This is a genomic window from Thiospirillum jenense (assembly GCF_014145225.1).
Taxonomy (GTDB): domain Bacteria; phylum Pseudomonadota; class Gammaproteobacteria; order Chromatiales; family Chromatiaceae; genus Thiospirillum; species Thiospirillum jenense.
In genome coordinates, this window is the sequence record NZ_JABVCQ010000024.1 from 1 (window position 1) to 53,806 (window position 53,806).

General features: G+C 48.9%; 45 protein-coding genes and 2 tRNA genes. 36 read left to right on the forward strand and 11 right to left on the reverse strand.

Features of this window, described 5'->3' with window-relative positions; all coding sequences use genetic code 11:
* A partial coding sequence (locus HUK38_RS15185) for a class I SAM-dependent DNA methyltransferase (RefSeq protein WP_182584322.1) occupies window positions 1–1,663 on the forward strand: 1,663 nt, incomplete at its 5' end.
* A 79-nt stretch (window positions 1,664–1,742) separates the two neighbouring features.
* Here the strand turns inward: HUK38_RS15185 and cutA are convergent.
* Window positions 1,743–2,066, reverse strand: coding sequence for a divalent-cation tolerance protein CutA (gene cutA / locus HUK38_RS10685; protein WP_182584323.1), 324 nt, complete (start codon window positions 2,064–2,066; stop codon window positions 1,743–1,745).
* A 157-nt stretch (window positions 2,067–2,223) separates the two neighbouring features.
* Here cutA and hrpA point away from each other — a divergent pair, with 157 nt between their 5' ends.
* Window positions 2,224–6,150, forward strand: coding sequence for an ATP-dependent RNA helicase HrpA (gene hrpA, locus HUK38_RS10690; protein ID WP_182584324.1), 3,927 nt, complete (start codon window positions 2,224–2,226; stop codon window positions 6,148–6,150).
* Between the two features lie 49 nt (window positions 6,151–6,199).
* Window positions 6,200–6,997 (forward strand): class I SAM-dependent methyltransferase, encoded by a 798-nt coding sequence (locus HUK38_RS10695; RefSeq protein WP_182584325.1) that lies wholly within the window; start codon window positions 6,200–6,202, stop codon window positions 6,995–6,997.
* An 85-nt stretch (window positions 6,998–7,082) separates the two neighbouring features.
* On the opposite strand, the gene lgt is transcribed toward HUK38_RS10695, so the two are convergent.
* Window positions 7,083–7,913, reverse strand: coding sequence for a prolipoprotein diacylglyceryl transferase (gene lgt / locus HUK38_RS10700; RefSeq protein ID WP_182584326.1), 831 nt, complete (start codon window positions 7,911–7,913; stop codon window positions 7,083–7,085).
* A 160-nt stretch (window positions 7,914–8,073) separates the two neighbouring features.
* Between lgt and HUK38_RS10705 the strand changes: the two genes are divergently transcribed.
* From HUK38_RS10705 to HUK38_RS10720, 4 genes are all read left to right on the forward strand, one after another.
* Complete coding sequence (locus tag HUK38_RS10705) at window positions 8,074–8,649, forward strand: L,D-transpeptidase family protein (protein ID WP_238787596.1); 576 nt, start codon at window positions 8,074–8,076, stop codon at window positions 8,647–8,649.
* A 360-nt stretch (window positions 8,650–9,009) separates the two neighbouring features.
* Window positions 9,010–9,756, forward strand: a complete 747-nt coding sequence (gene phoU / locus HUK38_RS10710) for a phosphate signaling complex protein PhoU (protein ID WP_238787597.1) — start codon at window positions 9,010–9,012, stop codon at window positions 9,754–9,756.
* Complete coding sequence (xthA, locus tag HUK38_RS10715; protein ID WP_182584328.1) at window positions 9,750–10,565, forward strand: exodeoxyribonuclease III; 816 nt, start codon at window positions 9,750–9,752, stop codon at window positions 10,563–10,565. Before phoU ends, xthA begins: the two co-directional genes overlap by 7 nt.
* Window positions 10,566–10,652: 87 nt before the next feature.
* Window positions 10,653–11,780: an FIST signal transduction protein gene (locus HUK38_RS10720; protein WP_182584329.1), complete on the forward strand. Its 1,128-nt coding sequence runs from the start codon at window positions 10,653–10,655 to the stop codon at window positions 11,778–11,780.
* A 90-nt stretch (window positions 11,781–11,870) separates the two neighbouring features.
* Here HUK38_RS10720 and HUK38_RS10725 read toward each other — a convergent pair whose 3' ends face one another.
* From HUK38_RS10725 to HUK38_RS10750, 6 genes are all read right to left on the reverse strand, one after another.
* On the reverse strand, window positions 11,871–13,247 hold the full coding sequence (locus tag HUK38_RS10725; protein WP_182584330.1) for a sigma-54-dependent transcriptional regulator: 1,377 nt from the start codon (window positions 13,245–13,247) through the stop codon (window positions 11,871–11,873).
* Window positions 13,248–13,389: 142 nt separating this feature from the next.
* Window positions 13,390–14,628 carry a GT99 family glycosyltransferase N-terminal domain-containing protein gene (locus HUK38_RS10730; RefSeq protein WP_182584331.1) on the reverse strand — a complete coding sequence of 413 codons (1,239 nt, stop codon included), beginning with the start codon at window positions 14,626–14,628 and terminating at the stop codon, window positions 13,390–13,392.
* Window positions 14,594–17,029, reverse strand: coding sequence for a glycosyltransferase (locus tag HUK38_RS10735; protein WP_182584332.1), 2,436 nt, complete (start codon window positions 17,027–17,029; stop codon window positions 14,594–14,596). Before HUK38_RS10735 ends, HUK38_RS10730 begins: the two co-directional genes overlap by 35 nt.
* A 120-nt stretch (window positions 17,030–17,149) precedes the next feature.
* Window positions 17,150–18,214 (reverse strand): agmatine deiminase family protein, encoded by a 1,065-nt coding sequence (locus tag HUK38_RS10740; RefSeq protein WP_182584333.1) that lies wholly within the window; start codon window positions 18,212–18,214, stop codon window positions 17,150–17,152.
* A 117-nt stretch (window positions 18,215–18,331) separates the two neighbouring features.
* On the reverse strand, window positions 18,332–18,877 hold the full coding sequence (locus HUK38_RS10745) for a DnaJ domain-containing protein (RefSeq protein ID WP_182584334.1): 546 nt from the start codon (window positions 18,875–18,877) through the stop codon (window positions 18,332–18,334).
* A gap of 63 nt (window positions 18,878–18,940) precedes the next feature.
* On the reverse strand, window positions 18,941–19,369 hold the full coding sequence (locus HUK38_RS10750) for a ferritin family protein (protein WP_182584365.1): 429 nt from the start codon (window positions 19,367–19,369) through the stop codon (window positions 18,941–18,943).
* 312 nt (window positions 19,370–19,681) lie between these two features.
* Here HUK38_RS10750 and HUK38_RS10755 point away from each other — a divergent pair, with 312 nt between their 5' ends.
* The 11 genes from HUK38_RS10755 to HUK38_RS10805 all read left to right on the forward strand — a co-directional run bounded on the left by HUK38_RS10755 (window position 19,682) and on the right by HUK38_RS10805 (window position 32,176).
* Entirely contained in the window at window positions 19,682–20,620 is a 939-nt protein-coding gene (locus HUK38_RS10755; RefSeq protein WP_182584335.1) for a CHAD domain-containing protein, read from the forward strand.
* 106 nt (window positions 20,621–20,726) lie between these two features.
* Complete coding sequence (locus HUK38_RS10760; protein WP_420825172.1) at window positions 20,727–22,103, forward strand: Do family serine endopeptidase; 1,377 nt, start codon at window positions 20,727–20,729, stop codon at window positions 22,101–22,103.
* A 285-nt stretch (window positions 22,104–22,388) separates the two neighbouring features.
* Window positions 22,389–23,831 carry a sensor domain-containing diguanylate cyclase gene (locus HUK38_RS10765; protein ID WP_182584337.1) on the forward strand — a complete coding sequence of 481 codons (1,443 nt, stop codon included), beginning with the start codon at window positions 22,389–22,391 and terminating at the stop codon, window positions 23,829–23,831.
* A 288-nt stretch (window positions 23,832–24,119) separates the two neighbouring features.
* Window positions 24,120–24,866 (forward strand): TorF family putative porin, encoded by a 747-nt coding sequence (locus HUK38_RS10770; protein WP_182584338.1) that lies wholly within the window; start codon window positions 24,120–24,122, stop codon window positions 24,864–24,866.
* A 122-nt stretch (window positions 24,867–24,988) separates the two neighbouring features.
* Window positions 24,989–25,327: a P-II family nitrogen regulator gene (locus HUK38_RS10775; RefSeq protein ID WP_182584339.1), complete on the forward strand. Its 339-nt coding sequence runs from the start codon at window positions 24,989–24,991 to the stop codon at window positions 25,325–25,327.
* A gap of 55 nt (window positions 25,328–25,382) precedes the next feature.
* Window positions 25,383–26,693 carry an ammonium transporter gene (locus HUK38_RS10780; protein ID WP_238787599.1) on the forward strand — a complete coding sequence of 437 codons (1,311 nt, stop codon included), beginning with the start codon at window positions 25,383–25,385 and terminating at the stop codon, window positions 26,691–26,693.
* Between the two features lie 357 nt (window positions 26,694–27,050).
* Window positions 27,051–28,898: a protein kinase domain-containing protein gene (locus HUK38_RS10785; protein WP_182584341.1), complete on the forward strand. Its 1,848-nt coding sequence runs from the start codon at window positions 27,051–27,053 to the stop codon at window positions 28,896–28,898.
* A gap of 21 nt (window positions 28,899–28,919) precedes the next feature.
* Window positions 28,920–29,585 carry a vWA domain-containing protein gene (locus HUK38_RS10790; protein WP_182584342.1) on the forward strand — a complete coding sequence of 222 codons (666 nt, stop codon included), beginning with the start codon at window positions 28,920–28,922 and terminating at the stop codon, window positions 29,583–29,585.
* Window positions 29,586–29,695: 110 nt separating this feature from the next.
* Window positions 29,696–30,436 (forward strand): PP2C family serine/threonine-protein phosphatase, encoded by a 741-nt coding sequence (locus tag HUK38_RS10795; protein WP_182584343.1) that lies wholly within the window; start codon window positions 29,696–29,698, stop codon window positions 30,434–30,436.
* Between the two features lie 227 nt (window positions 30,437–30,663).
* Complete coding sequence (gene pmbA, locus HUK38_RS10800; protein ID WP_182584344.1) at window positions 30,664–32,019, forward strand: metalloprotease PmbA; 1,356 nt, start codon at window positions 30,664–30,666, stop codon at window positions 32,017–32,019.
* An 81-nt stretch (window positions 32,020–32,100) separates the two neighbouring features.
* Window positions 32,101–32,176, forward strand: a tRNA-Phe gene (locus tag HUK38_RS10805).
* Window positions 32,177–32,389: 213 nt separating this feature from the next.
* On the opposite strand, the gene rlmH is transcribed toward HUK38_RS10805, so the two are convergent.
* Window positions 32,390–32,860, reverse strand: a complete 471-nt coding sequence (gene rlmH, locus HUK38_RS10810; RefSeq protein WP_182584345.1) for a 23S rRNA (pseudouridine(1915)-N(3))-methyltransferase RlmH — start codon at window positions 32,858–32,860, stop codon at window positions 32,390–32,392.
* Window positions 32,861–33,099: 239 nt separating this feature from the next.
* Here rlmH and HUK38_RS10815 point away from each other — a divergent pair, with 239 nt between their 5' ends.
* Entirely contained in the window at window positions 33,100–35,481 is a 2,382-nt protein-coding gene (locus HUK38_RS10815) for a PKD domain-containing protein (protein ID WP_182584346.1), read from the forward strand.
* Between the two features lie 151 nt (window positions 35,482–35,632).
* Here the strand turns inward: HUK38_RS10815 and HUK38_RS10820 are convergent, their stop codons facing one another.
* Window positions 35,633–36,754, reverse strand: coding sequence for a phosphotransferase enzyme family protein (locus HUK38_RS10820; RefSeq protein ID WP_182584347.1), 1,122 nt, complete (start codon window positions 36,752–36,754; stop codon window positions 35,633–35,635).
* 356 nt (window positions 36,755–37,110) lie between these two features.
* Here HUK38_RS10820 and petA point away from each other — a divergent pair, with 356 nt between their 5' ends.
* The 11 genes from petA to HUK38_RS10875 all read left to right on the forward strand — a co-directional run bounded on the left by petA (window position 37,111) and on the right by HUK38_RS10875 (window position 46,898).
* Complete coding sequence (gene petA, locus HUK38_RS10825) at window positions 37,111–37,704, forward strand: ubiquinol-cytochrome c reductase iron-sulfur subunit (RefSeq protein ID WP_182584348.1); 594 nt, start codon at window positions 37,111–37,113, stop codon at window positions 37,702–37,704.
* Entirely contained in the window at window positions 37,704–38,945 is a 1,242-nt protein-coding gene (locus HUK38_RS10830; RefSeq protein ID WP_182584349.1) for a cytochrome b, read from the forward strand. Before petA ends, HUK38_RS10830 begins: the two co-directional genes overlap by 1 nt.
* On the forward strand, window positions 38,942–39,697 hold the full coding sequence (locus HUK38_RS10835; RefSeq protein ID WP_182584350.1) for a cytochrome c1: 756 nt from the start codon (window positions 38,942–38,944) through the stop codon (window positions 39,695–39,697). Before HUK38_RS10830 ends, HUK38_RS10835 begins: the two co-directional genes overlap by 4 nt.
* A 113-nt stretch (window positions 39,698–39,810) precedes the next feature.
* Window positions 39,811–40,290, forward strand: coding sequence for a cytochrome c maturation protein CcmE (gene ccmE / locus HUK38_RS10840; protein ID WP_182584351.1), 480 nt, complete (start codon window positions 39,811–39,813; stop codon window positions 40,288–40,290).
* A gap of 25 nt (window positions 40,291–40,315) precedes the next feature.
* Complete coding sequence (locus HUK38_RS10845; protein WP_182584352.1) at window positions 40,316–42,313, forward strand: heme lyase CcmF/NrfE family subunit; 1,998 nt, start codon at window positions 40,316–40,318, stop codon at window positions 42,311–42,313.
* The gene (locus HUK38_RS10850; RefSeq protein ID WP_182584353.1) at window positions 42,310–42,870 is read left to right on the forward strand and encodes a DsbE family thiol:disulfide interchange protein; all 561 of its coding nucleotides are present in this window, start codon (window positions 42,310–42,312) and stop codon (window positions 42,868–42,870) included. The genes HUK38_RS10845 and HUK38_RS10850 overlap by 4 nt, the downstream gene beginning before the upstream one ends.
* Entirely contained in the window at window positions 42,867–43,403 is a 537-nt protein-coding gene (locus HUK38_RS10855) for a cytochrome c-type biogenesis protein (protein WP_182584354.1), read from the forward strand. Before HUK38_RS10850 ends, HUK38_RS10855 begins: the two co-directional genes overlap by 4 nt.
* A complete protein-coding gene (gene ccmI / locus HUK38_RS10860; protein ID WP_182584355.1) occupies window positions 43,400–44,317 on the forward strand; it encodes a c-type cytochrome biogenesis protein CcmI in 918 nt (305 codons plus the stop codon). Before HUK38_RS10855 ends, ccmI begins: the two co-directional genes overlap by 4 nt.
* Window positions 44,318–44,409: 92 nt before the next feature.
* Window positions 44,410–45,660: a DUF1015 domain-containing protein gene (locus tag HUK38_RS10865; protein ID WP_182584356.1), complete on the forward strand. Its 1,251-nt coding sequence runs from the start codon at window positions 44,410–44,412 to the stop codon at window positions 45,658–45,660.
* A gap of 132 nt (window positions 45,661–45,792) precedes the next feature.
* Entirely contained in the window at window positions 45,793–46,719 is a 927-nt protein-coding gene (gene ispH / locus HUK38_RS10870) for a 4-hydroxy-3-methylbut-2-enyl diphosphate reductase (RefSeq protein ID WP_182584357.1), read from the forward strand.
* Window positions 46,720–46,822: 103 nt separating this feature from the next.
* Window positions 46,823–46,898: transfer RNA gene (locus HUK38_RS10875), tRNA-Ala, on the forward strand.
* Between the two features lie 187 nt (window positions 46,899–47,085).
* On the opposite strand, the gene HUK38_RS10880 is transcribed toward HUK38_RS10875, so the two are convergent.
* The gene (locus tag HUK38_RS10880; RefSeq protein WP_182584358.1) at window positions 47,086–49,053 is read right to left on the reverse strand and encodes a DEAD/DEAH box helicase; all 1,968 of its coding nucleotides are present in this window, start codon (window positions 49,051–49,053) and stop codon (window positions 47,086–47,088) included.
* Between the two features lie 109 nt (window positions 49,054–49,162).
* Between HUK38_RS10880 and HUK38_RS10885 the strand changes: the two genes are divergently transcribed.
* The 6 genes from HUK38_RS10885 to HUK38_RS10910 all read left to right on the forward strand — a co-directional run.
* On the forward strand, window positions 49,163–50,221 hold the full coding sequence (locus tag HUK38_RS10885) for an acyltransferase family protein (protein WP_182584359.1): 1,059 nt from the start codon (window positions 49,163–49,165) through the stop codon (window positions 50,219–50,221).
* 188 nt (window positions 50,222–50,409) lie between these two features.
* A complete protein-coding gene (locus HUK38_RS10890; protein WP_182584360.1) occupies window positions 50,410–50,703 on the forward strand; it encodes a PilZ domain-containing protein in 294 nt (97 codons plus the stop codon).
* Between the two features lie 228 nt (window positions 50,704–50,931).
* Window positions 50,932–51,408 (forward strand): DUF2934 domain-containing protein, encoded by a 477-nt coding sequence (locus tag HUK38_RS10895; protein WP_182584361.1) that lies wholly within the window; start codon window positions 50,932–50,934, stop codon window positions 51,406–51,408.
* Window positions 51,409–51,473: 65 nt separating this feature from the next.
* On the forward strand, window positions 51,474–52,085 hold the full coding sequence (gene pdxH / locus HUK38_RS10900; protein ID WP_238787600.1) for a pyridoxamine 5'-phosphate oxidase: 612 nt from the start codon (window positions 51,474–51,476) through the stop codon (window positions 52,083–52,085).
* Window positions 52,058–52,696: a molybdenum cofactor guanylyltransferase MobA gene (mobA, locus tag HUK38_RS10905; protein ID WP_182584363.1), complete on the forward strand. Its 639-nt coding sequence runs from the start codon at window positions 52,058–52,060 to the stop codon at window positions 52,694–52,696. The genes pdxH and mobA overlap by 28 nt, the downstream gene beginning before the upstream one ends.
* A partial coding sequence (locus HUK38_RS10910) for a cysteine protease StiP domain-containing protein (RefSeq protein ID WP_238787598.1) occupies window positions 52,689–53,806 on the forward strand: 1,118 nt, incomplete at its 3' end. The genes mobA and HUK38_RS10910, both read left to right, overlap by 8 nt.

Consider the following 53,806-nt stretch of genomic DNA (forward strand, 5'->3'; position numbering starts at 1 on the left):
TATTGAAAAGAATCATTACGCGGCGGAATTGGCGCGGGTGACGGTGTGGATTGGTGAGATTCAGTGGATGTTGCAACACGGGTTTTCATTATCAAAAAATCCGATTTTAAAACCAATTAACAGTATTGAACAGCGCGATGCGGTGGTGAATGCAGATGGCAGCGAACCTGACTGGCCAACCGCCGATGTCATTATTGGCAATCCGCCGTTTTTAGGCGGCAGTAAAAAGCGCGGGTTATTAGGGGATGATTATTTTGCGGCATTAGAAACCATTTATGACGGGCGAGTACCGGCGGGGGCGGATTTGGTCTGTTATTGGTTTGAAAAGGCGCGAGCGCAAATAGAAACTGGCAAAGCGCGGGCGGCCGGTCTGGTGTCAACCAATTCAATTCGCGGCGGGTCTAATCGCAAAGTATTAGATCAGATTTGCCAAACAACGCGGATTTTTAATGCCTGGTCAGATGAACCCTGGGTGAATGACGGCGCGGCAGTGCGGGTGAGTTTAATTGGTTTTGGCGAAACGAAAACGCCGCCGGTGTTGAATGGTGAGCGCGTGGCGGTGATTTATGCGGATTTAACAGCGGGTTCAAGTGAAATAAAAATGGATGTCACAACGGCGAAACAATTAAATGAAAATGCGGGCGTGGCGTTTATTGGTACACAAAAAAGCGGTGATTTTGATATTGCGGGCGAATTGGCGCGGCAATGGTTAATAAAATCCAATCCACACGGCAAACCCAATAGTGATGTGGTGCGGCCATGGGCAAATGGTGCGGATATTACCCGACGACCGAATGATACTTGGGTTATTGACTTTGGAGTTGGTATGACAGAAACGAATGGGGCGTTGTACGAGTTTCCATTTCAGCATGTGATTAAAAATGTTAAACAAGTTATTGAAGAAAAAATAGTTAATTGGCAAGCGCAAAATAAAAATACACAGCATTTAAGTCGGCAATATCAAACATGGTGGCAATTATGGTGTGCGCGCCCTGATATGCGAGCCGCATTAGATGGATTACCGCGTTATATTTGTACCCCGCGAGTTGCTAAACATCGGTTATTCATTTGGTTAGATAAAATTATTTTACCCGATAGTGCAACAGTCGCTATCGCCCGCGCCGACGACACCACTTTCGGTATTTTGCATTCGCGGTTTCATCAATTGTGGTCATTAAAAATGGGCACCAGCTTGGGTGCCACACCGCGCTATACACCGACTACGACCTTTGAAACTTTCCCCTTTCCAATTGGATTAACCCCCGCCGACACCGCCAGCCACGCAATTGAAATATTAGAAAGCGGCGCCATCATTCCCAACGTCGCCATTGAATACCGCGCTCATACAATTGCCATTGCCGAAGCGGCGCACCAATTAAATCAACTGCGCGACCATTGGTTAAATCCGCCCGAGTGGATTGAAAAAGTCCCGGAAATTGTCGCCGGTTATCCTGATCGAATCATTGCCAAACCCGACTACGCCACGCAATTAAAACAGCGCACCCTGACCAACTTGTATAATAAACAACCAGCGTGGTTAGTGAATGCGCATTGGCAATTAGATCAGGCGGTAGCGGCGGCGTATGGTTGGTCAACTGAATTGAATGAAGCGGCGATTTTGCAGCAGTTATTGCAATTAAATCTGGCACGGTTAGAGTCGTAACAGCGCAATTTTTTCTATTCATCAATCAGTGGTGATGATAATATCCACGCAATACGCATTGCAATAGGCACCAACGCTTTCACTTTGGTAGGATATTATCCCTAATCCATTTGGAATACTCCACACTTACAGTTGGTAAATCAGTTCCGCAGATTTGCGGCAATTGATAGGGATGTAATTGCTGTAATGTTTTTAATAAATCTGGATAACGCTCACTGGTTGTTTTGAAAATAATCCGCCATTCCGCTTCCTGATTGACTTCACCCTGCCACGCATAAATACTCTCAATTTCCATCAATTGCGCACAGGCGGCAAGACGCTGTTCAATAATTGCTTTTGCCAACACTTGCGCATCAGCCCGCGTGGCAACAGTGGTATAAACTGCGATTAATTTTGTAGTCATCTTTTATTTGCTCCCGCCATCAGGCGATTATCATCAAAGTGTCAGTGCTATCATTGCGCACTATTGACTCACGCATTGCATTGTGTTGCTATTTGCAAAGCTAATCATAGCAGCCAAATGATTGGTGTCAACTGATTGCCCACGATTGAATGAGTCCATGAATACAATTGCATTTCCCAGCGCGGCCGAATTCGCCAACTGTTTATTACGCGACCGCCATTCATTACGCCACCGCCTTAAACAATTGCGGCAGCGGGCTGCGACCGATCACACATTTGCCACGCATTCATTGCCAACGGCGTTAATTGATTTGCACCGCGCCATTGCTAAATCGCAACAGGAGGTCGCGCACCGCCAGCGAATTAAACCGGTGCGAATTGATTACCCACCCGAATTACCTATTAGTGAACAACGCGCCAAAATTGCCGAGTTAATTATTCAACATCAGGTCATTATTTTATGCGGCGCGACCGGGTCAGGTAAATCAACACAATTACCCAAAATCTGTTTAGACCTCGGCCGCGGTTTATTCGGGCGTATTGGTCACACCCAACCACGCCGTATTGCCGCTCGCACCTTAGCACATCGCATTGCCCACGAATTACACAGCGAATTAGGGCAATTAGTTGGCTACAAGGTGCGCTTTCATGACCGCGTTCGTCCCGAAACGGCAATTAAATTAATGACCGACGGCATGTTATTAGCCGAAATCCAACATGACCGCTGGTTAACTGAATATGACACCTTAATTATTGATGAAGCGCACGAGCGCAGCTTAAACATTGACTTTTTACTCGGTTATTTAAAACAATTATTACCCAAGCGCCCCGAATTAAAACTCATTGTCACTTCTGCCACGATTGATCCACAGCGCTTCTCTCATCATTTTAATGATGCGCCAATCATTGAAGTGGCCGGGCGCACCTATCCAGTCATTACGCGCTATTGTCCGCCGAATGAAGAAGAATACGCCGGTGAATTAGATGACGCGATGCAATTGGCGATTTCGGATGCGGTGGCCGAATTAGCCCGCGAGGGTCGCGGCGATGTCCTAATTTTTTTATCGGGCGAGCGCGAAATCCGCGAAACAGCGGAGACGTTGCGCAAACACCACCCGCCGGCAACGGAGATTTTGCCGTTGTATGCCCGCCAAGGTCCCGCCGAGCAGGCGCGCATTTTTCAGCCGCACGGCAGCCGCCGTGTGGTATTGGCGACGAATGTGGCAGAAACGTCACTCACCGTCCCGGGCATTCACTACGTCATTGATCCGGGCTTTGCGCGCATCAGTCGCTACAGTCATCGCACCAAAGTTCAGCGCCTGCCGGTCGAGCGCATCTCGCAAGCGGCCGCCAATCAACGCCTCGGTCGGTGCGGACGGATTGCACCGGGTATCTGTATCCGCTTGTATTCTGAAGAAAATTTTTCTGCTCGTGCCGCGTTCACCGAACCAGAAATTCAACGCGCTAACCTCGCCGCCGTGATTTTGCAAATGCGCTGGCTGGGCTTTGGCGCGGTGGAATTTTTCCCATTTGTAGAGCCGCCCGACGCCCGACTGATTGCGGACGGCTACCGCACGCTGGAGGAACTGGCCGCGCTCGATACTCGTGGCAAATTAACGACACTTGGGCAACAATTGGCGCGCTTACCACTCGACCCGCGCTTGGGGCGAATGCTACTCGCGGCAGTTGATTATCACTGCGTCCGCGAGGTGCTGATTATCGCCGCCGCGTTGAGCGTACAAGACCCGCGTGAACGCCCGTTCGATCAGCGCCAAGCCGCCGACGAAATCCATGCCACTTTTCAGCACGAAGATTCGGATTTTTTAACGCTGCTCAACCTGTGGCGATTTTTAGATCGTGAATATAAGTCCTTGTCCCGGCGCAAGTTTCAGACGCTGTGCCGCCAACATTTTCTCTCGTGGACGCGGGTGCAGGAATGGCGCGACATTCACACGCAACTGCACGAGCAGGTCACGAGCATGGGTATCAAGGAAAATCAAGCCGACGGCAGTTATGAAGAAATTCACCGCGCCTTGCTGACGGGATTACTCAGTCACATCGGCACGTTGGATGAGCAGCATCAATATGTGGGTGCGCGCAACAGTCGCTTTTATGTCCATCCAAGTTCAGTGCTGTTTAATCAAGCACCTAAGTGGGTTGTGGTGGCAGAACGGGTGGAAACCAGCCGTCACTACGGGCGCACTGTTGCGCGAGTGCAACCCAGTTGGATTGAAGCGACAGCGCAACATCTGTTGCAGCGCACTTACTTTGAACCGCACTGGCAGGCGGCGACTGGGCAGGTGGCGGCGTTTGAAAAAGTCATGTTGTACGGTGTGACGCTGGTTGCCAAGCGGCGGGTGAATTACGGGCCGATCAATCCGGCCGAGTCCCGCGAGATTTTCCTGCGCTGCGCCTTGACTGAGGGCGATTTTGATACACGCGCTGCATTTTGGCGACACAATGCCGAGTTGATTGCGCACGTTCACGATCTGGAGGCCAAGTCACGGCGGCGCAATATTTTGGTGGATGACGAGGCGATTTATGCCTTTTACAACGCTCGCGTTCCGCTGGGGATTTACTCTAAACCATTGTTTGAACAGTGGTTACGCGCCGCAGTGCGCCGTCAACCCAAGTTGCTGCATCTGACGTTACAGGACGTGATGCGCCACGATGCAGCGACAATTACCGCCGCAGAATTTCCCGATCATTTGACTGTTGGCGCAACGCAACTGCCGTTAAATTACCACTTTAACCCGGGTGAAGCGCACGATGGCGTGACGCTGACCGTGCCATTGGCGCTGATTAATCAGGTGAGCGCCGAGCGGCTGGAGTGGCTGGTGCCGGGGTTGTTGGCAGAGCGCATCATGCTGTTATTGCGCGGGTTGCCGAAGCAGTTACGGCGAGAATTGGTGCCAATTCCAGACAGTGTCTCTAAAATTATACAGCGGTTAAAACCGAGCGAGCGGCCGCTGGTGCAGGCGCTCGGCGAGGTGATTAGAGCGTTGTTTGATCTGCACATTCCCGAAGATGCGTGGGATTTTTCCGTGCTGCCGCCGCATTTACGCATTAAAATTCAATTACTTGACGCAGCAGGGCAGCCGTTAGCGACGGGTGAGGATTTGACGGCATTAAAACGGCAATACGCCACCGCCGGTGCGCAGGTCGTGACTGTGACTGATACGCGGCAAACAAAGTTAGCGCATGACGGGATGCGGCGCTGGGAGTGTGGCGCATTACCGACAAGTGTTGAATTGCAACAGGGCGCCATCCGCCTGCGCGGCTACCCGGCATTGGTGGATCAGGGCGACCGCGTGGCAGTGCGCGTATTAGATTCAGAGGCGAATGCACAGCGGGCAATGCGAGCGGGATTGCGGCGATTATTTTTATTAGGATTGGCGAATGAGATACGGCAATTGCGGCGTGAATTACCGGCAGTGAATCAATTGCGGTTGCAATATGCCAAGGCGCCGCAATTAATAAATAACACGGCGTCAGAATTTGATTTGCTAGATGAATTACTGGCGCGGAGTATCGAATTAACTTTTGTTGATAACTTGCCGCCGGTACGCGATCGAGCGACCTTTGAACAGCGATTGCAAACCAATCAACCGCGTTTAATGACTGTCACCCGCGAGGTCTGGGCATTGGTCACTGATATTCTCAGTCGGTATCAACAGGTGCGCCAACAATTAGCCGATATTACTCAAATCAATTGGTTAAGCGCTGTGCGTGATATGCAGCAGCAATTGGACGGGTTAGTGTTTCGCGGGTGTTTATACCAGGTGCCATACCCACAATTCAAACATTACCCGCGTTATTTGAATGCGCTTATGCAGCGGATTGATAAACTGCGCCACGCGGCTGGGCGTGATCAGCAATTATTAGCCGAATTAACACCGTTAATAACTCAATGGCAGGAACGAATGCAAACAGCACAGGCGGCCGGGCGGGACGATGAACGGTTAATTGAAATTCGCTGGATGCTCGAAGAATTGCGCGTCTCATTATTTGCCCAACAATTAGGCACAGCATATCCGATTTCAGCTAAACGTATTCAAGCGCGATGGGTGGAATTGGGATTATAATTTTGACCACTTTTACCGCAGATATATTCACCAACTGTCAGGCACGACAATGAATACTGAGCATTCTCAAATCAACTCAACTAATTCAAATGCTACTCAAATTCCACTCGCGCCGCATCCGGTGTTAACTCGCCATTATTCGAGCGCGGCCGAGCGGGTTCATTATATTCGCCAATTATTCAATCAAACAGCCGTAGATTACGATCATATTAACACCTGGATGAGTTTTGGTCACGGTGAACAGTATCGTAAAGAGGCATTAATTCGCGCTGGTATTAAAGACGGTGACACGGTGTTGGATTGCGCGGCCGGCACTGGTGTCATTGCCGCTCATGCGCAATCATTAGTTGGGAATACTGGGCAAGTCATTGCGCTTGATCCCAGCCCGGCGATGTTAGCGATTGCCCAACAGCGCGGTGTTCATTGCACTGTCATTGGCATTGCGGAGTATTTACCATTACCAGATAAGAGCGTTGATTTAATCACAATGGGCTATGCACTGCGGCATGTGGCTGATTTAAGTGTGACCTTTCAAGAATTTGCGCGGGTATTACGCCCCGGCGGTCGTTTATTAATTCTGGAAATGGTGCCGCCCCCGACGCGCTTTGGCCGAATAATGAGCCAATTTTATTTGAAACATTTGGTGCCAACGCTGGCTTGGTTAATGACACGGCGGCGAGATGCGCGGCGGTTAATGCAGTATTATTGGGATACTATTGATCAATGTGTGGCGCCGGCAGTGGTGATGACAGCATTAGAAACGGCTGGGTTTAATGCGGTGACGCGCACTGTGCAATTGGGTTTATTAACGGAATACACGGCGGCGTGGTTGTCTGATTCTGATTAGTTAGTAATAATGATTAGTGCGTTCCCACGCTGGTGTGTGGGAACGATCAATTAACCACTTATAGCCCAACTGCGTCACTTTTAAGCTATTTTAAAGCTGAACGGGAATAGGCTATTTTTAATAAAACTGCGCCCGCAACTAACATTGGAACAGTTAATAACTGCCCCATCGTGAGCCAATTAAATGCTAAATAGCCGATGTGCGCGTCGGGCATTCGCACGAATTCGACCATAAAGCGAAAGATGCCGTAGAATAATAAAAATAAACCGGAGATTGCCATTCTAGGGCGGGGGCGCTGTGAAAACCACCACAATAGAATGAATAATAGGATACCTTCTAGTGTGGCTTGATATAATTGCGATGGATGTAATGGTAAACTCCATTCGCTGGTGAGAGAAACGTTGCCGCAGTATTCGGGGAATTGACCGCAGGATAATTGCATTCCCCAGGGGAGGTTGGTGGCGTGTCCCCATAATTCACCGTTAATAAAATTGCCAATGCGGCCGGTGAATAAACCAACGGGGACTAATGGCGCAATAAAGTCGGTCACTTGAAAAAATCCCATGCTAACGCGCCGAGCATAGAGCATTAAGGCAATTAAAACGCCGATAAGTCCGCCGTGAAATGACATGCCGCCTTGCCAAATGTGGATTAAACTCAACGGGTTAGCGACTAATTGCTCGAAGCCGTAAAACAGCATATAACCGAGCCGACCGCCGATTAGTGTGCCGACGATGCCGTAGAAAATGACATCGTCCACCATTTCCGCCGTCCAGCCGCTGTACGGTCGCCGCGCTCGGTAGCGTCCCAGTTGCCAGGCGAGGGTAAATCCAATGAGATACATGAGTCCGTACCAGTGAATTTGTACGGGGCCGAACGCGAGTGCGACGGGGTCAAGATCAGGATAAATGAGCATCCGTTAAAGTATCCTATGGGTGAGTGAGCAATTGACAATCAATGGGTTGCAGTGGACGATCCAGTGCCAGCAGCAGCACCGCGTGAGTAGATACGATTGGAAATACACCAGTAATGCAGTAAGATAGCGCGTGTTGTTGTCAATCGTTGTGAGGTTCATCATGCAAGTTTTTGATTTAAAAACTAATCTGTGCGTGTCCGCTACCCAACGGCGGCTGGCGGTGTTGGTTATCGGAATGATGCCGCTGCTGACGCCAACCATGACTGGGTGTTCCACCACTAAACCGCAGTCGGTGGTATCCACATCACGGGTCAGTCAAGTGGTGGTGCGCAAGGCGGCGCGCAATTTGTCGTTATACAAGGGTAATCAGTTGGTGCGTGAATATCGTATCAATCTTGGTCATGTGCCTAAAGGGCATAAAATGCAAGAAGGTGACAAGCGCACCCCGGAAGGCGATTATATTCTCGATTGGCGCAACGCTCGCAGTCGTTATTATAAATCCATTCATATTTCCTATCCCAATGTGCATGACCGTACATTTGCACAAGCAATTGGCATTGATCCAGGTGGGATGATTATGATTCATGGCCGCCCGTCGAGTGCAAAAACCGCTGGCTTAATGAAAGAATATGATGCGCTAGACTGGACGGATGGGTGTATTGCCGTGAGCAATGAAGCGATGGAACAAATCTGGCGTTTAGTACCCGATGGAACACCCATTCGTATTCTGCCCTGAAGGGCGATGCTGCGCCGATCAATTCATTTGTCAACAAGATGGCAATTTTGCCAAGCATCGCACCGCTGTGATGGTTGCGGCATGAAACCTCCATGTTGATTGCCGCGTAAATATGCTATCTTTCACCATAACGGCGAGCATCGTATTGTGAATACGCTAACTTAAGTGACCAGTACGGGGCGCCATTCAATTATTGTTTTAATGAACACGGTTAAGCAAGCGTCGGTGTTATACGGTGAAACTATCGTTGCTTGTCAATAAAAAAATGTCACGTCATTCCCAATTTGATGAACAGCCGTATTAAAAACAACGGGCGGTGTGTGACAGTGAATACCAGCGGAGTGAGAAATGGGGTTGAACTTGAGACATCATATTGTGAGTGCCTACGACCGTGAATTAACCAAATTACGCGGGTTGGTATTAGATATGGGCGAGCGCGTTATTGATCAAACGCAAACCGCAGTCAGTGCGCTATTAAACGGCAACGTTAATACCGCCCGCACCGTCTTGGAGCGCGAACCCCGCATTGATGATTTAAATATCGAAGCTGATGAAGAAATCTTTAGTCTTATTGCACGGCGGCAACCCACCGCAATTGACCTGCGACTGGTTTTAGCACTGTCTAAAATTGTAAATGAATTAGAACGCGGTGGTGATAAAGCTGAACGCATTGCTCGTGCGGTCATTCGGTTATTAGATGCAGGTGGCTTACCAATTGCGCCCCCAATTCTCGACAGTTTGCGTCAATTAGACAGCATCGCCTGCTGCATGTTAGAGCGTTCATTAGATGCCACTGCTGCTGCTGATATTGATCGCGCTGTGACGATATTTGAAAGTGAAACCCAGTTATACCAATTGACTGCCACACTGCGGACGCAATTATTAGCACCCGACACGGGATTAACCCCCGCGCAATTTGCCGAATTGATTAGTATTAGTTTTGGATTAGAACGTATTGGCAATCATGGTGCAAATATTGCCGAACAGGTGATTTATATTGTGCGCGGTGATGACATCCGTTATCGTAATCGGGAACTATTAATTGATGCCCTCCGTCATTCCACCGGCAGCCGTTCAGAAGATGCACAACCACTATCACCATGTTGACCCTTGTTTCATTTAATATCAATGGACTGCGGGCGCGCTTACATCAATTGCAAGCACTGTGTGAATATTTACAACCCGACATCATTGGATTACAGGAATCAAAGGTTGCCGATGAATCCTTTCCCACTGCTGCCATCACATCATTCGGCTACCTTGCCCACCCATACGGTCAAAAAGCGCATTATGGCGTCGCACTATTAAGCAAAACCGCTCCACTGTCCATTCAAAAAGGTCTCCCCACTGATTCACTTGATGCCCAGCGGCGTTTAATTATTGGCCGTTTTTTATTAGATGATGGCACTCCATTACACATCATTAATGGCTATTTCCCTCAGGGTGAATCGCGTCAACATCCCACCAAGTTTATTAATAAACAGCAGTTTTATGCTGATTTAATCACCTACCTTGATACGCACCACACTCCCAATGATGCGTTAATTGTCATGGGCGATATGAACGTCGCACCTGAAGATAAGGATGTCGGTATTGGCGCTGATAATGCGCGGCGTTGGATACAATCAGGTAAATGCGGTTTTTTGCCCGAAGAACGTGCGTGGTTACGCGCATTACTCGCGTGGGGATTGTATGATAGTTGGCGTGTTTTTAATCCCGACATCACTAATGAATTTACCTGGTTTGATTATCGGTCGCGTGGTTTTGAACGCACCCCCCGCCGTGGCCTGCGAGTTGATTTAATATTAGTCACCGCCCGCGTACGCGACAGATTAAACGCCGTTGGGATTGACACCATCACCCGATCATTACCACGCCCCTCAGATCATTGCCCAGTGTGGATCAGCATCATTTAATACTGGGTGAGATAATTGAATAGTAACCCATCGGTTAAAATCAATTAATACCGTCAATTTTATTTGCATAACGCCTCCGAGGATCCAATGCAGTCGAATGCTTTTTATTATGCTCATGCGTGTGCCGACGACGAACGGCAGGTCATTGATCGCGTACTATCCGAATTAAAAACTGCAACGGGTAATTTGGGATTTTTATACGTCACCGAGCCACTCGGGGCGCAATTAGAAGATATTCTGGATCAATGTCGCACCGTTACTGGCGTTGAACATTGGGTTGGTGCAGTGAGTAGTGGCGTCTGCGCAACGGGTGTTGAGTATTATGAACGCCCCGCCGCCGCTATGATGATTGCCGATTTACCCGCAAATTCGTTTCGCGTTTTTTCTAATATCATTAATACATTAAAACCCTACGATGCCGAACAACAACAATGGCTTGGCAATGCACTCCCTTATATGGGGTTAGTGCATGGTGATCCCAGTAATCCAACCATTGAAGAGTTAATTAAACAATTAGCAGCGCGCACCGCCACCGGGTTTTTAGTTGGTGGATTAGCCAGCAGTGACGCCGCGCCGGGGTGCGCTTGTGTCATTAGCGAATCGGCAGTGAGTGGCGGTTTAACCGGTGTATTATTTACCGAAGCAGTTGGTATTCGCACTGGATTAACACAAGGCTGTTCCCCAATTGGCCCCGTGCGTCATATCACTGATGCGCAACGCAACGTGTTAATTCAATTAGATGGTCGCCCAGCATTAGAAGTTTTTAAAGAAGACATTGGCAGTGAATTAGCCAACGATTTAGAACGGGTGGCGGGCACCATTTTTGTTGGCTTGCCCGTCATGGGGTCTGACACGGGCGATTATTTAGTGCGTAATTTAATTGGCTTAGATTTAACCAATCAACTGCTCGCCATTGGGGAGTTAGTTGAAAAAGGACAAGACATTCGCTTTTGCCGCCGTGATACAACCAGTGCGCGTGATGATTTAATCCGCATGTTGCACCATTTAAAAGGCCGTTTAGATGGCCCACCACGCGGCGGGGTTTATATTTCTTGTCTCGGGCGCGGTGCTAGTTTGTTTGGTGATGACGCTGGGGAGATTCGCCATATTAGTGAAGAATTGGGCGAATTCCCATTAGTTGGTTTTTATGCCAATGGCGAAATTTTTCAAGATCGCCTATATGGTTATACCGGCATTCTAACGTTGTTTATCTAGCGGCATACAACAATAATTGTCGCACCCTTAATTGGCGTCACCATACAACCCCGACGATTTAACGCAGAATTAAAAACGCAATATTAATGCCTAGCGCCGTTCTTTAATTTCAATCCCCAGCGAGCGCAGTTTGCGATATAGATGCGTCCGTTCCATGCCGGCCTCTTTCGCCATTTTGCTCACATTGCCATTGTGCTTTTCTAATTGGTAATCCAAATACGCCTTTTCAAACAATTCGCGTGCTTGGCGCAGCGGCTGATCGAATGACACCAATCCCTCTAATGACAGCGTCGGCAGCGGTGAAATAGTGCCTAATGTACTTTCCACTTCATTTTGTGAAATTTCATCACCCGCCCCGAGAATTAAAATCCGTTGCACCAGATTTTTTAATTCCCGAATATTGCCCGGCCACGCATAATTACGCAAATAATTCTGCGCGCCAACACTAAAGCGCCGATACGCTAATTTTTCATGCGCGGCGAAATAATCCACATAATAATTTAATAAATCCGGCACATCTTCGGTGTGTTCCCGCAAGGGTGGAATGTGCAATGGCACAACATTCAAATGGTAAAATAAATCTTCACGAAACCGCCCCAACCGCACCTCTTCTTTTAAATCCCGCTGCGTCGCAGCAACAATACGCACATCAATTGGCACCGGGTCTTTACCACCCACGCGCAGAAACGAACCCGTATCTAATGCGGCTAATAACTGCGTCTGTGCTTCCATATCCATATCAGCGACTTCATCTAATAATAAAGTGCCGCCGGCGGCAAGTTCTAAACTGCCATAATGAATATGCGCGTCTTCTTCACTGCCGAATAATTCCCGCGCTGCATTCCCCCGCGCAATAATAGCGCCGCCTAAATCAACAAAGGGGCGATCACGGCGCGGGCTTTGGGCGTGTAAAAAACGAGCGAAGGTTTCACGGCCGCTGCCGGCTTCACCCGTAATTAAAACCCAGGTGTCATGTAATGCAATGCGCTTCACTTGTTCACGCAATCGCGCAATGACGGCCGAACGCCCGACGGGTTCGTGGACTAATGGAGTGCGCCGCCGCAATCCAACGTTTTCTTTAACTAAACGGTCGGCTTCTAATGCCCGTTCAACGGTTAATAATAGTTTAGCCATTGACAGCGGTTTTTCAAGAAAATCATAGGCACCCAAGCGCGTGGCTTCGACCGCCGTTTCCACTGTGCCATGCCCCGACATCATAATGACCGGGCAGGGCAATCCATCCTGATCTTCTGACCATTCTTTTAATAAACTGATGCCGTCAAGATCAGGCATCCAAATATCAAGCAGAATTAAATCGGGGCGGCGGTCGCGTAACGCATGACGTGCCGTTTCACCATTCTCCGCTGTCACCACGAAATAATTTTCATCTTCGAGAATTTCCTGCACGGTTGCTCGAATATCTGGCTCGTCATCAACTACGAGAATATGAATTGCGCTTGGATTCATAGCTTGTTTCGCGTTATTTGGCATTAAAGGTTGTTAATCGCAGCGGGGCGGTACATTCAGTTTTAGTGACTGTAGTATAAACGACTCTGCCCGATCAGTGGCGAATTGCGTGATGATGGGGCGATATACCAGTCGTAACAGTTTAGATTAAATCATCGGTCATTTGTTGCAAAATTTGCAAATGGTGCGCTCGAATATCCACTTCACTTGGATTGGTCAATCGCCAGCACAAGTAGTCAATTGTGAATAATTGGCGATAGGGAACACAATAGCCCAGCAATAAAAAATCCAGGGCGGTGGTATTCGCATCCTGCATTGCCGGCAAGCGATCACAAGCGGCAATAACAGCGGGCGCTTCACCTAAAATGGCGGTCGGAATGCCAGCTAATAACGCCTCCACAGCCACGCTGGAATTGAGCGTCACCAGTGCCTGACAACGGCGCACAAATGCCATTGATGTTGGCGAATCATCAATTGTCCCACGCCGTGGTGCGCCGAAATAACCTGCCGGGTGGGAGCGAATTAACAAGTCAGCCGCTGGAATGAATTCGTTCACATATTCTAATACCAATGCCGGCGTCAATCCACGATGATACGCTAATAAATTAGAATCATCTTCCACCTGCAACGCCACCCCCATTGCCCACGCACCTGCGTCACTCACTTGATCGTTATAGGCCGGCCCGCGCAATAATGCAAGTAATTGTGTGCGCGTCAATGGTGACGGCCGCTCGGCAGCTAATAAAAACCGTTGATAACGCGCTGCCGCTTCAGTATGACCGTTGACGCCGTTAAAATCAAAATAGCCCAGCGGTTGATACCAGGGATCGCGCAATGGGCCGAGTTCACAGTGAATAAGTGGTAAATGAACGGCGGCGGCGGCGGCAGTTAACGAGGCGCAATTGCACCAGGTAATGATCGCCTTTAATTCGCGTTGTGCTTGAATGATTTCCAATTGCGCAATTAGCGCGGCGGTGAATTCGGTGTCCTCGTGTTGAATGAGATGTAGCCAAATTAAACTGTCTGAACGCAACTGTATTTTCAGACGCTGATAAATCGTTTCTGGTAATGAAAACCAAGCATAACTGGCCACTTGTTCAGCGGTCGGCACAATAAATCCCAGTTCATCATTGCGTGGTGCGTGGCATTCAAACCGTCCAGCGGCCGCGTAATCACTTGGATTAACTTGATAGGCCGGGCAGGCAATAAAACAGACCTGATCGGGCGTTAAATCGGTGATTAATTTATATGCCACCCATAAATATGGTGCGCAGCGATTGCGGACAACAAAGGGATATAAAAATGCTGCAAACATACCGGTTAGCATCCATTTAGTTAATGGCTTGTCATAATCGCCGCCCGCGCCGTACGCCGCGTCCAAACGCAATACCTAATAATAACAGGTAAATACGCGACGACCAGGGGCGCTTGGCGATACGATCTAATTTGCTTAATAACGGGCTAATGAGTTGCAATAGCCAACCATAGCGGCCGGCGCGCACTTGCCAGCGAATATCACCCATTGCCGATAATGAAAGAATGTCAGGTTGTAATTGCACAAAGGTTTGTAATGCTTCACCCACTTGGGTTTGACGGCGTAAAAAACTGGCTAATGTCATGTCATGGCTATGCACCGCTCGCGCTGCGGGGTGATAAATAATGCGCAAGCCCTGCCGACATAAACGCAAACCTAATTCGCAATCTTCCCAACCATACACATTAAAGCGTACATCAAAAGGTGCATCACCTAATACGGCGCGGCGTAATGAAATGTTCGATGTATAAAAACAAGTGAAGGGTGCTTCGGCGCCCGGGGTTAATTGCCGATAACCAAATTGCGGCCCTTCGTAGTTAATAAAATCTAAAAATGGCGTGACCTGAACGGTACTTTCATCCCACGCGGTTAATCCAATGATGGCAACATCGCTTGACGTATTATAGGTTTGATGCGCGGCTAAATGCGCGGCAATGAACTCGGGATCGGGAATAATATCGTCGCCTAAAAATAAAACGAATTCACCCTGTGCTTCACGCAAACCCCGATTGCGCGCTACGCCCTGTTTGGTATTAGTTTGGCGAATTAATTTGAATGAAAATGGTAATGAATCATGTGCTTGTTGCCATTGTTCTAGTGCCGCTGCCGTGTCATCAGTTGAGCCATCGTCAATAATGATGACTTCGAATCCACTCACGGTTTGCGCTTGCAAGGCGCGCAAGGTGCGTAATAAAACATCGCAGCGATTGTAGGTTGGAATAATCACCGATAATTGATTAGGCGCGAATGAATCTTGAATGAACGCAGGTGTCTGCTGTTCAAAACGAATATCATAAACACCACAGCCCATGAGACGCGCTTCGTGATTAGGCAATGCACGTTCCGGCGCCCAAGTTGATGAACGCAAGGTTAATTGTAATAAACCATCAGCGGCGGCGGTCACGGGAACTGTTAATTGAATCCAATGAGAATGCGGCGCAAATTCCCAGCGTTGCTGTTGTGAATATTCGCTGTTTTTATTGCAAGTTAATTCCAACCAGGGAACGGTGTACGGCGCATCAATTCCCGGGGTGCGCAGCCGCAACACCAATTGCCCCTGCGCTTGCGGCGGCAAGATCAGGGTGCAGCGCGCCAAGCCGTTCGTCCAGCGGCAGCGCACGGGATTGGGCGGCGGCGCGGGAAAATTGTCTGACCATTCAGGGGGATACCAACCAGCGCCCAGTCGCGTGGTGGCGGTGTCGTCTGCCAACCGCAGCACCGGTGATTGTAATAGTGTTGCCCAGTCAGGCGGCGTGGCGGGTTCGGGAATTGTCGGCCCCCAGGGCGGATGCGGCGCAACTAAAATCAAGCCGCGTTCAAATAATTCGCGGTCGTGACGAGTGCGCTGGCGTTGGATCGCCCAGCGTTCGCGCAAGGTGCTGGGTAGGTGCAGTAAATTCCAGCCTAAAATCAATAGCATATCGCGGTAGGCTTGATTTTGTAACCACACGCGCATCTGATCGAACATGGCATGGGCAAGGCGGCGCGGTTGATAACATTTTAATAGCGTGCGAATGTTGTGCCGCATTCCCATTAGATCGCGGAATTCGCTCGGCTGCGCGACGGCAGTGGTGCCGCCAAAGTAATGATAAATAACTGATTGTGGGCAGCAATGAACTTCACCGCCATTTAACCAAATACGCCAGCCCAAATCCACGTCTTCATGATACATAAAAAAGGTTGGATCAAAGCCGCCCAGCGTAATAAAATCGGCTTTGCGCATTAACATGGCGGCGGCAGTTGGGAATAGCGTTGGGAATGAACTGCGCGAGATGAGGGCGTGTACAGCGGGATGATCGCGGGAAAAACCGAATAAGCGGTCATAGCTGTGACCTAAGCGCGCCATGCCACCGCCTAATGCGTTAATGATGGTTGGATTCTTCATTAACACCAATTGTGAACAGACGGCTTGAATATGCGGGTGTTGTTCCAATAGCGCGACCAGTGGAATTAACCAGTCGGGCGTGACTTCGGTGTCATTATTCAAAAAGGCAATGTACGGCGCTTGCGCGTGTTCAACGCCGCGCCAATTGGCTTGACCAAAACCAAGATTATTGGTTAATGATAATACCCGCACCTGTGGATACTGCTGTGCCAACCATTGGCAACTATCATCCTGTGAGGCGTTATCCACTATGATGATTTCATAGCTCGGCCCCTCGGTAATGAGCAGCGTGGGTAAACAGCGTTCGAGATGGTGGCGACCGTTATAATTCACGATCACAATAGAAATAACAGGCTGCGTCATGGTTAATTATTGTTGGGGCGCGAGTGAAGAGTGAAATAACACGATAAATCGTGCATGGAGATGCGGCTGGATTGGCGCATCAGTGATAATACAAAGCGAATTGAAATGACGGCACACGGTTTAACAAACGGCGGCGGCAAGATCAATAGCGCGCACGGGCAAGGCTGCTGGGGTGTGCATACTGATACAATGCAAACTGCCGCCTTGTCTAATTAACGCCCGCGCATTTAACGGTTGAATCATTCGCCCGGGAAAAGCTGATCTTAATCGTTCGCAGGCAATTTCATCCGCTGGATCATTATAGATTGGCACAATGACGGCGCCATTCAAAATAATGAAATTAACATAGGTGGCCGGCAGGCGTCGTCCATCTTTAGTCATAATGGGCGCCGGTTGCGGCAGGGGAATTAACCGATAGGGTGCGCCATTCGCTTGCCGTAACGTCGCCAATTCTGCGGTCATTTGCTGTAAAGTTGCGGCATCTGCGTCACCGGGCGTGTCGCTCCACGCATGACAAATGGTGGATGAATCAGTGAAACGCGCCAGGGTGTCAATATGACCGTCGGTATCATCGCCACTCAACCAACCATGTTCGAGCCAATGAAAACGGGTGACGCCGAGGGTGCGAGTTAATTCGGTTTCAATATCGGTTTGTGACCAATTGAGATTGCGCGCTGGGTCAATAATGGTGCGCCGAACTAATAAGACGCTGCCCTGTCCGTCGGTGTCAATTGCGCCGCCTTCGAGAATGAGTTGGCTGGTTTCTAATGCACCGCCGCCGAATACGCCGTGTTGATACAGGCGATTGGTTAAGCGGTCATCAAGTGTGGCGGCGAATTTGCCACCCCAGCCATTGAAACGAAAATCGCGCAATTCCACTCGTCCATCGGTCGTGAGGACGGTTAAGGGGCCGTAATCACGAATCCAGGTATCATTATAGGGTGCGCGGGCGAGTTGAATGGGCGCCTGACCTAATTGATGATCTATTAAACGGTGGGCAATAGCGCGGCGGTGATTATCATCGCGGCAGACAATTAACACCGATTGATAACGACTGACCGCCGCCGTTAAAGCAACGTATAGGGCGGTGACTTCGACAATTTGATCAGCCCAATCGGTTGCGGCGTGCGGCCAGGTGATTAAAAGTGTGTGTTGGGGTTCCCATTCAGCCGGAAAACGAATCATAATTAATTTGTCATGAAGATGGATGGTAATAAGCAAGTGAGCAGTTTAAGGCTTAATGCCATAGCCGAGCAAAGTGACAGGGGTTATTTGCCAATGTATATGCGTTATTTGTCGCATTTAACCCTGTAATAACCGTGCTTTGGCGGCGTTGATTTTGGCGGCTAGATAGGTTGATCCGCCGCGATCAGGGTGCAATTGTGACATTAAACGGCGGTGCGCGGCGCGAATGTCGGCAGTCGAAGCGCCCGGTGGTACACCAAGAATAGCGTGTGCTTCTGCCAGCGATAATTGACCGCTGCTGCTGCGCGGCGGTGGTGGTTTTTTAGGCGGCGGGGACTGTCGCGTTCTAGGTTTAGGCGCAGTGGCAGATGGCGGTTGGCGTTTAAAGGATCGAATGATTGGCCAGAGCGTTGGTAATAACTGCGTCAATCTTACTAATAAACGCAAGGCAATTGGCACAGCCGCCGCAAGTAATGCTAATAATGGACTGAGATGACCGGTGATGGTTGCGATGGCTAATACGATCACCAGCCCCCAAAATAACCACAGGCCAATCTGCGTTGCGAGTGATGCCGATGATAATCGCCGTAATCGTGGCCAGACGATTAGAAAACTGATTAGAATAATCAACACAACAATTAACTTGCCCATAGCTTCAACCATGCCAGCGTGACGCGGTATTTTTATTAAATAATTACGACACCATGCCGTATTGAACAATTGTACTTAATTGCTTAACGCTTCAAGATGATCGAGGGCTTTTTGAAAACGTCGGGCATGTGAATGCTCGGCTTTTGCTAAGGTCTCAAACCAATCGGCAATATCATCAAAGCCTTCCGCCCGCGCTATTTTTGCCATATCTGGATACATTTGCGCATGTTCGTATTGTTCTCCGACAATGGCCGTTTTAAGATTATCTGCCGTCGGACCAATGGGTAAACCAGTAGCTGGATCACCCACGGCTTCTAAATACTCTAAATGACCGTGTGCATGACCGGTTTCACCCTCGGCAGTAGAACGGAATAAAGCAGCGACATCATTGTAGCCTTCAATATCAGCTTTTTGGGCAAAATATAAATAGCGCCGATTGGCTTGCGATTCATGTGCAAACGCGGTGCGCAAACAGGCTTCTGTTTTACTACCTTTTAATTCTATCATCATTGCCTCAGTGCGTTAATACCATTTATTTAAAGGATGGGGCGCTATTCGATTTAACTCAACCGACGGAGGGTTAAGGGTCATTAGCGGCTGCTTATTGAATTGCTAACATTGATTGAGTAGTTTATTAACCACTTAAATACAAACATACCAAACTGCTCACACAAGTAGTAGTATAATAATGCTATGGCAGCCATTCACAAATTCATTGCTTAAATGATTAACATCTAATCGTAACCAAAATACTGCGCCAAACCTGTATGATAATCAAACACTTTCCAACAAAACGACCAGAGCGTGTAACTTCAGATGGCAACCAAAACAAAAGTCCTTCTTCATTTAACTGCCGACCAATCCGTCAGCGATGCATTTGCACACTTATTACAACACGATTTTACCGCGTTATTAACTGCTGCTAAAGATGCACACCGCAATGGCGATATTGAAGGCGTGCATCAAGCACGAGTAGCAGTGCGCCGAATGCGCTCTATTTTAACCTTATTTTGCAATGCCATTCCGCGTACTGAATCTCGGCCTTGGGGCGATAATCTACGCATGATTGCTAATACACTCGGTCCGGCGCGGGATTTAGACGTGTTTATTGAAGAAAGTTTAACTGCTGTTGATAAAACACTTCCGTTGCCCGGCGGCGAAGAATTGCGCCAGCTCGCTAAAAAACATCGTGATCGTACCTATGCCGAACAGGTTGAACCGCTGCTGTCCAGTGGTCACTATCGCACGTTTTGCGCACAATTTCCCGCTTGGCTGCAACAACGCGCTTGGGAACAGCAATCGTTAAATGAAAAACACCGCCAGCGCCTCAGTATTTCTATTCTTCATTACGCCCGCAATCGTTTAGACAAACAACAGCGGCGCGTATTATACAGCGGCAGTCAAATCGCCCGCGATGATGCAACCGCATTACACCAATTACGCATTGAATGCAAAAAACTCCGCTATGCTACCGAATCATTTCGCTCATTGTTCATCGGATTAGATGAATTCATTTTGCACCTCAAAGCTCTGCAAGACATTCTCGGCATTATTAACGATGTGAGCGTTACTCGCCACCTTCTCGATACGCTATTAGCCAATTGCAGCGATCAATCAATCATCATTTACGCCGGCGCGTTATTAGGCTGGCGTCTGCACACCACCCGCGATCTATTAGCACATCAATTCGATCCGGCATGGAATAGTTTCGTGACCGCTGGCCATCCCTGGTGGAATAATGCGAACCTGGCATAATCCGGGCTAAAACAGCCATGCTGTATAATTACCAATCAAGTAAAAACGCACTGTTCAAATCAGTGACGTGCTTTTCATCCCTTCCCTTTATTCATTAGGGTATCTTATCATGCGATTATTCACCTTGCTACTTCAAGGCAGTATTTTTATTGCACTCAGTTGGTCAAATGTTATTCACGCCGTTTCACTTCCGACGCAAGTCAATGGCGAAACCCTGCCCAGTTTAGCACCAATGCTAAAACGCATTATGCCCGCAGTGGTCAATATTGCCACCATGACCACTATTGCCACGACGGAACATCCATTATTAAGCGATCCATTTTTTCGCCGCTTTTTTTCTATTCCTGAACAGCAACCGCGTGAACCGCAAGCACAAAGTCTCGGCTCTGGTGTCATTATTGATGCCAAACGCGGCGTGGTATTAACCAATCAACATGTCGTTCGCCATGCTGATAAGATTCTTATTACGTTGCATGACGGCAGAACGTTCACCGCACAATTGACCGGCGCCGATCCTGAAACTGATATTGCCGTATTAACTATTGGTGAAAACAACCTCACTGCTGTTCCACTTGCTAATTCTGATCGGCTGGAAGTTGGTGATTTTGTCGTCGCCATTGGCAGCCCATTCGGATTAGCACAAACCGTCACTTCGGGTATTATCAGCGCCCTCGGCCGCACCGGTTTAGGTATTGAAGGCTATGAAAACTTTATTCAAACTGACGCATCAATTAACCCTGGTAATTCGGGGGGGCCATTAGTTAACCTACGCGGCGAATTGGTTGGTATTAATACCGCCATTTTAGCACCCGGCGGCGGAAATGTCGGTATTGGTTTTGCCATTCCAACCAATATGGTGATGACTATTGCTAATCAACTCCTCGCGCATGGCGACGTGCGGCGCGGACACTTTGGTATTAGCGTACAAGATATTAACCACGAAATTATTCAAGCCTTATCGCTGGATATTCAACACGGCGCATTAGTTTCCAGCATTGCGCCTGATTCAGCGGCCAAAATAGCCGGATTGCAATTAGGCGATGTCATTATTCGTATAAATGACACAGCAATTACCAGCGCCGCGGACTTACGCAATCGGCTGGGTTTATTGCGCGCTGGCAGCAGCTTTCAACTCGAATTCATTCGTAATCAACGCACCCAGCGTGTGCAGGCGACATTAATTGATCCCTACCGCGATTTCATTGTCGGTGAACGCATTGCAAGCACTTTTGAAGGCGCATTATTAGGTGAAGTCATTCGGCAATCTTTACACGGACACACCCGCGTAGTCAGCGTCGGCCCCGTGCGAATTGATAGCCCAGCGTGGCATTCGGGATTACGTCCTGATGATTTGATATTAAAAATCAATCGCCAAACAATTAATAGCTTAAAAGCGTTGCAGCAAGTGATACTGCATAGTGACACGGTGTTTAGTTTACAAGTATTGCGTGATAATCAATTGATTTTTTTGTCACGGCAGTAATTGTTATACAATAAATCGGGAGTGACGAATTATTTAATTAAAAACGAATAACTTTTTGAATGCGGTGAGCCTAAAAATCGCCGCTTCACGCCTGATCAATTGATAGGAGGTGTTAAATCTTCAGCCGGGTTAATCAGCACTTAACAACTCTACGCTCGTGACAGTGAACAACCCTTTCTTATAATTAATTGGTGCGTACTTAACGCGCAATGACGATGAAGTTTGTTTCAACATTAAAATGATAAAAACCAGTTTCACACCAAAGGATGATTGGAGAATACAACGATGAGACTACCACGTTTGACCACAACTTTGTTTATAGACCTAGCAATCTGGATGATTGGTTTTGGGTTATTAATGGGTATTATATTCCCATTTTTTATTCTGATTTTAGGGTTGAATAGCAATGACGTATTATCAACCCAATTTTTTGCAGCATCCATCAGTGCCGGTTTATTTGTTGGTACAGCTAATTATCTATTAGCACGTTGGGTGGTGCGCCCCCGATTGCAGCGATTATCAGAACACACGCGCAAAGTTGAAGCGGCAGTGCGTAACGCAACCTACCATGATGATTGGGAAAATTGCACCTCAACCGTGTGTCAAATTCCAGTAGATTCAAGGGATGAAATTGGTGAAAGTATTAGCGCGTTTAATGATTTAGTTGATGCACTATTATTATCACACGAAGTCGAAGCAGCGAGTGCTGATTTTGCTCATAGCCTGTCACGTCAATTAGAACTTAATCAATTGGCTAATCACGCTTTGGAGCGCATCTTATCATATACTGATGCAAATGCCGGGGCGGTGCTAATTGAACGCATGGGAGAATTAGTTGTCATTGCACAGCAGGGTTTAACTCAAACCGATCAATTGATTACGAGTGAACCGGTGCGGCGGTGTTTAACAGCTAATTCGTTGGTCAGTGTCATATTGCCAGTCGACATTATGATTGATGCCGTAATGGCACATGCCCGTCCGCGTGAAGTGTGTTTGTTGCCATTAACAGTTGAGCATACGTCATTGGGATTGTTTTTAATTGCTAAAACTCAGGAATTTACCTTTCATGCACGCCGCATGATGCACATTTTTCAGCAGAGTTTTTCACTGGCATTAAATAATGCTTTAGCGCATGAGCATTTACAAACCTTAGCTGCAATTGATGCGTTAACTGGTGCGTATAATCGCCGGTTTGGTTTAACCCGTTTGAATGAAGAATTCCAGCGCACCATGCGATTGGATACACCATTAGGCATCATGGTATTGGATTTAGATCATTTCAAAACGGTCAATGATACGCATGGTCATTTGGCAGGTGACCGGGTATTAGCGCGGGTTGCAGAAACAATACGCGGTAATATTCGTACCGGTGACATATTAGTTCGTTATGGCGGTGAAGAGTTTTTATTGATTTTACCCAGTGCGCCCGAAGAAGCGTGTCGTGCTTTAGGTGAGCGATTGCGCTGTGCAGTTGCCGAATTGCGTGTTAATACTGGACAACATGTTTTGCATGTAACAGTAAGTATTGGTTTATCCGTTTTCCCGAATGATGAAGCCGAATCAACTCAGCAGTTAATTCAATATGCTGACGAGGCGTTATATTTGGCTAAACATAATGGACGTAATCGGTTAGTGCGATTTGGAGCGGCGCCAGTTGTCTCTAATAATCAGTGTGGGGCGCCCATTGCAATTACGCCCGCTCGACGGCGGGTGGCGGCGCACTGTTAATTCAATTAAACTCAATGAATCATAGCAATATCGAATTAATGATGGGCGGCACTGCACTGTAAAAGTGCGTATGTCTTATTGTGGTGCAAAGATCGAGGCGGGACGTCACTCCAAAAACCTGTTTTTTTGCAACAGTTTAGCTAACCCGTTGTTTTTTAGTGACATCAGCGCGTGGCATACTATATGCTGGAGAGCGTCATGGGTTGCCATGACGGGAACGTGAACCGCGCCTACGGAGGGCGCTGCTCACGCATGAACGCATTCTAAAAAACAATGAGGTTTAGCTAAATGTCTGAATTATCGAATAAAACACGCTTAAGTGTCACCGTCTGTGCGATCACCGCGCTCGGCGGCACATCAAGCGCTTTAGCGGCTGATCCCTGGAGCGCCAGCGCCAATATCGGCGCAGTTTCCAACTATATCTGGCGCGGCGTGACCCAAACTGACGATCAAGCAGCCGTGCAGGGCGGCGTGGATGTGGCGCATGAGAGCGGTTTTCATGCCGGCACTTGGGTATCAAATGTCGATTTTGGCCCCGGCAGCGCCACTTATGAATTAGATGTCACCGCCGGTTATGATTTCCAATTTGGCAATGAAGATATGAGTTTAGGATTAAGCACCATTTATGTTGCCTATCCAGATAGTGATCCAGATGATGACTTTTGGGAAATGGCCGTGACGGGTGGATATAAATGGTTTTCGGCGGGGATTCATTACACTGTCTGGGGCGGTGATGATACTGAAGACGCCATCTATACTGATGGTGATATTTATTATAATTTGGCAGTTGATTTACCATTGCCAAAGAGTTTTTCAATTGGCGCCTTTGCTGGTTATTATGATTTCACCAATGAATTACCGGTCAATGAACTTGAGACTGACTCGGTTGATTACACCCACTGGGGAGTTAAGTTGAGTAAAGATGCTAGTGAGTTCGGCACCTTTAGTTTGACCTATGAACAAACTGATGGTAGCGATGCCGAGTTCTGGAATGACGAAGCAAAAGTCTGGGTTGGCTGGAATAAAACCTTTTAACCTGACAATTAAAACCGGTGACATCCCCGCTGGTTTAATTGCTTAATCAGCAGCAAGCGTCGGGAATTCAAGGCATCAAGCGTTGCTTTCCCGACGTGCATTTGTTTTAAGGAGTATTGGGCATGAAATTGGTGGTTGCCATTATTAAACCGTTCAAATTAGATGACGTGCGAGAAGCACTCGCGGATGTTGGTGTATCGGGTATTACCGTGACCGAAGTGAAAGGTTTTGGGCGTCAAAAAGGGCATACTGAATTATATCGGGGTGCGGAATATGTGGTTGATTTTTTGCCCAAAGTCAAAATAGAAATCGCGGTAGATGATGTATTAGTAGAGCGCGTAATTGAAGCGGTCATTCGCGCCGCCCGCACGGGTAAAATTGGTGATGGCAAGATTTTTGTCTCCAACATTGAGCAAGTTGTTCGCATCCGCACCGGTGAAATGGGTAGCGATGCACTTTGAATGAAACTGTGAGTAAGGAGTGATGATGTTAATGACTATGAGACAGCGATTATTAATGATGTTATTGGCAGCACTCGGATTAAGCAGTGCGTCATTCACCGTTTTCGCACAAGAGGCACCGACATTAAGTGCTGGTGATACAGCATGGATGTTGACCGCCACCGCACTCGTGTTATTTATGACTATTCCGGGATTAGCGTTATTTTACGGCGGTATGGTGCGCGCTAAAAACGTCTTATCTATTCTAATGCAGTGCTTTGCCATTACTGCATTAATGACCGTGCTGTGGACACTTTACGGCTACAGTCTCGCCTTTTCCACCGCCGGCATGGAAAAAGGCGTGATTAATCTCCATTCGTTTATTGGCGGCTTTGATAAATTGCTGCTCGGTGCGGTGAATCGAGAAACCCTCACCTTTGCAATTCCCGAATCGGTCTTTGTCACCTTTCAAATGACTTTTGCGATCATTACCCCGGCACTCATTGTTGGTGCCTTTGCCGAACGTATGAAGTTTTCGGCATTATTATGGTTTATGGGCTTATGGTTCACCTTAGTTTATTTACCGATTGCCCATATGGTTTGGGGTGGTGACGGTGCGTTAATGTGGGATTGGGGCGTATTAGATTTTGCCGGCGGCACGGTGGTGCATATTAACGCGGGTGTTGCCGGTTTAATTGCCGCATTAATCATTAAACGGCGTAAAGGTTATCCCGGATCGGCAATGCCACCGCATAACCTCGGCTATACCGTTATCGGTGCATCTATGCTATGGATCGGGTGGTTTGGATTTAATGCGGGTAGTGCGGTCGCGGCGAATCAAAGCGCCGGTATGGCAATGCTCGTTACGCAAATTGCCACCGCAACTGCCGCATTAGCGTGGATGTTTTCTGAATGGTTATCACACGGTAAAGCGAGTGTATTAGGTATTGCATCGGGCGCAGTGGCGGGATTAGTTGCCATTACCCCCGCGTCAGGCACTGCTGGTCCAATTGGTGCGTTAATTATTGGATTATCCGCCGGCGTCATTTGTTTCTTTGCTTCCACCAAATTAAAACGCGCATTGGGCTATGATGATGCGCTCGACGTATTTGGCGTCCACGCGGTCGGCGGGATTGTCGGTGCATTATTAACTGGCGTGTGTGCGGATATTAGTCTCGGCGGCGCCGGATTGGTCGAAGGTATGACGATCTTGGGTCAAGTTTGGGTGCAATTCAAAGGCGTGATTGTGACCATTGTTTATACTGGCGTACTCAGTTTTATTATTCTGAAACTGATTGACGTGACCATTGGCTTGCGCGTCAGTGAAGAACAAGAAACCGAAGGGCTGGATTTGGCGCTGCATGATGAACGCGGCTATATTCTATAATTAACCGCATCACGCATGACCGCTGATTCGGGCGAGATTGAGTGAAATAACAACGGCTGGTTATTGATTTAACCAGCCGTTTTTTATGTGATAAAAATAAATTGGCATTGCACGGCGCGGCGGTTGATTTTAGGTGGCGTATTGGTTCAGTAGGATTCACAACAATCTCAGTTTTGCTTTTCAAGCTGTTAAGCCTAAAGTACCCTACCAAAAGTGTACTATCGCTATATTTTTCCTAAAACTGGATTTTCGAAGGCAGGCTAACTACATTGTTAGGCTAGACACCTATAGGTTACTGTAGTTATAATATTTAGTAGGAATTACCCACCGCGTGAGGTGGTTTTTTGGTAAAAAATTATGACTAGCTTAGAACTAGAAAGTCTTTGTAAAAACTATAAGATTTTTGTAGATACAAATGCTTTGATGCTTGAAAACGCCGAAATCTTCCATAAGAACATTCATGATGCCTTGTATCAAACTAATACTAAAATTATATTGGCTATGCGTGTTTATAATGAAATAAAAAAGGTTGCAGAATCTACCGACAATAATACGAGATCACGTGCCAAATATGCTCTAAAAGTTGTAGAGCATTTTAATAACAGCAATTTATTAGATGTACGCGAGGAAGAAAACGAAGTGATTGGAGGAAGTAAAATATTCGCTGATGCAGTCTTCCCAATGGTCTTTTCAAAGAATAGATTGAAGCATAATCTCTGCTTGATTACCCAAGATGCAAAATTAGCTATAGATATGCTCAACATAAAATACAGTCAATCTATAACATCCTATAAGGATATGAAAATCGTTTTTATCCATAATCGTACTTATTCTCTCCATGAATGGGAACCGCGTTTAGAGCGAACACATGGACTAAAGTGGGAACCCCAGTCGATCAATGGCACAACACAAAAGTCAACTAATAGATTTACTCAAGAGAATGCTGAAAAATTTAATCTTTGTAGTTCACCTTTAATAGAAAAAGAGCGTTTATTATCAGTTAGCAAATTGCCTAGTGTAGGAGAATATGTTTTTACTTCAAAATTAGAAAAAATTTATCTTAAAAAATTCATAGCATCTGGTGGTGAGGGAGAGCTATTTGAGACAAATAATGGTTTAGTTTGCAAAATTTACAAGCAAGAACGTTTGACAAATTTGCGGAAACGTAAATTGGAATTAATGCTAAACAAAAATATTTTAATTAAAGGAGTTTGCTTACCAAAAAAAATAGTATTTAATGATCAAAATCAATTTGTCGGGTATTTGATGGACAAAGCTCAAGGTCATATTTTACAAACCTCTGTTTTTGGAAAGCCTGTATTAAAAAACAAATTTCCTAAATGGAAAAGAGAGAATTTAGTGCAGCTGGCTTTAACTATTGTGCAAACTATTGAAAAACTGCATAATGTAAACATTATCATTGGTGATATTAACCCAAACAATATTTTAGTAGTCGACGAAAATACAGTTTTTTTTGTAGATACCGATAGTTATCAAGTTGAAAATTTTCCATGCCCTGTAGGAACACCAATTTTTACAGCGCCAGAATTGCAAGGATTTAATTATGCAGATATTCTGAGAACCAAAGAGCATGAAATGTTTGCGGTGGCGACTTTAATTTTTATGATTTTATTCCCTGGTAAAACACCTTACAGTTCTCAAGGAGGCGAAGATTTAATAGCTAATATTAAAAATCGTAATTTTTCTTATGTCCGTGAAAAAGATGAAGCTGATAAAAAACCGTTTGGCCCTTGGCGATTTATTTGGAGTCATCTGCACTTTGAGTTAAAAAAGAATTTTGAAGAGGTTTTTTCAAAAGGCTGCAAAGTAGCTATTGAGGATTGGGCCAAAGCATTAGGTTACTATTTAAAAGGTATTAAAGAAGGACATTCCAGTAATGAATTGTTTCCATCATCATATAGAGTACAAGATGGGATAAGTATGAATTGTGTGGAATGTGGCAAAAAAGAACTAGTTAGCAAGGTTCATTTTGATAAAATTCAGTCGGAAGGTTGGAAATTTAGATGCTCAAGATGCAGAGAAATATACAAACTGAGAATGTCTATGAAAATATCACAACCTACTCAAAATAATTCTTCACATGCTTATAATAAGCCTACACAAAATCAGCATAAACCTAACAACAGCTCTGTATCTAAAAATAATAGTGGACTCTTAAACTTTATCAAGAATTTTTTTTCTTGATACTTTAAATAAAGGTGATTCATGCGCGATTTTTTAGAATTACGAATTGATGAATTAGCAGATAATCCTACTGCTCGTGTTCCCGTTTGCCTCGTACTTGATACGAGTGGCTCTATGGTAGGTGGACCCATCAAAGAATTGAACAATGGAATAAAGTTTTTTTTCGATAGCATTAAAAGCGATGATATAGCAAAGTATGCGGCTGAAATTGCAGTTGTTACTTTCGGTGAATCAGTAGAAAAAATTTTAGATTTTGGTTTTGTTGAAAAGCAAAATGTTCCAATGCTAAGAGCAAATGGGATGACCCCAATGGGTCAGGCTGTCAATTTAGCACTCGATTTATTAGAACAAGCTAAAAATCAATATTCTGTAGCAGGCGTTGATTATTATCAGCCTTGGCTAGTCCTCATGACCGATGGCGCCCCAACTGATGATATTGCTAGTGCTTCACAAAGAGCCACGAATTTAGTTAATCAAAAGAAACTGACCATATTTCCGATAGGTATAGGTACAGGTGCAGATTTGAATGTTTTGTCTAGGTTTTCACCACGAAACGCACCAGTAAGGATGAAAGGAGTTAATTTCAAAGCATTTTTTGAATGGCTTAGTAAAAGTGTCGCCATAACCTCACAGTCTATTCCGGGGGCAAATATAAATCTGCCCCCTACGAGTGGATGGACGCTGTAGCTCTTTGATAATTTACAAAGGTCGCACCATGATTGGCGAGATATTATTTATAAAGATTTTTCCGCTGAACACCACGAGTGGTGTGCAACAAGAACCAATTAAAGATTGAAATGTACAAAACAGTCTGTGCTGCTGTTCAGGGTATATCCCACTCTGGTGCTAATATACCATGTCAAGACCGAGTGCTATCGATGAGTAAAAACGGTATTACGGTTTTATCTTTAGCAGATGGAGCAGGCTCTGCTAAACATTCTGATACTGGTGCAGAAATTATCGTTAACCAGATTAATCGGTTGATTATCGAAAACTTTCATGAGTTTTATGAGATGAATGAAGATAATCTTAAAGTTAAAATATCTTCCGCTATTTTTTATTCGTTATTTTGGGAGTCTTTTGAAAGAAATATTCCAATAAAACATTTGTCTTCTACCCTGCTATTTGTGGCTGTAAATGAATCAAATTATTTGGTTGGACATATTGGAGACGGGATGATCGGTTATATGCATAACGAGAACATGGAGGTAATAGTTGATGTCTTCTCTTATCCTGCTAAAGGGGAGTACTATAATTCTACATTTTTCACTACTGATGACAATATTCAGCAACAACTACGGATATATAGGGGTTCGATGGAAAAGATTGAAGGGTTTATTATTATGTCTGATGGAGGAGATGAGGTTTTGTTTGATAAAAAAGAAAAAAAATTTTCTCCTGCTGTACGAAAAATATTTGATTGGCTACTTGATTATTCTGGAGAAGAAGTTCAAGCAACTTTACTTAAAAATATGGAGGAGAAATTTCGTTTAAAAACATCAGACGACTGTAGTGTTGGCGTATTAAGAAAAAATTAAGAAGTCAGTTTTTAGCTGTTTAATTCGCAGCAAAAAAAGCATAATTAAAGGGCATAGGGACGATTGTTGATGGTGCATTTGTTAATAGGCTAAATATTTTGATCATTCCTGCGCGGCGGTTGAATCAATGACCGGCAATTGACTATTCAACCCGGGTTTTATAAAACCACCATCGCTGTTACACTGCGCCAATGTTTCCCGTTTCATGCCACCTGCGCCACGCCACCATGTCCAATACTGCTGACCTATCCACCCGCACCGCCGACCTGCACGAGCGCGTTGCCGATCTGCTCGCCTACGCCCGCCAACTCGGCGCCACCGCTGCTGAAGCGGTTGTCGGTAGCAGCAGCGGGCTAGAACTCAACGTCCGCTTGGGTGAAATTGACACGGTCGAACACACCCGCGATCACAATTTGGCGATCACCGTCTACGTCGGGCAATGTGAGGGCAACGCCAGCACCGCCGACTTCAGCACCGCCGCCATCCGCGACGCCGTTGCCAACGCCATCACCATCGCCAAATACACCCAACCCGACTGCTGCGCTGGACTCGCCGACGCCGCGTTAATGGCAACGGCCGTGCCTGATCTTGACCTCTACCATCCCTGGGAACTGGATGTCGAATACGCCACCGCGCTGGCGTTGGACTGTGAACAGGCCGCCCGCGATGTGTCACCGCGCATCGTCAACTCCAACGGCGCTAATTTCAGTGCCAACGAAGGTTTGGCGGTGTACGGCAACAGTCACGGCTTCATCGGCGGTTATCCCAGCACCAGTTACGGTTTGAGTTGCACTGTCGTTGGTCAAGAGTCACCCGAGGCCGGAATGCAGCGCGACCGCTGGTGGAGCAACGTCCGCGCTCTGGGCGATTTGGCCGCGCCAGTTGACATCGGTCGCCGCGCCGCCGAGCGGACATTAGCGCGACTTGGCGCTCGGGGGCTGTCCACGCGCACCGCGCCGGTGTTATTCAGCGCCGAAATGGCCACCGGCTTAGTCGGCAGTTTGATGGGCGCAATTCGCGGCACGGCGCAGTACCGCAAATCGAGTTTTTTACTCGACCGCCTGGGCAACCAACTCTTCCCCAGTTGGGTGCAAATTGACGAGCGACCGCTGTTGCCACGCGGGTTAGCCAGCGCGCCGTTTGACAGCGACGGCGTGGCGACCTACGCCAAATCCTTCGTGCAGGACGGCGTGTTGGCCAGTTATGCGTTAGGGAATTACAGCGCCTGCCGCCTCGGGTTGCAGACCACCGCCAACGCCGGCGGTGTGCGCAATTTGCACGTTGGCATGGGACAACTGGATCGGGCGGCGCTGCTACGCGAATTGGGCAGCGGATTATTCGTGACCAAGTTGATGGGGCAGGGCGTCAACATGATGACGGGCGATTACTCCCGCGGCGCGACGGGATTTTGGGTGGAAAATGGCCAGATCGCCTACCCGGTGGAAGAAATCACCATCGCCGGCAATCTGATGACGATGTTCGCCAATCTGGTGGCGATTGGCAACGATTGTGATTTTGACGGCAGCACCCGCACCGGTTCGTGGTTGATCGAGCAGATGACCATCGCGGGTGGTGAAGCGTAACTTTTGCTTGACGGCGGCGCGCATTGACGCTTAAATAGTGCGCTTTAGTCGCGTCGCCAAGCACCGACTAATCGCTTTCCCGCCCAAGTAGCTCAGTTGGTAGAGCAGAGGACTGAAAATCCTCGTGTCGGTGGTTCAATTCCGCCCTTGGGCACCAAATCATTTAATTCAATTAACCGGTTCGGTGTAAAACCTGACCGGTTTTTTTATGCCTCGAATAATTGGACGGCGGGTGAGCGATTAAAACGACTTAACCTATTTTTTATTAAACGGCAGTTGTCATTTTATTTTTCAATTCGAGCGGCGCGCATTTTTCAATTTGAGTAATGCGCGCAATTTTAATTGCCAAGTTATTGCAAACCGCACCGCGTCACGCTCGATGATACGGATGCCCCTGCGTGAGACTCCACGCCCGATACAGCTGCTCGGCCACCATGACCCGCACCAATTGGTGCGGAAATGTCAGTGCCGACAGTGACCACTGTTGATCGGCGCGTTGCAAACAGGCGGGCGCGAGGCCGTCAGCCCCGCCGATCAACAGCGCCACGTCGCTTCCGTGCGACAGCCAGCGGCGCAACTGTTGTGATAACGCAACACTCGACCACTGCTGCCCGTGTTCAGTCAACGCCACCAGCCACGCCCGTTTGGGCAGCGCGGCTAATAAACGCTCGCCTTCAATCGTCAATGCCCGCGAATGATCGCCGCCGCGAGTGCGCACTACCGGCTCAATTTCAATTAACTCCAGCGCACATTCTATTGGCAACCGCCGGGCATAGGTCATCCATCCATCATTCACCCACGCCGGCATTTTCCGCCCAATGCTTAATACCCGGATACGCATGTGTATTGATTCACTATCATTTCAAACAAAAAGCAACTGTAAATTGTTAAACGAATTAAAACAACCACTCTATTAGCACACTTGTTAAACCGATAATGAGTATGCGAATACTCATCGAGCGCATCACTACCAATACTAACAAATGAGATTTCCCTCACATTGAAGGCATGTTTTAATGTATATACTCTCCCATACAAACACCCAGCCGCCATAGATCGCTACTTTGGAGATTAACGCCAATGCAATCATTAAAAGCAATCAATCATCGCTATATTATTGTCAGTGGATTATTCAGTTTAACACTGCTTGCCGGTCAGCCAACTATGGCAACCACCTTTTATGTTGCAACCACCGGGAATGATGCCGCTGACGGCACCGTCAATACACCCTGGCGCACAATATCCCGCGCCACCCAACATGCACTTCAACCCGGTGATCAAGTACTCATTCAACCGGGTACTTATCCAGAAGCAATTGCATTAACGCATTCTGGTGCAGAAGTGGTTAGTGTTACTAGCGGCGTGAGTATCGTCAATACCGATACATTACGATTTCCATTAGGGACTGATGTACCAGCACTCGATTTAACCAATCACCCGGATGAATACTATCTATACGTTTATCGGAGCTGGCGGGCCAATAGCGGTGTATTCAAAATTATTGCTACAGGACAGGATGCACAGGGCGACTGGGTTCAGGTCGTTGGTGCCAATTTTATTAATGAAACCGGAGTCAGTGGCGACCCACGATATTTATCAGCCGCTATAGGTCGCCCTATTGTATTTCGTAATGCAGCCACTGACCCAACAACTCAACGGGTAATACTAGATGCCAGCAGTAAACCGAGCATCTACACCATGTTGTATATTGGTCAAGCAATTAACGATGCCGATGCCGAACCAACCAATTGGAATCTAATCGACGGACTTGATTTGACCGGTTCACATCAAGGTGGTGGTGTACATTTACAGGATTCCAGTTTTAATGTCGTGATGAATAGCCGTGTTTATAATCTCAATGGGGCGGGCATTTTATTTGCGGGTAATGTGGATGATTCGGCACGCTACAACATGATTTTAAATAATGTCATTTATAATACACCTACTGAAGGGATTTATATTGGCGCCGGCGGGCATGGTGAAAATGCAAATGACACACAATTTACCCATATCATTGGCAATGACATTTCTACACAAGGCACAGCCGCTAATGCCCAACTTGAAAATGCTATTGATCTCAAAGAATACAATGATGGTGATCTTGTTGTTGGCAATCTCATACATGATTATGCTTTAATCTCACCTTATAATGGCGCATTAGATATTCGTGACGGCAAACAAGATGTATTAGTTTACAACAATACTTTTCGCAATATTAGTAAAGCAAATCCCGCCGCCAGCAGCGTCATTCATCTTTATGCTGGAAGTCACGACATCCAAATTTTCAATAACGTGCTGATTGATCAAGTTGGCGGTGGTAATGATCTTTACGCCTTCAATGTAGATGGTGGTGGATCAACTGCTGTTCTAATTGCTAATAACAGCATACAGGGTTATGGACAAGGTTTGTTATTAGAACAATACGGCGGCAATACCGATGTTCGCTTTATTAACAATGCGTTTAATTTCGGGAGTAACGGTGACATCATCGAATGGGGTGATAGTGGGCGTTTCACATTTTCACACAACTTATACACCGTTGCGCCCAATACTTATGCCAATGAACCTAATCGTTTAGTAGCAACACCACAATGGAACAGCGCACTTCAGCCATATGCGGATAGCCCACTGATTAATTCAGGTATTGCGCTTGTGGACATAACAATTGATGCCGTGCGCACTGAACGCCCACAGAATAATTTTTTGGATCGTGGCGCGTATGAAGTGCCAAATGATTATTCGCCCCCGCCGGCGATTTTGCCTCAAGCAGAATTTAATGCTTCGCCATTAAATGGGATTGCACCATTAATCGTACAATTCACCGATCAATCACAAAATGCAACCGCATGGCTATGGGATTTTGGTGATGGTAATACTGCAACGACAGCATCGCCCAGTCATGTATTTAATACACCTGGCAACTATACCGTTAGTCTGACTGTAAGCAATGCGAATGGAACAGACGTGCGTATTAAAAATGATTTTGTTCAAGTCACGGCAGAAGAATCTACTGAGGAAATGGCGCTCATTTTTGCTGATGAGTTTGAGACTGGTTTAACTGATTGGTACCGTGAAGGGCGCGTGAGTTGGTATTCGGGTGACCCAAAACAAGGTCAACATGCTATGCGGTTTACGGGCAATAATATTTGGGTAGAACGCACCATTTCTACTGCTGGTTTTACTGATATTCAACTTAGCGTATTTATGGGTGCCGCATCATTTGAAAATTGGGAATATCTGATTCTCTATTGGTCGGATGGTACAACCTGGTATGAACCGGTGATCATTGATAATCATCATGCAGCAAGCGATGGGCAATTGCATGAAATTACTGTGAACTTACCTGCAACTGCCGCAAATAATCCGCATTTTCGCGTCGCCTTTGGAATGTGGGATACTGATACAAAAGACTTCGCTTATATTGATACGTTACGGATAGTTGGTAAAGCTATGACACCATAATCGCTCTTATTCCATTAGAGAGGGTGTGTTTTTATAATCCCGTTTTCAACAACGGGATTATTTTTAGCAAAATTTTGACACCTAAATTACAAATACCGGGCATAGGTCATCCATCCATCATTCACCCACGCCGGCATTTTCCGCCCAATGCTTAATACCCGGATACGCATTGATTAATTAACGTCCGCAATGCCAATTCCTGATTTTCAATGGCGGCAACTAATGCAAGTTGGTTGCGGGCGCGTAACAGATTTTGTCCCGGTTCAGTCACGCGAAAGTATTGATCCCCGTTCAGATGATCAGTTAAAAAACGAATTCCCAATTCCAGTGGTAATAAGCGCAGGGCATCAAATAACCAAGCGCTTTCAATGGGAGTCCACAGCGGCGCGGCAATAGCAAAATATCCAGCAAATAATTCGCGGCAACATGCTTGGTCAAATATCACCTGCCCGTCGGCTTGATCTTCATCAAAGCGATTGCAGCAAGAACGTACGCAGTCGGCGACATCGTGTAATAACAAACCGGGTTGAATGGTGTCCAAATCAATTAAACACAAGGCAGATTGACCTGATAAATCAAACAAAATATTGGTCAATTTAGGATCACCGTGTGTGATACGCAGTGGTAATAGTTCAGCGGCCTGCACTGTATCAAACCGTTGGATTAATCCGGTGCGCTGGTTAATGAAACTAATGGCATCAATAATGGCCGTATCTTGAATTGTGTGTAATGGTGCAAGGCGCTGTTGCAATTGGGCAAGATACTGTGCGCTATCATGCAGCGTCGGCAGGGTTAATTTGAAGTGTTGCCGCGGTAATTGTGCGACAAAAGTATGAAACTCAGCTAATGTCCGCCCGACTTCACGCGCTTGATTTGGCTGGTTAATCGTCATTAATGTCTGACTATTTGCGATCAATTCCAATACCCGCCAGGTGCCGCCATCATGATCAACAAATGCCAATTCACCACTCGCAGCGGGAAATAATTGCGGCAAGCGCGGTGCTTGATTACCCAGTGCCAAACGCGCTTGTTGCAAATACTGCAAATTATCCATGATGCGTTCGGGGGCGGAGAATACGCGCTGGTTAATACGCTGCAAAACAAACTCGCCAGCTTGCGTTTTCACACAATAACTATCGTTAATAAAACCCTGCCCAAACGGCGTGATGTTAATTGTGCCATGACACACTGGAAAGTGTGCGGCAATGATCGAGACATGCTCGAGTTTAATTCCAGAACGCGGTATCGGTGGTGAATGAACTACGCTAGTCATAATAATTATCCTTCGCTGCGATCTTGGTCAACAGTTTAAAGAAAATCGGGTTAATGTGCGGCAGATTTTATTTAGCCGCAACGCGACTTATCCCTAAACGTACCTTGACCAACCCTAGTGTCATCGTTAAAAATACGCGGCCGCTGAAGCCTGTCACGGATCACCAGCCCCCCAGCATCGTAACGCTATGAACGCAGCACGGGGGTTGTTTTGTTTTACAATCATCGTGTTGTTATTGCAAAGCGTGGGCAGTTTTTTGCGTCACCTCTCTTATCAACAATAGAATATTGTCATCGTTCGTACGCCTCCGTTGCGAGGCGTCGTCCCTACGAGCCTAGCGGGGGTTTTTTTAACAAATGAGCGCACAAGGCGTGAATAAGACGCGGAGACGAATACTCGTTGCCGCAACCAGCGTCGTCGGTGCCGTTGGTGCTGGCTACGTCGCTGTTCCCTTCATCGCGTCAATGAACCCGAGTGCTAAAGCTCGGGCGGCGGGCGCACCAGTTGAAGCGAATATCAGTCAGCTAGAACCCGGTGCATTATTAAGGGTTAAATGGCGTGGTCAACCCATTTGGATTGTGCATCGCACAGCCGAAATGCTAAACGCATTACCAACACGCGATTCGGATTTGGTTGATCCGTCATCGCAGGTATTGCAACAACCAAGTTATTGCCAAAATTCGACGCGGTCAATTAAAGCAAATTATTTCGTGGTCATTGGCATTTGCACCCATTTAGGTTGCTCGCCAACTTATCGCCCCGAATTCGCCCCGGAAGACCTCGGGGACAAATGGAAAGGTGGTTGGTTTTGCCCCTGTCATGGCTCAAAGTTTGATTTAGCCGGGCGGGTATTCAAGGGTGTTCCGGCACCGACTAACTTGGTCATTCCCAAACACACCTATCTTAATGACACGACCCTATTGATCGGCGAGGATGGAGGACGGGCTTAATGAGTGCTGCACCCACCGAACCGAGCGGCTTTATTGGCTGGCTCGATAAACGCTTTCCAATTCTACATGTTTGGAATGCGCATTTTGCGGATTACTACGCACCCAAAAATCTGAATTTTTGGTCATTCTTCGGATCACTCGCTTTATTAGTGTTAGTGATTCAAATTGTCACCGGTATTTGGTTGGCAATGAATTATAAACCCTCAGCAGTTGATGCGTTTGCATCCGTTGAATACATCATGCGTGATGTGGACTGGGGTTGGTTAATTCGCTATCTGCATTCCACCGGCGCCTCGGCGTTCTTCATTGTCATTTACCTGCACATGTTTCGCGCCCTCATGTGGGGATCGTATCGCAAACCGCGTGAATTGCTCTGGATCATAGGCGTTATCATTTATCTGGCAATGATGGCCACTGCATTCTTTGGCTACCTGCTACCCTGGGGGCAAATGTCTTATTGGGGCGCACAAGTCATTGTCAATTTATTCGCCGCAGTGCCAGACATTGGTGAACCCTTATCGGCTTGGGTACGCGGTGATTACGTCATCTCTGATGCGACCTTAAACCGCTTCTTTGCTTTCCATTTTTTGATTCCATTCTTGTTAGCTGGCTTGGTGTTTATTCACATCGTCGCCCTGCACCGCGTTGGTTCAAATAACCCAGACGGAATTGAGATTAAAGACAAAAAGGATGAAAACGGCCGCCCGTTAGACGGCATTCCATTTCATCCGTATTACACCGTTAAAGATACTGTTGGCGTGGTTGGCTTTTTAGCCATCTTCGCTGCTATTGTCTTTTTTGCACCCGACTTCGGCGGCTTATTCTTAGAAGGGCCGAATTTCCAACCGGCTGATCCATTAAAAACGCCCCCGCACATTGCACCCGTATGGTACTTCACACCGTTCTACGCCATGTTGCGTGCCGTGCCACCGATTGCTGGTTCTCAATTCCCCGGCGTCGTGGTCATGTTTGCAGCAATTTTAATCATGTTCTTTTTACCCTGGTTAGATCGCAGCCCGGTCAAATCCATGCGGTATAAAGGCAAGATTTCACGCATTGCATTGGGTTTATTTGTCGTGTCATTTATTGCATTAGCGTATCTTGGTCTCATGCCGGCGAGTGATCTATACACGTTTTTATCGCGTGTATTTACCATTATTTATTTCGCCTTTTTTATCTTGATGCCAATTTACAGCAAACTCGATAAAACCCTGCCGGTGCCAGAACGGGTGACCCTATGAGAAATGCCATTTTTGCAATTGCGTTATTATTGGCAACACCATTTGGTCTTGCTATGGCGAGTGGTCATGAGCCAGAGACAGAAGATGCCGATATTGATTTAACCGATCATGCGTCATTACAACGCGGCGCGAAATATTTTATGAATTATTGCCTCGGCTGTCATTCATTAAAATACATGCGCTATAGCCGCGTGGCACAGGATATTGGTATTTCTGATTCAGATTTGCGCAATAACCTGCTGTACGGTAATGCCAAACCAGGCGATATGATTACCAATTCCATGCGTCCAGAAGATGGCGAATTGTGGTTTGGCGCCGTGGTGCCGGATTTAACCCTGGTAGCGCGCTGGCGTACGCCTGATTGGGTGTACACCTATTTGAAATCCTTTTATTTGGATGATAGCCGTCCCTATGGTGTAAATAACCTGATGTTCCCGGATGTGGGAATGCCGCCGGTATTATCTGGATTGCAAGGTATTCAAGAACCAGTTTATGCCGAAGGCTATGAACCTGCGCCCGGTGCGCCAGTAGATAAGGCGCATGTCATTGGTGTTAAATTGGTTAAACAAGGATCATTAACGCCAGAACAATACGATGCAATGGCGCGTGATTTGACCAATTTCTTGACTTACATTGGTGAGCCAATGAAATTGCAACGTCAACAGTTGGGCATTTACGTTCTCTTATTCTTAGGTGTGCTATTTGTTTTGGCATTCTATTTGAAGAAAGAGTATTGGAAAGACGTCCATTAATCATTCGAGTTAGGGTTTATCCTGACTGATTTGGTGCGCCATCCAGAGCGGGATTGCTCTTGGATGGCGTTATTTTTTGGGTGATTAATTCATGTTGTTTGGTATTTTATGCTATGAAAGCACGTCAAAAACGTCTTCTGTTTATTGTATTTGCTATTACTGGAATCGGTATTGCCGCCGCGATGGCATTACAAGCATTGCGCAGTAATATCGCGTATTTCTTTAGCCCATCGCAGGTCATTGCACAACCACCGCCGGCGAATGAAGTTTTCCGACTCGGCGGCTTGGTGGTGAATGGCAGTTTGAATCGCCAATCCGATGGATTAACCGTGCATTTTAAGATTACTGATAATGCCGCCACCATTCCCGTGCGCTATACGGGTATTTTGCCGGATTTATTTAAAGAAGGTCAGGGCGTGGTGGCAAAAGGGCGAATGCAACCCGATGGCGCATTTCAAGCCAATGAAGTATTAGCCAAACATGATGCGTCTTATATGCCGCCGGAAGTGGCTGATACGCTTAAAGCAGCGCATGTCGAAGGCATTGTCGAAACGGTTAAACAACAGCAATTAAATGCAAATCCGCAACCTTAATTGCGGTGGATGCGCGGAGTAATGAATGATTCCTGAACTCGGTCATTTGGCGTTAATTCTGGCGCTCGGCTTGGCACTCATTCAAGCCACCTTACCATTATTAGGCACTTTCAATCACAGTGCGACCTGGATGGCATTAGCCCGGCCACTCGCGTATGGGCAATTCACTCTACTGACTATTGCCTTTGCGTGTTTAACCTATGCTTTTTTAATCAGTGATTTTTCCGTTGCCTACGTCGCCACCAATTCCAATAGTTTATTACCAACGCTCTACAAAGTGTCCGCCGTTTGGGGTGCGCACGAAGGTTCATTATTATTATGGGTATTGATGATGGCCGCATGGGGAGCAGCGGTTGCATTATTCAGCCGGCATTTGCCACAAATAACACTTGCACGGGTAATAGCCGTTCAAGGCATGGTCGCAGTGGGCTTTTTATTATTCATTTTATTCACTTCCAACCCCTTTGAACGCCTATTTCCAATACCACCCGAGGGACGGGATCTCAATCCGTTATTACAGGATTTTGGGTTAGCTATTCACCCGCCCATGTTGTATATGGGCTATGTCGGATTTTCAATTGCCTTTGCCTTCGCCATTGCCGCGTTAATTGGCGGACAATTAGATGCCGCTTGGGCGCGCTGGTCACGACCCTGGACACTCATTGCTTGGGTCTTTTTAACGCTCGGCATTGCATTAGGGTCGTGGTGGGCGTATTACGAATTAGGTTGGGGCGGCTGGTGGTTTTGGGATCCAGTTGAAAATGCGTCACTCATGCCCTGGTTAATTGGCACCGCACTCATTCATTCATTCGCTGTCACCGAAAAACGGGCGGCATTCAAAAACTGGACAGTGTTATTAGCCATCAGCGCATTTTCATTAAGTCTGCTCGGCACATTTCTAGTCCGCTCAGGCGTATTAACCTCTATTCACGCCTTCGCCACCGATCCAACTCGCGGCGCCTTTATTCTGGTATTTTTAGCGATTGTTATTGGCGGATCATTAACGCTCTATGCGTGGCGAGCGCCATCCATTTCCAGTGGTGGTTATTTCGCGCTGTTATCGCGTGAAACCTCACTGTTAATTAACAACCTAATGTTTGCCGCCTTGACCATTATTGTGTTATTCGGCACCTTAGCACCACTGATTTATGACGCCTTTGGCTGGGGTAAAATCTCCGTTGGTTTTCCCTGGTTTAATAAAATGTTCACGGTATTAGCACCGGGTTTAGTCATTGTCATGGGCATCAGTCCATTTTTGCGTTGGAAACGTGATCGGTTCATGCGGTTAATTCGACACCTATGGTGGCTGGTCGCAATTGTTTTAGCCATTAAACTGTTATTGATTAGCCAAGTGCCAATCGGTGTGATGATTGGGATGTCATTAGCGGTTTGGTTATTGATCACGCACGGCGCTTCTGTGTATGAACGCCTCCAACAGCGTGACCGCTCTCAATTCACATTAAAAGCCGCTTTCATTCAAGATTTACGCGGTAGCGGGCGCAGCTTTTACGGCATGATCATTGCGCATGTTGGCATGGCATTGTTTATTATTGGCGTCACCATTGTCTCCCATTTTGCCATTGAAACCGATGTCAGATTATCGCCTGGTGATAGTCATGTCGTTGCCGGTTATCGCTTTGAATTCAAGGGCGCGGTTTCCAGTACCGGCCCGAATTATCATGCCGAACGCGGGCATTTTATTGTCACAGATGATAATGGCGATCATGTTGCTGATTTATTCCCCGAGAAACGCGCTTATTTCGGCGGTGGAATGCCCATGACCGAAGCGGCAATAGACCCAGGGTTAATGCGCGATGTGTACGTTGCATTGGGCGAACCATTGGGTGAGGGTGATTGGGCGGTGCGTTTGTATTATAAACCAGCGGTGCGTTTTATTTGGCTGGGTGCAATTTTCATGGCATTGGGTGGATTATTGGCAATGGCTGATCGGCGCTACCGAAGCACGTCACCATTAGCGCAAATCACTCCAACCATTGCCGCATCAGGATCAATCAAACCATGACTATTCAATCCAAACGCTTGTCATTATTTGTGTTGCCATTAGCGATTTTCATAGCATTGGTGGGCTTGTTATTATTTGGTTTAACGCAAGACCCGCGTGAGGTGCCGTCACCGCTGATTGGTAAATCAATTCCAACTTTTAATACACCCGACTTAATTGATCCGTCGCGTCAAGTGACGGATGCCGAATTACGCGGACACATCACGTTATTTAATGTATGGGCGTCGTGGTGTCCGGCGTGTAAAGCAGAACATCCAATGCTCATGCAATTAGCGCAGCAGGCGGGGATTCAATTGATTGGCTTGAATTGGAAAGATGAACGCAGCGCGGCATTGCAAGTGATTAATAGTACCGGCAACCCGTATCTTTTCATTGGGTATGATCGGGATAATCGCGTGGGATTAGATTGGGGCGTGTATGGAGCGCCGGAAACCTTTATTATTGATCGGGCTGGAATCATTCGCCATAAACACATTGGCCCCATTGACCAAACAGTTTGGGATGACACGCTCGCGCCCTTAATTAAAACATTGCAAGCGGAGCCGCATTCACCATGATTAAACACAGATTAATACGCGGCGGGGCGGTATTGATAATAATTGGTTTCATACACACCGCCGCGCTGGGGTTTACCTTAGAACAATTTCATTTTGATAGTGCGCAACAAGAAACCACCTTCCGCGAGTTAATTGGTAAATTGCGCTGTTTGGTGTGTCAGAATGAATCATTAGCCGGTTCACAGGCGGAATTAGCGCAAGATTTGCGGCGCGAAGTGTATGAAATGTTGCGCGCCGGGAAATCAGAACAAGAGGTGATTTCATTTTTAACCACGCGCTATGGTGATTTCATTTTGTATGATCCACCATTAAAACCGTCAACCTATGTGCTATGGTTTGGGCCAATTATTTTAATTAGCATTGCGGCGGTGTTTATGTTGCGATTATTATTGCGCGGGCGGTCTCCATTGAATAGAAATGATGCGCTTGATCCGCAAGAACAACAGCGGTTAAATCAATTATTGGCGGCGACCATTGCCGATCCGAATAACCCGACCGCCTCGTCCACCATTGCTGAGAAATCGCACCCATGACGCCATTTTGGATGTTCGCCACTGGTTTATTATTATTAACCGCGTTGTTTATTACCACGCCGCTATGGTTGCGCCGGCGTTCAACGGCCGCGGCGGCTACGCAGGATCAATTAAATCTCAATTTATTTCAGCAACGTTGTGCTGAATTGGAGGCGGATTTAGCAACGGGATTGCTCGATGCCACGCAATATGACGCGGCGCGGCGGGATTTGGAACGCGAATTGCTGCACGATGTGCCGGCCGGGGTAAATACCACTGTCGCGCCCACGCCACGCGAGCCGGCGAGTCGCTGGTTGACGGTGCTGGCGGCGGCGGGTGCGGTGCCGGCGTTGGCAGTGGGATTGTATTTCATTATCGGCAATCCGACGCTCACTGCCGCGCTGCCGCCCGCCGCTGCGACCGCGCAAATGCCGCCGTTGGACGTGTTGGCCGAGCGCCTGACCGAGCGGTTGCAGCAGACGCCGGACAATCTCGACGGGTGGTTGATGTTGGGGCAGACGCAGTTTGCGCTCGGGCGACCGGCGGAGGCGTTGGCGGCGCTGGAACGGGCGTATGCGCTCGCGCCCGAGCAGTCGGAGGTGATGTTGGCGTATGCCGAGGCATTGGCGGCGAATAATCACAATTCATTAGCCGGCCGGCCGACTGAGTTAATTGCCAACGTATTAGCGCGTGAACCGACAAATGTGACGGCGTTATGGTTAAACGGCATGGCGGCATTTCAACAGCAGCAATTCGCCGCCGCAATTAACAATTGGCAGCAGGTATTAACCCAAATTGATCCCGCTGGTGAAGAGGCGAAATCAGTGCAGGCATTAATTGCTGAAGCACAACAAGAATTGGCGAATGAAAAAACGCCGAGTACACCACCCGCGTCATCAATTCCGCCGGCCGCCCAATCTAATTCACCGCAATAGGTGTTGGTTAATCATTATCATTGGCGTGATTGATTGACGACGGCGCCCAGCTTTAATCCAGTTCATTCCCCACATTTCAAGGTTTATTGCATATGTCATTAATTCAACCTTTTGCCGCGCTGCGCCCTGCCCCCGGCCGCGCCGCTGACGTGGCCGCGCCACCGTATGATGTAATGAACACCGCCGAAGCGCGGGCGATGGTCAGCGGGCGGCCGCATAGTTTTTTGCACGTTTCCCGCGCTGAAATTGACCTGCCGGCGGATACCGATCCCTACTCGGCAGCGGTATATGCTTGTGCGGCCAAGCATTTTTCCCAACTGCGCCGCGATGGCGTGCTGGTGGCCGATTCGCAGCCATGTTATTACCTCTACCGTTTGACGCTCGGCGCGCAGGTGCAGACTGGACTGGTGGCGGTGGCGTCGGTTGTCGCGTATCAGCAACAGCGTATCAAAAAACACGAATTGACGCGCACGGAAAAAGAGGATGATCGGGTGCGGCACATCGAGGCCGTGAATGCGCAGACGGGGCCGGTGTTTTGGGTGTACCGCGATCAACCCGCGATTCGCAAGGCGCTGGCGGGCGGCGCGGCGGGGGATGCGGACGTGGATTTCACTGCTGCGGACGGGGTGCGTCATCAATTGTGGCGCATTAGCAACGTCGCCAGAATGCGTGCGATTTCCGCCGCGTTTAATCGCCTCGACGCGCTGTACATTGCCGACGGTCATCATCGTGCGGCGGCGGCGGCGCGTGTGGCGGAAAAAAGACGGGCGGCGGGTGCCAGTGCGGCCGATTGGACGTTAGGTGTCTTATTTCCGCACACCGACGTGTGTATTTTAAGCTACAACCGCGTGGTGCGGGATTTGAACGGACTGGACAGTGCGACCTTTTTGCAACGGTTGGCGGCACATTTTACCGTCACGCCCAGCGCTCAACCGGTTGCCCCGGCGCAGATGGGCGAGTTTGGGCTGTATCTTGAGCGGCATTGGTATCATTTGCACTACAGTCACGCGGCCGCAACAGCGACCAGTGCAGCGAATACCGCCGAGCAATTACTTAATCGGTTAGATGTCAATGTATTGCAGACGTTAGTATTAGAGCCGTTATTAGGCATTACTGATCCACGCCGGGATAATCGAATTGATTTTGTCGGCGGCAGTCGGGGTTTAATGGGATTAACGCAGCGCGTGGATAGCGGTGAAATGACAGTGGCATTTGCGCTCTGCCCGACGGCAATGGATGATTTACTTGCGGTGGCGGATGCCAATGCGATTATGCCGCCGAAATCCACCTGGTTTGAACCAAAACTGGCGGACGGATTGGTGTGTCATTTGCTAGGGGAATGATTCATCATTGCCGATGAGGCGCGGTTGAATGATTAGCGCGAGTGAAATTGATTGCTATCTTCATTCAACCCATCATCAATTGTATTTAACCTAACGCGGCGCTGTTTGTTTGACAGTCACGAATTAAAAAACATGGATATTCTACTCGCCAATCCACGCGGTTTTTGCGCTGGTGTTGACCGCGCTATTGCCATTGTTGACCAGGTATTAGCCGTATTTGGCACACCCATTTATGTGCGCCATGAAATTGTTCATAATCACACCGTTGTTGCGGATTTGAAACAACGTGGCGTGATTTTTATTGAAGAATTGGCCGACATCCCCGACGGCGCGGTGTGCATTTTCAGTGCGCACGGCGTCCCGCAGGCGGTGCGCAGTGATGCGGCGGCGCGACAATTGCGTCTGTTTGATGCCACTTGTCCGCTCGTAACTAAGGTGCATTCGGAGGTGGCGCGGCACTCGCAGGCGGGGTTGGATGTGGTATTAATCGGACATCGCGGGCATCCCGAGGTCGAAGGCACGCTCGGACAATGTCCGCCCGCGCAAATTCATTTGGTGGAAAAGGTCGCAGATGTCGCCAATTTGGCCGTGAAAAACGCCGATCAGGTGGCGTATGTCACGCAAACCACGCTCTCGATGGATGATACCCGCGACATCATTGCCGCGTTGCAAGCGCGCTTTCCCAAGTTGGTCGGGCCGCGCAAAAGTGACATTTGTTACGCCACGCAAAATCGGCAAAACGCGGTGCGGACGCTGGCGCAGCAGTGCGAGTTGGTGTTGGTGATCGGCTCGGCGACCAGCTCGAATTCCAAACGGCTGCGCGAGTTGGCCGAGCGGCACGGCACGACGGCGTATCTCGTTGATGGGTCGGCAGATTTGCACCGCGATTGGTTTGCGGACAAACCGCAGATTGGCATCACGGCGGGGGCGTCGGCGCCGGAGTCGTTGGTGGCGCAGGTGCTTGACCAGTTGCGCGAGTGGGGTGCGACGAGCGTGACGGAGCAGCCGGGGATTCGGGAGGAGGTGGTGTTTGCGCTGCCGCCGATTGCAAAATTTTGATTTAATTGAATAAATCACTTGGGCATTGCATTGGTCAACTGGCTTAGGCTAGAATGCGCAGCCTAGCCACTACCCAAGTGGTGCGGGACAATTTAACGATTTTGGGGCCGTAGCTCAGCTGGGAGAGCGCCGCGTTCGCAATGCGGAGGTCAGGGGTTCGATCCCCCTTGGCTCCACCAATTCCTACCGTAATCAGTCACTTACGACTGCGCCCGCCAATTTTCCACCAAACACCGCCCGCGCATTTTCACCAGTCAACTCGGATTGATCTGGCTGAATTGGTGCGTCGTCAATTTGATCTGACTGCGGGCGCGGACGGTGCGTGACCGCCCGCTATTTTTCAAATAATCCTGTCAAAACAACCCGTTACCGCTGATCTTTCCGCTCGCGGTGACGCGGGTGATCGCCACGCGGCGGCCGCGGCTCAGATGACGGCGGCGCCCGACGCGGGTAGCGGTCACTGTCACCCCGTTCGACCCGCTCGCGGCGCGGTGGCGCATCAGCTTGACCACCGCCACCGGTTGCCAAACTGATCTGCAACGCCTGCCCGCAGACATACACCCGCTTGAGATGTTGCAACGTGTCACGCGCCAGCGTCGCCGGCAGATCAACCAGAGTGTGATCGTCGCGGATGTCAATTCGTCCAATCATCCGCCCGCTCAAGCCCGCCTCGTTGGCAATTGCGCCGACAATTTCACGCGGCGTCACCCCGTCCCGATGCCCGACCTCGATGCGGTAGCTGGTCAAATTTTGATCGCCCTCAAACGGCGGCGGGCGCTCGCGGTCACGGCGGCGGGAATCATCACCCGCACTCGGCGCCCGCTCGCGTGGGTCATAACTGCCCCGGTCACGCTCACGCGGCGGCCGCTGCTGATAATCGCCGTCACGATCACTGCGCCGCCGCGGGCGCTCATCACGCGGGCGGTCATCCCGCCGTTCAAACTGACGCGGTGGCGGGCGTTCCTCGCGCACTTCCAACGGCCGCTCGCGTTGCAGCAAGAAACTCAGCGCCGCGGCCACGTCCATCAGATCGAGTTCCTGCTCTTTGGTCAGGCGCGCAATCAGGCGATAGAAAAAATCCAAATCCTGCTCGGCTAACGTGGTGCGCAGATCAGCGGTAAAGCGTTCAATCCGCGTAGCACTGAGCGCGGCGGCGGACGGCGGCTCCATCGGCGGGATGTCACGGCGGATCACCCGTTCAATTGCCCGCAGCAGCCCGCGTTCACGCGGCTCGACCAGCAAAATCGCCCGCCCTGGCCGACCAGCCCGTCCCGTCCGCCCAATGCGGTGAACATACGACGGCGGATCGGTGGGGATGTCAAAATTGATGACGTGACTGATGCGCTCGACATCCAGCCCGCGAGCGGCGACGTCGGTGGCAATCAAAATATCCAATTGCCCGTCGCGCAGTCGTGCAATGGTGCGCTCGCGTAAATCCTGATTCATGTCACCGTTGAGCGGCTCGGCGGCAAAGCCGTGCGCTTTCAATTTGTCAGCCAACTCGGCCGTGGCATTTTTGGTGCGGACAAAAATCAACAGTCCATCAAAGGGTTCCAGTTCCAACAAGCGCGTCAGCACGTCGAGTTTATGCGCCCGCGTGACCAAACAGTAACGCTGTTCAATCGTGTCAACGGTCTCGGATGCCGCCCGCACCCGCACCTCAACCGGATCGCGCAGCCGCGCACGGGCGACTTTTTTAATTCCGTCGGGCATGGTGGCGGAAAACAGCGCGACCTGCCGCTCGGCGGGGCAGTGGTCAAAAATCCAATCAATATCCTCGGCAAAGCCCATGTTGAGCATTTCGTCGGCTTCGTCGAGAACGAGCGTGCGCAAGCCGTCGAGCGACAGCGTTTGGCGGCGCATGTGATCCATGATCCGCCCGGGCGTACCGACGATCACCTGCGGCGTGCGGCGCAGTTGGCGGATTTGCAAACTGTAACTTTGCCCGCCGTAGATTGGCAGAACGTGAAAATTGGGCAGGTTTTGGGCGTAAACTTGAAACGCCTCGGCCACCTGCAACGCCAATTCCCGCGTCGGGGTGAGGACTAAAATTTGCGGCAGGTCGTGATTGGGTTGCAAATTATTCAACAGCGGCAACGCAAAGGCGGCAGTTTTGCCGGTGCCGGTTTGCGCTTGACCGAGCAAATCACGCCCGGCCAGCAAATGCGGGATACACTGTTGCTGAATCGGCGTGGGCGTTTCATAACCCATGCGCGTCACGGCTTGGGCAAGCGGCGGGGACAAGCCCAGCGCGGCAAAGTTGGGAACGGCGTCGGTGTCGGCGGGGGCGGTGGCTGCGACTGATGCAGCGATTTCTGGGGTATCCAGACTCATGCGGGTAATCAACCTCAAAACAGATAACGGCAGGGTGGGTCAATTCTGACCCGAAATAAAACAAATCATTCTAGCATAATTTGTTGATCGCTGCGCTTTAGGCGTCAATATGACAGAAAAAAAATCTTATTCAAATGTCAATACCATTCACGCACTGCAAGCATTACGCGGCGTGGCTGTGAGTTTAGTTGTCTTATTTCATACCACGCAATTGTGCGCGGACTATTACCAGTTTGCGCCATTGAACGGGCTATTTTTATTTGGTTTTTCGGGTGTTCATTTATTCTTCGTATTAAGCGGTTTTATCATCTTGACCATTCATTACCGCGATATTAACCAGCCGCGGCGGTTGGTCAGTTATCTTAAAAAACGCTTTGTTCGGATTTACCCAATTTACTGGATTACGTTAGCGATATTTTCGGTGTGGTTATTCTTTCGTGGCGCCATGACGTTAGACGATATTTATGCCAGTATTGGATTAGTCACCATGCCCTGGCGCTATGTTAATCCGGTGTCGTGGACGCTGACATTTGAAATAGCGTTTTATCTAATTTTCGCCAGTTTAATTATCAACCGCCGCCTCGGGATAATAATTCTGTGCGGCTGGTTAATTGCACTCGCCGCCGCGCATCTATTCGATCTGCACCCGCCATTTGTCCTGCGTCATTTGACCCACAAATACGTCATTTTATTTATGATTGGATTAACCGCCGCGTATCTTTCTATACAATGGCGGCAGTATTCTGCAATTCCCAATCAGGGGCGGGTGCATGATCTATTTGCGCTGGGCGTGATCGTATTTGCCATCACCGCCTATTTCTGTTTAGCAAACCAAATCCGCGATTGGGATTTGTGGAGCGTAACATTAGGCTTTGGGATTGCTAGTGGTTTAATGATGATGGCTGCCTTATCGCCCGCATTAGAACAGTTTTTTCAATCACGCCACCTATTAACATCACTCGGTGATGCGTCCTATTCCATTTATTTAATGCATTATCTTCTGATTAAAACGCTGGTGCATTGGTTGAAACTTTACCTACCGACAACCCAGCCGGTGATGATTACCTTGATATTTATCACCGTTGCCATCATCGTCACCTGGACTGGCTGGTTACTGCATCGTTTAATTGAACGCCCATTATTACACTGGCTGCGGCGCAAATTTTAATCCAACACCCCGCCGGCGCCAACATTGCTGGGCGGTATGGTGATTGCCATTATCTGCTAAATGCAAATAACACTTGGCTAAAGGTCACAATATATTAGATAATTACCGGGCGCTGGTTATCACTCCGGTCAAACAACCCTAATTGAAAATCATTTTCAAGATTATCAACACACGCTCAGGACTACGCTATGATTGAAGAGGAAGAACGCCGCCGTTTTATGCGTCTCAATGCCGAAACGCAAGCGACTATTACCCGTTTAGCAACGCAAGAAACGGCTGTGGTCAATTTAATTGATTTAAGTGCTTGTGGGTGCGCATTCTTCACCACGCTGGCAGTTAAATTAGATGAAAAGATCGCGTTCATGGTGGATAACCCTAATCCTAATCTTGAACCGTTGCAGCGCTATGCAATGGTGACGCGCCTGTCGCGTGGTCAAGAAAAACATCTCGTCGCAGTTGAATTCGTGATTGATGATAGTTAATGCTAAACGGACAGTTAAGGCGAATTGAAAACGGCGCAATTCATCAAACGGTTTAGCGCCATTTTCCATTCCCGTTACTGTCGCCAACATATATTAAACAGCCCCGTATTTGTATTCAAATCATCAACGCCGCAAATACAAGCGTGGTGAATAAGCCGCATAACGTGTTAGCAACTTTAACCGGTATCTGCTAACTTCATGCAATCGTTTTCAAAGCAGTCATTCGCTATGGTCAAGAATCAAAACTCTGTCACGCCGCAATCATCCACTGCCGCGGCGCCCACTATCGCAGCGCAACCTACTGATGTTGCTTCGTCACCACCGCCGTCACCAAAACGCAAACGTTCCGCCCCCGCTAAATCTGCGACGGTGGCGGCAGCAACTCCGCCGGTAAAAACGCCAATAACGCGGTCATCGGCGGCGAAAAAGTCGGTAACGCGGCCGGCGACACCTGCGCCAGCACCCGATCCTGCGCCGCCGGTGATTGAACCGCCCGCCCCACCTGTGGCGACAACGCAACCACGTCGCCGTAAAACAACAGCCGCGGCGCTCTCACCTGAACAACGTTACAAAATGGTGCAGGATGCCGCCTATTACCGTGCCGAAAAACGCGGATTTGCGCCCGGGCATGAGGCTGAGGATTGGGCGGCGGCCGAGCGTGAGGTTGAGGTGCTGCTGCGCCAGCGGAAAAATCAGAAAAAATAATGGCTTACCTAACACCGCCTGCCGTTGCAACCGTCGTTGATCCCGCCGCCGAGCGGGATCAATTGATGCAAACTGGACTGAGTCGTGCCGCGCTCAACCCCGATCCCGTCGCCCAATTTGAAAGTTGGTATCAAGCCGCCGTTGCTGCCGCGCTGCCCGAGCCGAACGCCTTGACGTTGGCGACGGTAGACGCGGCGGGGCAGCCCTGGCTGCGCACCGTGTTGCTAAAACTCTACGATGCCGACGGTTTCGTGTTTTTTACCAATTATCACAGCCGCAAAGCGCAGCAACTGGACGCCAATCCACAGGTGGCGCTGTTATTTCCCTGGGTGGCATTGGCGCGACAGGTGCAAATTGTCGGCAGTGCAACGCGCATTTCCACCGCCGAATCGCTGCGCTACTTTGCCACGCGCCCTCGCGGTAGTCAGATCGGGGCGTGGGCGTCGCCACAAAGTCAGGTCATCACATCACGGTCACTGTTGGAGGCGAAAATCGCGGACGTGGCGCGCAAATTTGCGCAGGGCGAGGTGCCGCTGCCCGATTTTTGGGGCGGCTATCGCGTGGTGTCGCGTTATTTTGAATTCTGGCAAGGTCGCCACAATCGCCTGCATGATCGCTTCTGTTACCGGCACGATGCCGCGAGCGGGCAGTGGCAGATCGAGCGGCTGGCACCGTGAATAGCGCCAGCGGGGTGGTGATTGACCCGCAGCAGATCACCGGTTTAGTTCTCGCCGGCGGCGCAGGACAACGGCTCGGCGGCGTGGACAAGGGGCTGCACCCGTTTGCGGGTAAGCCGTTGATTGCGTGGATGCTCGACCTGCTCACGCAGCAATGCGGGCAGGTGCGCATCAGTGCTAATCGCAATTTAGCGGCGTACTATCATTACGGTTATCCGGTCAAACCCGATTATTTGCCGAACTTTTCCGGTCCGCTGGCGGGCATTGCGCGGGCGTTACACGAGATCACCACGCCCTGGCTGCTGACCGTGCCGTGTGATACGCCGCTGATTCCCGCTGATTTAGCCCAGCGCCTCGCGGCCGGGTTAATTGCCCAAACCGCGCAAGTTGCCATCGTCGGGACGCCCGAGCAGTGGCATCCGCTCCACGCGCTGATCCCGCGCACGTTAATGACTGATTTAGATGAATATTTAGCCAGCGGCGAGCGGCGCGTGTACGGCTGGTTAGAACGCCACCCGCTGGCGCTGGTGCCATTTGACGCCACTACCGCCCCCGCCGCTGATCCGTTTACCAATCTCAACCAGACTGAGGATTTCGCCCGTTTTGCGTAACAGTTGCCCCAGTCGTGACCTGAACTCGCCCGGCGCCGCGCTGCCGTCCACTGCGCCAGCACCGCGGTTTTGCGGCAGTTACGCGCCGTCCGACGTGGACATTTTGCTCCAACCGCTGTCGGAGTCCGCCGTGCCGCTGCTGGACGCGAGCGATCTGGTCGCCAAAGAGCGCCTGCTGCAATCGGGGCAATGTCACTACGGCAGTCTGCTGAGTCGTGAAACGCCGCCGTCACCCGAATATTTGGCGCTGTTTTACGCCGCGGTGACGCGCACCCAGCCGCAGATGGCGCGCTTGTTACTCGATTTAGCCGCGATCATCGCCGCGCAGCGCGTTGGTCAAATCACGCTGATCTCACTGCTGCGCGCTGGTCTGCCGCTGGGCGTACTGTTGAAACGGATATTAACCCAGCATTTTCACCGCCAAGTCGCGCACTATGCCGTCTCAATCCTGCGTGATCGCGGCTTGGACACCCAGGCGTTGCGGGTGATTCTTGACCATGACCAGCGCCCGGCGGCGAGCGTCGCGTTTGTGGACGGTTGGATCGGCAAGGGCATGATCGCCGCGACCCTGACCCGCGCCGTGACCGCGTTTAATCAAAACAGCGGGCGGCAACTCGCGCCGCACCTGTTCGCGCTGACCGATTTGGCTGGCGCGGGCATCGCCCCGACGGATGCTGACTGCCTGATCCCGACCTGCCTGCTCAACGCCACCGTCGCCGGCCTCATCAGCCGCTCGGTTGCCGCGCCCGATCACCCGAGCGACGCGCTGCACACTTGCGTCACCTACCCCCAATTCGCCGCGCAGGACGTGTCGCGCTGGTGGATTAACGTGACCGATCAAGCAGTTACGCAACTGGTGGCGGGCGGGTATCAGCCGAACGCGACGCCCGTTGACCCGCAGCGCGGTCGTGAGCGCATCGGCGAGCAACTTGCCAACCTGACGGCACAATGCGATATAAGCGATCTCCACCGCGTGAAAATCGGGCTGGGCGAGGCGACGCGGGTGTTACAACGTCGCCTGCCGGAGCGGGTGCTGGTGCGCGATCCCGCCAGCGCCGATCTTGACCACCTGCGTTATTTAGCGCAGCGGCGGGCGGTGACTTGGCAAAT

Excerpts from the sequence above, each read along its gene's own strand:
- HUK38_RS10695 (WP_182584325.1), top strand. The coding sequence starts at position 6,200 with ATGAATACTGAGCATTCTCAAATCAACTCAACTAATTCAAATGCTACT.
- HUK38_RS10890 (WP_182584360.1), top strand. The coding sequence starts at position 50,410 with ATGATTGAAGAGGAAGAACGCCGCCGTTTTATGCGTCTCAATGCCGAA.
- HUK38_RS10830 (WP_182584349.1), top strand. The coding sequence starts at position 37,704 with ATGAGTGCTGCACCCACCGAACCGAGCGGCTTTATTGGCTGGCTCGAT.
- ccmE (WP_182584351.1), top strand. The coding sequence starts at position 39,811 with ATGAAAGCACGTCAAAAACGTCTTCTGTTTATTGTATTTGCTATTACT.
- HUK38_RS10720 (WP_182584329.1), top strand. The coding sequence starts at position 10,653 with ATGCAGTCGAATGCTTTTTATTATGCTCATGCGTGTGCCGACGACGAA.
- HUK38_RS10815 (WP_182584346.1), top strand. The coding sequence starts at position 33,100 with ATGCAATCATTAAAAGCAATCAATCATCGCTATATTATTGTCAGTGGA.
- HUK38_RS10865 (WP_182584356.1), top strand. The coding sequence starts at position 44,410 with ATGTCATTAATTCAACCTTTTGCCGCGCTGCGCCCTGCCCCCGGCCGC.
- HUK38_RS10795 (WP_182584343.1), top strand. The coding sequence starts at position 29,696 with ATGTACAAAACAGTCTGTGCTGCTGTTCAGGGTATATCCCACTCTGGT.
- HUK38_RS10895 (WP_182584361.1), top strand. The coding sequence starts at position 50,932 with ATGGTCAAGAATCAAAACTCTGTCACGCCGCAATCATCCACTGCCGCG.
- HUK38_RS10855 (WP_182584354.1), top strand. The coding sequence starts at position 42,867 with ATGATTAAACACAGATTAATACGCGGCGGGGCGGTATTGATAATAATT.
- HUK38_RS10850 (WP_182584353.1), top strand. The coding sequence starts at position 42,310 with ATGACTATTCAATCCAAACGCTTGTCATTATTTGTGTTGCCATTAGCG.
- HUK38_RS10705 (WP_238787596.1), top strand. The coding sequence starts at position 8,074 with ATGCAAGTTTTTGATTTAAAAACTAATCTGTGCGTGTCCGCTACCCAA.
- HUK38_RS10770 (WP_182584338.1), top strand. The coding sequence starts at position 24,120 with ATGTCTGAATTATCGAATAAAACACGCTTAAGTGTCACCGTCTGTGCG.
- HUK38_RS10780 (WP_238787599.1), top strand. The coding sequence starts at position 25,383 with ATGATGTTATTGGCAGCACTCGGATTAAGCAGTGCGTCATTCACCGTT.
- lgt (WP_182584326.1), bottom strand. The coding sequence starts at position 7,913 with ATGCTCATTTATCCTGATCTTGACCCCGTCGCACTCGCGTTCGGCCCC.
- HUK38_RS10835 (WP_182584350.1), top strand. The coding sequence starts at position 38,942 with ATGAGAAATGCCATTTTTGCAATTGCGTTATTATTGGCAACACCATTT.
- HUK38_RS10880 (WP_182584358.1), bottom strand. The coding sequence starts at position 49,053 with ATGAGTCTGGATACCCCAGAAATCGCTGCATCAGTCGCAGCCACCGCC.
- HUK38_RS10735 (WP_182584332.1), bottom strand. The coding sequence starts at position 17,029 with ATGACGCAGCCTGTTATTTCTATTGTGATCGTGAATTATAACGGTCGC.
- HUK38_RS10790 (WP_182584342.1), top strand. The coding sequence starts at position 28,920 with ATGCGCGATTTTTTAGAATTACGAATTGATGAATTAGCAGATAATCCT.
- pdxH (WP_238787600.1), top strand. The coding sequence starts at position 51,474 with ATGCAAACTGGACTGAGTCGTGCCGCGCTCAACCCCGATCCCGTCGCC.
- HUK38_RS10845 (WP_182584352.1), top strand. The coding sequence starts at position 40,316 with ATGATTCCTGAACTCGGTCATTTGGCGTTAATTCTGGCGCTCGGCTTG.
- rlmH (WP_182584345.1), bottom strand. The coding sequence starts at position 32,860 with ATGCGTATCCGGGTATTAAGCATTGGGCGGAAAATGCCGGCGTGGGTG.
- HUK38_RS10755 (WP_182584335.1), top strand. The coding sequence starts at position 19,682 with ATGGCAACCAAAACAAAAGTCCTTCTTCATTTAACTGCCGACCAATCC.
- HUK38_RS10765 (WP_182584337.1), top strand. The coding sequence starts at position 22,389 with ATGAGACTACCACGTTTGACCACAACTTTGTTTATAGACCTAGCAATC.
- hrpA (WP_182584324.1), top strand. The coding sequence starts at position 2,224 with ATGAATACAATTGCATTTCCCAGCGCGGCCGAATTCGCCAACTGTTTA.
- HUK38_RS10785 (WP_182584341.1), top strand. The coding sequence starts at position 27,051 with ATGACTAGCTTAGAACTAGAAAGTCTTTGTAAAAACTATAAGATTTTT.
- ispH (WP_182584357.1), top strand. The coding sequence starts at position 45,793 with ATGGATATTCTACTCGCCAATCCACGCGGTTTTTGCGCTGGTGTTGAC.
- HUK38_RS10725 (WP_182584330.1), bottom strand. The coding sequence starts at position 13,247 with ATGAATCCAAGCGCAATTCATATTCTCGTAGTTGATGACGAGCCAGAT.
- xthA (WP_182584328.1), top strand. The coding sequence starts at position 9,750 with ATGTTGACCCTTGTTTCATTTAATATCAATGGACTGCGGGCGCGCTTA.
- ccmI (WP_182584355.1), top strand. The coding sequence starts at position 43,400 with ATGACGCCATTTTGGATGTTCGCCACTGGTTTATTATTATTAACCGCG.
- HUK38_RS10740 (WP_182584333.1), bottom strand. The coding sequence starts at position 18,214 with ATGATTCGTTTTCCGGCTGAATGGGAACCCCAACACACACTTTTAATC.
- HUK38_RS10820 (WP_182584347.1), bottom strand. The coding sequence starts at position 36,754 with ATGACTAGCGTAGTTCATTCACCACCGATACCGCGTTCTGGAATTAAA.
- HUK38_RS10775 (WP_182584339.1), top strand. The coding sequence starts at position 24,989 with ATGAAATTGGTGGTTGCCATTATTAAACCGTTCAAATTAGATGACGTG.
- HUK38_RS10745 (WP_182584334.1), bottom strand. The coding sequence starts at position 18,877 with ATGGTTGAAGCTATGGGCAAGTTAATTGTTGTGTTGATTATTCTAATC.
- pmbA (WP_182584344.1), top strand. The coding sequence starts at position 30,664 with ATGTCCAATACTGCTGACCTATCCACCCGCACCGCCGACCTGCACGAG.
- cutA (WP_182584323.1), bottom strand. The coding sequence starts at position 2,066 with ATGACTACAAAATTAATCGCAGTTTATACCACTGTTGCCACGCGGGCT.
- petA (WP_182584348.1), top strand. The coding sequence starts at position 37,111 with ATGAGCGCACAAGGCGTGAATAAGACGCGGAGACGAATACTCGTTGCC.
- HUK38_RS10885 (WP_182584359.1), top strand. The coding sequence starts at position 49,163 with ATGACAGAAAAAAAATCTTATTCAAATGTCAATACCATTCACGCACTG.